Origin of the sequence: Salinivibrio sp. PR6 (genome assembly GCF_001995955.1) — a bacterium.
In the GTDB taxonomy this organism is placed as follows: Bacteria; Pseudomonadota; Gammaproteobacteria; order Enterobacterales; family Vibrionaceae; genus Salinivibrio; species Salinivibrio siamensis.
This window is the reverse complement of record NZ_MUFA01000024.1, coordinates 1-44,487: the sequence shown is the minus strand read 5'-3', so window position 1 is coordinate 44,487 and position 44,487 is coordinate 1. Positions and strand designations below refer to the sequence as shown.

40 protein-coding genes and 3 rRNA genes are annotated in these 44,487 nt (G+C 50.3%); 24 read left to right on the top strand and 19 right to left on the bottom strand.

Annotated elements, in window-relative coordinates:
- Window positions 1-299: 299 nt before the first annotated feature.
- Window positions 300-1,856, bottom strand: coding sequence for an alpha-glucoside-specific PTS transporter subunit IIBC (locus tag BZG72_RS14605; protein WP_077639110.1), 1,557 nt, complete (start codon window positions 1,854-1,856; stop codon window positions 300-302).
- 48 nt (window positions 1,857-1,904) lie between these two features.
- Window positions 1,905-3,236: a 6-phospho-alpha-glucosidase gene (locus BZG72_RS14600; RefSeq protein WP_231637432.1), complete on the bottom strand. Its 1,332-nt coding sequence runs from the start codon at window positions 3,234-3,236 to the stop codon at window positions 1,905-1,907.
- 168 nt (window positions 3,237-3,404) lie between these two features.
- Between BZG72_RS14600 and BZG72_RS14595 the strand changes: the two genes are divergently transcribed.
- Both BZG72_RS14595 and BZG72_RS14590 read left to right on the top strand, forming a co-directional pair.
- Window positions 3,405-4,124 carry a GntR family transcriptional regulator gene (locus BZG72_RS14595; protein WP_077578296.1) on the top strand — a complete coding sequence of 240 codons (720 nt, stop codon included), beginning with the start codon at window positions 3,405-3,407 and terminating at the stop codon, window positions 4,122-4,124.
- Between the two features lie 83 nt (window positions 4,125-4,207).
- A complete protein-coding gene (locus BZG72_RS14590) occupies window positions 4,208-4,639 on the top strand; it encodes a PACE efflux transporter (RefSeq protein ID WP_077639111.1) in 432 nt (143 codons plus the stop codon).
- Between the two features lie 34 nt (window positions 4,640-4,673).
- Here BZG72_RS14590 and BZG72_RS14585 read toward each other — a convergent pair whose 3' ends face one another.
- The 5 genes from BZG72_RS14585 to xerD all read right to left on the bottom strand — a co-directional run bounded on the left by BZG72_RS14585 (window position 4,674) and on the right by xerD (window position 11,617).
- Window positions 4,674-6,011, bottom strand: coding sequence for a sigma-54-dependent transcriptional regulator (locus tag BZG72_RS14585; RefSeq protein ID WP_046075082.1), 1,338 nt, complete (start codon window positions 6,009-6,011; stop codon window positions 4,674-4,676).
- Window positions 6,012-6,246: 235 nt separating this feature from the next.
- Window positions 6,247-7,755 carry a lysine--tRNA ligase gene (lysS, locus tag BZG72_RS14580; protein WP_046075081.1) on the bottom strand — a complete coding sequence of 503 codons (1,509 nt, stop codon included), beginning with the start codon at window positions 7,753-7,755 and terminating at the stop codon, window positions 6,247-6,249.
- Between the two features lie 26 nt (window positions 7,756-7,781).
- Window positions 7,782-8,880 (bottom strand): peptide chain release factor 2 gene (gene prfB / locus BZG72_RS14575; RefSeq protein WP_108743078.1). Its coding sequence is split into 2 segments (ribosomal slippage): window positions 7,782-8,804 and window positions 8,806-8,880, totalling 1,098 coding nucleotides; the frame shifts between segments, so codons are not numbered across the junction.
- A gap of 94 nt (window positions 8,881-8,974) precedes the next feature.
- A complete protein-coding gene (gene recJ, locus BZG72_RS14570) occupies window positions 8,975-10,705 on the bottom strand; it encodes a single-stranded-DNA-specific exonuclease RecJ (RefSeq protein ID WP_077667119.1) in 1,731 nt (576 codons plus the stop codon).
- Window positions 10,706-10,726: 21 nt separating this feature from the next.
- On the bottom strand, window positions 10,727-11,617 hold the full coding sequence (gene xerD / locus BZG72_RS14565; RefSeq protein ID WP_077667118.1) for a site-specific tyrosine recombinase XerD: 891 nt from the start codon (window positions 11,615-11,617) through the stop codon (window positions 10,727-10,729).
- A 148-nt stretch (window positions 11,618-11,765) separates the two neighbouring features.
- On the opposite strand from xerD, the gene fldB reads away from it, so the two are divergent.
- On the top strand, window positions 11,766-12,284 hold the full coding sequence (fldB, locus tag BZG72_RS14560) for a flavodoxin FldB (RefSeq protein WP_046075079.1): 519 nt from the start codon (window positions 11,766-11,768) through the stop codon (window positions 12,282-12,284).
- Between the two features lie 90 nt (window positions 12,285-12,374).
- Here the strand turns inward: fldB and brnQ are convergent, their stop codons facing one another.
- Window positions 12,375-13,682 (bottom strand): branched-chain amino acid transport system II carrier protein, encoded by a 1,308-nt coding sequence (gene brnQ, locus BZG72_RS14555; RefSeq protein ID WP_077667117.1) that lies wholly within the window; start codon window positions 13,680-13,682, stop codon window positions 12,375-12,377.
- Window positions 13,683-13,989: 307 nt separating this feature from the next.
- Between brnQ and BZG72_RS14550 the strand changes: the two genes are divergently transcribed.
- The 3 genes from BZG72_RS14550 to BZG72_RS14540 all read left to right on the top strand — a co-directional run bounded on the left by BZG72_RS14550 (window position 13,990) and on the right by BZG72_RS14540 (window position 17,806).
- A complete protein-coding gene (locus BZG72_RS14550) occupies window positions 13,990-14,694 on the top strand; it encodes a tRNA1(Val) (adenine(37)-N6)-methyltransferase (protein WP_158075485.1) in 705 nt (234 codons plus the stop codon).
- A 103-nt stretch (window positions 14,695-14,797) separates the two neighbouring features.
- Window positions 14,798-16,021: an ATP-dependent RNA helicase SrmB gene (gene srmB, locus BZG72_RS14545; protein WP_046075077.1), complete on the top strand. Its 1,224-nt coding sequence runs from the start codon at window positions 14,798-14,800 to the stop codon at window positions 16,019-16,021.
- A 237-nt stretch (window positions 16,022-16,258) separates the two neighbouring features.
- Window positions 16,259-17,806, top strand: a complete 1,548-nt coding sequence (locus tag BZG72_RS14540) for an alanine/glycine:cation symporter family protein (protein ID WP_077459005.1) — start codon at window positions 16,259-16,261, stop codon at window positions 17,804-17,806.
- 74 nt (window positions 17,807-17,880) lie between these two features.
- On the opposite strand, the gene BZG72_RS14535 is transcribed toward BZG72_RS14540, so the two are convergent.
- The gene (locus BZG72_RS14535; RefSeq protein ID WP_152799942.1) at window positions 17,881-18,579 is read right to left on the bottom strand and encodes an oxidative stress defense protein; all 699 of its coding nucleotides are present in this window, start codon (window positions 18,577-18,579) and stop codon (window positions 17,881-17,883) included.
- Between the two features lie 96 nt (window positions 18,580-18,675).
- Window positions 18,676-19,566, bottom strand: coding sequence for a LysR family transcriptional regulator ArgP (locus tag BZG72_RS14530; protein WP_077459003.1), 891 nt, complete (start codon window positions 19,564-19,566; stop codon window positions 18,676-18,678).
- A 157-nt stretch (window positions 19,567-19,723) separates the two neighbouring features.
- On the opposite strand from BZG72_RS14530, the gene BZG72_RS14525 reads away from it, so the two are divergent.
- The gene (locus BZG72_RS14525; RefSeq protein WP_077459013.1) at window positions 19,724-20,314 is read left to right on the top strand and encodes a LysE/ArgO family amino acid transporter; all 591 of its coding nucleotides are present in this window, start codon (window positions 19,724-19,726) and stop codon (window positions 20,312-20,314) included.
- A gap of 56 nt (window positions 20,315-20,370) precedes the next feature.
- Here BZG72_RS14525 and mscS read toward each other — a convergent pair whose 3' ends face one another.
- The 5 genes from mscS to BZG72_RS14500 form a co-directional block, all read right to left on the bottom strand.
- A complete protein-coding gene (gene mscS / locus BZG72_RS14520) occupies window positions 20,371-21,228 on the bottom strand; it encodes a small-conductance mechanosensitive channel MscS (protein ID WP_046075073.1) in 858 nt (285 codons plus the stop codon).
- 171 nt (window positions 21,229-21,399) lie between these two features.
- Window positions 21,400-22,476 (bottom strand): class II fructose-bisphosphate aldolase, encoded by a 1,077-nt coding sequence (gene fbaA / locus BZG72_RS14515; RefSeq protein WP_046075072.1) that lies wholly within the window; start codon window positions 22,474-22,476, stop codon window positions 21,400-21,402.
- A 153-nt stretch (window positions 22,477-22,629) separates the two neighbouring features.
- Window positions 22,630-23,796 carry a phosphoglycerate kinase gene (locus BZG72_RS14510; RefSeq protein WP_046075071.1) on the bottom strand — a complete coding sequence of 389 codons (1,167 nt, stop codon included), beginning with the start codon at window positions 23,794-23,796 and terminating at the stop codon, window positions 22,630-22,632.
- A 72-nt stretch (window positions 23,797-23,868) separates the two neighbouring features.
- Window positions 23,869-24,873, bottom strand: a complete 1,005-nt coding sequence (epd, locus tag BZG72_RS14505; protein ID WP_077459012.1) for an erythrose-4-phosphate dehydrogenase — start codon at window positions 24,871-24,873, stop codon at window positions 23,869-23,871.
- A gap of 196 nt (window positions 24,874-25,069) precedes the next feature.
- Window positions 25,070-27,046: a ligand-gated channel protein gene (locus BZG72_RS14500; protein WP_077667115.1), complete on the bottom strand. Its 1,977-nt coding sequence runs from the start codon at window positions 27,044-27,046 to the stop codon at window positions 25,070-25,072.
- A gap of 160 nt (window positions 27,047-27,206) precedes the next feature.
- Here BZG72_RS14500 and BZG72_RS14495 point away from each other — a divergent pair, with 160 nt between their 5' ends.
- From BZG72_RS14495 to ruvX, 7 genes are all read left to right on the top strand, one after another.
- A complete protein-coding gene (locus BZG72_RS14495; RefSeq protein WP_046075070.1) occupies window positions 27,207-28,133 on the top strand; it encodes a LysR family transcriptional regulator in 927 nt (308 codons plus the stop codon).
- 174 nt (window positions 28,134-28,307) lie between these two features.
- Window positions 28,308-29,462 carry a methionine adenosyltransferase gene (metK, locus tag BZG72_RS14490; protein ID WP_046075069.1) on the top strand — a complete coding sequence of 385 codons (1,155 nt, stop codon included), beginning with the start codon at window positions 28,308-28,310 and terminating at the stop codon, window positions 29,460-29,462.
- A 71-nt stretch (window positions 29,463-29,533) separates the two neighbouring features.
- Window positions 29,534-30,076: a SprT family zinc-dependent metalloprotease gene (locus BZG72_RS14485; protein ID WP_077578289.1), complete on the top strand. Its 543-nt coding sequence runs from the start codon at window positions 29,534-29,536 to the stop codon at window positions 30,074-30,076.
- A gap of 98 nt (window positions 30,077-30,174) precedes the next feature.
- Entirely contained in the window at window positions 30,175-30,906 is a 732-nt protein-coding gene (rsmE, locus tag BZG72_RS16350) for a 16S rRNA (uracil(1498)-N(3))-methyltransferase (RefSeq protein WP_046075067.1), read from the top strand.
- 18 nt (window positions 30,907-30,924) lie between these two features.
- Window positions 30,925-31,869: a glutathione synthase gene (gene gshB, locus BZG72_RS16345; RefSeq protein ID WP_077667114.1), complete on the top strand. Its 945-nt coding sequence runs from the start codon at window positions 30,925-30,927 to the stop codon at window positions 31,867-31,869.
- Window positions 31,870-31,956: 87 nt separating this feature from the next.
- Window positions 31,957-32,523, top strand: a complete 567-nt coding sequence (locus tag BZG72_RS14470) for a YqgE/AlgH family protein (RefSeq protein ID WP_046075065.1) — start codon at window positions 31,957-31,959, stop codon at window positions 32,521-32,523.
- On the top strand, window positions 32,520-32,948 hold the full coding sequence (gene ruvX / locus BZG72_RS14465; RefSeq protein ID WP_046075064.1) for a Holliday junction resolvase RuvX: 429 nt from the start codon (window positions 32,520-32,522) through the stop codon (window positions 32,946-32,948). The genes BZG72_RS14470 and ruvX overlap by 4 nt, the downstream gene beginning before the upstream one ends.
- Here ruvX and BZG72_RS14460 read toward each other — a convergent pair.
- Window positions 32,933-33,961: a type IV pilus twitching motility protein PilT gene (locus BZG72_RS14460; RefSeq protein WP_077578288.1), complete on the bottom strand. Its 1,029-nt coding sequence runs from the start codon at window positions 33,959-33,961 to the stop codon at window positions 32,933-32,935. The two genes, ruvX and BZG72_RS14460, sit on opposite strands and share 16 nt — an antisense overlap.
- A 23-nt stretch (window positions 33,962-33,984) precedes the next feature.
- Between BZG72_RS14460 and BZG72_RS14455 the strand changes: the two genes are divergently transcribed.
- From BZG72_RS14455 to BZG72_RS14410, 10 genes are all read left to right on the top strand, one after another.
- A complete protein-coding gene (locus tag BZG72_RS14455; RefSeq protein ID WP_046075062.1) occupies window positions 33,985-34,686 on the top strand; it encodes a YggS family pyridoxal phosphate-dependent enzyme in 702 nt (233 codons plus the stop codon).
- Window positions 34,687-34,739: 53 nt separating this feature from the next.
- A complete protein-coding gene (gene proC / locus BZG72_RS14450) occupies window positions 34,740-35,558 on the top strand; it encodes a pyrroline-5-carboxylate reductase (RefSeq protein ID WP_077667113.1) in 819 nt (272 codons plus the stop codon).
- A 16-nt stretch (window positions 35,559-35,574) separates the two neighbouring features.
- Window positions 35,575-36,129 carry a YggT family protein gene (locus BZG72_RS14445; RefSeq protein ID WP_046075060.1) on the top strand — a complete coding sequence of 185 codons (555 nt, stop codon included), beginning with the start codon at window positions 35,575-35,577 and terminating at the stop codon, window positions 36,127-36,129.
- Between the two features lie 154 nt (window positions 36,130-36,283).
- Window positions 36,284-36,724 carry a DUF4426 domain-containing protein gene (locus BZG72_RS14440; RefSeq protein WP_046075059.1) on the top strand — a complete coding sequence of 147 codons (441 nt, stop codon included), beginning with the start codon at window positions 36,284-36,286 and terminating at the stop codon, window positions 36,722-36,724.
- A 28-nt stretch (window positions 36,725-36,752) separates the two neighbouring features.
- Window positions 36,753-37,349, top strand: a complete 597-nt coding sequence (locus BZG72_RS14435) for an XTP/dITP diphosphatase (RefSeq protein WP_046075058.1) — start codon at window positions 36,753-36,755, stop codon at window positions 37,347-37,349.
- Window positions 37,350-37,352: 3 nt separating this feature from the next.
- On the top strand, window positions 37,353-38,504 hold the full coding sequence (gene hemW / locus BZG72_RS14430) for a radical SAM family heme chaperone HemW (protein WP_077667112.1): 1,152 nt from the start codon (window positions 37,353-37,355) through the stop codon (window positions 38,502-38,504).
- Window positions 38,505-38,628: 124 nt separating this feature from the next.
- Window positions 38,629-39,714, top strand: a complete 1,086-nt coding sequence (locus BZG72_RS14425) for an AI-2E family transporter (protein WP_046075056.1) — start codon at window positions 38,629-38,631, stop codon at window positions 39,712-39,714.
- Window positions 39,715-39,824: 110 nt separating this feature from the next.
- A complete protein-coding gene (rsmC, locus tag BZG72_RS14420) occupies window positions 39,825-40,850 on the top strand; it encodes a 16S rRNA (guanine(1207)-N(2))-methyltransferase RsmC (RefSeq protein ID WP_046075055.1) in 1,026 nt (341 codons plus the stop codon).
- A 175-nt stretch (window positions 40,851-41,025) separates the two neighbouring features.
- Window positions 41,026-42,609, top strand: coding sequence for a HAMP domain-containing protein (locus BZG72_RS14415; RefSeq protein WP_077667111.1), 1,584 nt, complete (start codon window positions 41,026-41,028; stop codon window positions 42,607-42,609).
- Between the two features lie 59 nt (window positions 42,610-42,668).
- Window positions 42,669-43,571 carry a LysR substrate-binding domain-containing protein gene (locus BZG72_RS14410; RefSeq protein ID WP_046074620.1) on the top strand — a complete coding sequence of 301 codons (903 nt, stop codon included), beginning with the start codon at window positions 42,669-42,671 and terminating at the stop codon, window positions 43,569-43,571.
- Between the two features lie 210 nt (window positions 43,572-43,781).
- On the opposite strand, the gene rrf (BZG72_RS14405) is transcribed toward BZG72_RS14410, so the two are convergent.
- The 3 genes from rrf (BZG72_RS14405) to BZG72_RS14395 form a co-directional block, all read right to left on the bottom strand.
- Window positions 43,782-43,890: ribosomal RNA gene (gene rrf / locus BZG72_RS14405) — 5S ribosomal RNA — on the bottom strand.
- Between the two features lie 90 nt (window positions 43,891-43,980).
- A 5S ribosomal RNA gene (gene rrf / locus BZG72_RS14400) occupies window positions 43,981-44,096 on the bottom strand.
- 86 nt (window positions 44,097-44,182) lie between these two features.
- Window positions 44,183-44,487, bottom strand: a 23S ribosomal RNA gene (locus BZG72_RS14395); the annotation flags it as partial.

Below are 44,487 nucleotides of genomic sequence, written 5' to 3'. Positions count from 1 at the left end.
ATATAAATATTGTTCAAATAAAGCGCAACACTCTGTCTAGCAATAAAGACATGGGGGATTGTGCTAACCAGTCCGCTAATCATCGATAAAACTCAATCAGTTGTGCTATCGACGTGATATTAGATGCCTTTATGACCGGTACTGATGCGCTATTATCGAGGCGTCACAAGAGGAAGGGGAATGGCGCGAGCGACCCTACGTTTAGCCGCCCGCTAATCATGCTATGTGTCTAATCATGCTATGTGTGTTGATGATTGCTTATCAATGACGCCTCGAGTGCTGAACAATCAACAAAGTCTTTAAGCCCGTGTTAGTTGCGTCATTTCTTCGCGGACTTGTGGTACGGTTAAGCCGACAATAATTTGGAAACTATCACCATTACGCACCATGTTTACTGCACCATGCTCCTGGAAATATTGCGTTTCCGCTACTTTTTCAGGCTCATGTACCTTGATACGTAACCGCGTGGCACAATTGGTGAGCAGGGCTATGTTGTCTTTACCACCTAACCCTTCAATAAACGCGCTCGCTTGTCCGCCGTCAATCACACCGCTCGATGAATCACTCTGTTGCGCGCCCTTATAGTCGGCTTTGGTATAAAGCTTCGCCTCTGCGCTGCCTCGACCAGGGGTGGGAATATCAAACTTCAAAATCAACGCGCGGAATACCACAAAGTAGATGGCGGTAAAACTCAGACCGATAAGCACTTGTGCAATATATGTGGTGCCATGCAAGCTGCCTAGTGGTAGCCAATTTTGAAAAATAAAGTCGATAAGTCCGGTTTGAAAGTTACCTGAGACACCAAACCAATAGGCAATGGTTGCCATGGTAGCTGCCAGTACCGCGTGGAGTGCAAACAATGCCGGCGCGATGAACAGGAAGGTAAACTCAATCGGCTCAGTGATCCCCGTAAGAATGGCCGTCAATGCCGCACCGAGTACTAAACCGAGCACCATCTTCTTGTTTTCTGGTTTTGCGGTTGCGTAAAGGGCCATGGCAATCCCCGTACAGCCAAAGACTTTCCCCATCCCAGTCAACATCAAGCCACCTTGTGGGAACTGCTCGGTTAAAGGCGCAGGGTTGCTGGCAAAGTTTTGGATATTTTGAATCCAATGGGCCACTGTGCCGCCATCCACCGCTACAGGTCCATAGAATACGGGGCCATAGACAAAGTGATGCAGCCCCGTTGGGATCATAATCCGCTCAAGGAAGGTGAACATCCACACCCCGAATGACCCCGCACCGACTAAAAAGGTTTGTAGATTATTAATGCCGTGCTGAATACTTGGCCAGGTAAAACAGGTGATGATCGCCATGAGTACCATAATCGGAAAACTCACAATAACCACCAAAGGTGTGCCACCAAATACCGCCGCCCAGTTTGGCAGTTTTTTGTCGAAGAAACGGTTGTGAACCCAAACGGAGAGGCTAGCAATTACGATGGCGCCCAATAGGTTAGTATCCAAAGTAAGTATACCGCCCACATCAGTAAGCCCACGCTCACCCTCCACATAGTTCACCCCAAGCTCAGGTCCCCAAAACTGTAAAATGCCACCAATCACATAATTAAAGGTGATGTATGACACCAGTGTGGCAAGCACTGCGCGCCCGGATGCAGATTTTGCTAGTGCTATCGGTAACCCGACCGCAAACACTAACGCCATATTTTTAAACACCGCCAACGAGGCTTGGAGTAGGATCGTTGACACTTTTACCCATGCACTGCCTTCCACTGCCCAAGGAAAAAGATCTTGGTTAAGCAGCATCACCGATAAGCCCAATAACATACCGGCCGCAGGAAAGAGGAGCACAGGGACAAACATTGCTGCGCCAAAGCGCTGGATCATATCTTTCATGATGATCGCTCCCAGATGTTGGCCCCAGATAGTGTCTGGGGCATACTATTATTGTTGAAATTGAGGTAGATAGTCCGCATTAACGCGTAAAAGCTCATCGACGATTTGTTGCGCTTTTGGCACATCCACGACGGTGCGATTAAGCGTGAGCGCGTTGACCAGTGTTTGTCGATCCCCGCTAAACCACGCATCAACGACCAGCTTTTCGTAGCCGAGTTGGCCTTCTATCAGTGCTTTTTGGAACGTAGGGATGGTGCCAACGGCAAAACGTTTCGGGCCGTCATTGGTTAACGCTGCCGGGACTTCAACCATGGCATCATTCTGAATATTTGGAATCGCGCCATCGTTTGGCACGATAACCAGATACGTCTCGCCACGGTTATATGCCAAAGAGGCCGCCACACGAACCATATAGCGCCCATGAATGTCTGCGTGTAGGTGCTCATTAGCGGTAGTGCCCGCGGCAATGATGCGCTCATTCAGGCTAAACACTCGCTTTTCTCGCCCATTGATCACTTGGCGCGCACGCGTATTAGCAATATCTTCTTTTTCCACCATTTTTTCTGGATATAAGTAGTATTGCAGGTAAGTATTGGGTAAATACTGCGGATTGTCTTTTAGCATGGTTTGCATGTTCTTGAACGTTGCTTGCCATGAAGGGTCATCAGCAATTTCTGGATCAACGGCACTGATCCCCTCTTCCAAAATGATGCGTTTAATCTCATCGGTCAGGTCGACACCTTCTCGGTTTCGTACCTTGGTAAACCATCCAAAGTGATTCAGCCCAAAGTATTCCGGCACCAAGTCCCAGATTTCGCAGCCGAGTAATTGCGCATAACTGACCATAATGGCAGCGGGCATGTCGCAGATGTTTAGAATGCGGTTGTCATGAGGAAACTCTCGCTGTAAGGCTTCAGCGACAATGGCTGCGGGATTGGTATAGTTTAAAATCCAAGCATCCGGAGCAAAGTGACGGATGTCATTCACGAGAGTGATCATGTCTCCTATCGAGCGTAGTCCATACGCCATGCCCCCCGCGCCACAGGTTTCTTGACCGACACAGCCATAAGAGAGTGGAATCTGCTCATCACGCTCACGCATCGGTAACCCACCCGTGCGGATCTGAATAAAGAAGAAATCGGCATCTGAAAATGCGGTTTCTTTATCCGTGGTATAAACGAACTCCTCGACCTCGGGATAGGCCTCGCGCAGCAAAATCTCCGTCGCTTTGGCATTTGAGGCTTGTCTTTGTTCATCAATGTCATAGAAGGTGATTTTGCTTAGCGGAAATGCTTCTTTTTCAGCAATCAAGCTATTGATCATCCCCAATGTATAGGTGCTTCCACCCCCGACGATAGTGAGCTTTTGTGGTTTCATCATCGTGTCTCCTCTTAATATGTATCTTTAATGTATTGCATGAATAATACTTTAAGAATACACAAAAGGGCGTTTATTGATCGAAGGCACAATGAAAATCTATTTATGTACTTCAAATGTATTGTCGATCACAGTTTGTTATGATGGGGAATGCAGCCAAAAGGAGCCGACATGTTGAAACCTCGCTACATGCAAATAGCCGATTTACTCACTGAGCAGATTAAAGATGGCACCCTGACACCAGGCGCGATGATGCCGACTGAGGCCACGCTACAGGCTACCTATGACGTCAGCCGCGTCACGATACGTAAGGCGATGAAGGTGTTGGTTGATAATGATCTCCTCTACCGTGTCCGAGGTAGCGGCAGTTATGTAAAAGCACCTAAAGCACAGCACAACGCCTTTCAACTGATGGGCTTTATCGAAGAAGTCTCAGCGCAAGGCAAAACACCCAGCTCAAAAGTGATCGCATTTGAAACGTCACCTTGCAGCCACACCATTGCCAGCAAGTTAAACGTGGAGGAAGGGACGTTGATTTATGAAATACAACGTCTTCGTTTGATTGATGGCGAGCCAGAAATCCTTGAGTGCACGTACCTGCCAGTGGCCATGTTTACCGATCTCAGTATCGAAGTGATGCAAACATCAAAGTACGACTATATCGAGCGACATAAGGGGATGCAGATCGCGAAAAGTCGCCAATGTGTCTGGCCAGATAGCACGTCAACCTCACTCGCCGCCCTCCTCAACACCCGTGAAAATTCACCCATATTGCGGGTCGAATCAGTCAGCGAGCTTGTCGACGGGACACCGTTTGAATATACAGTGAACTACTTTCGCTTATACCAGTACAGCTTTGAATTCATCGCTCACCGCCAAACACCACAATGATCCATTTCCTAGAGACGTCTCGGTTGCGTTGTTGAGTATGAGGTGTAGTCTGACCGGGTTACCTTACTTCGACGGAATATCTGATGAGAACAAAAGCAGATAGATGGCGCCATGCTATCGGTTTTGAATTAACGGGCTTGATCTTAGTGGTGTTAGGGCTCAATTGGATCCTTGGCGCAGGCATCGGTCATCTTGGGATCATGGGGGCGATTTTTTCTGTGCTTGCCACCCTTTGGAATTATGTCTACAACATTGGCTTTGATAAAGCGATGCTGGCTTGGCGGGGCTCAGTGCTCAAAACCTTACCGCTGCGTCTGCTGCATGCGGTGATCTTTGAAGCCGGTCTGCTGGTCGCAACCATCCCCTTTATCATGTGGTGGCTGTCGATGAGCTTTTGGCAAGCACTCAGTATGGATATTGGGCTCGTGGTATTTTATCTGGTATATGCGTTTGTTTATAACTGGCTGTACGACTATCTGTTTCCGATCCCAAATACGCAATCCCAGCAGGGCTGAGTCTGCCAGCCCTGAGCGTCACTCGTACAAAGATTTACTGACGGAAGGTACGCGGCGAGGGGATCAAGTTGTGTTTGTTCAATAGCCGATACATGGTCGCACGTGACACACCGAGCTCTTTGGCCGCGGCCGATACTTGTCCCTTATTTTCTTCAAGGACGGCGATCAGCGCGTCTCGTTCAGACTCTTCACGGATTTTACGTAAGCTTTGTTTATAATCCCCCTGACGGGGCAGATCTAAGTGCTCCGCTTCAATCACCAGATGATCGGCCAACAATACTGCCCGTTTCACCTGATTAATGAGCTCGCGCACATTACCCGGCCACGAGTAACTGCTTAACACACGCTTGGCCTCATCGGAAAAGGTCCTCGCCTGTGTGTTGTATTGACGTGCAAACTTAAGCAAAAAATATTCTGCCAAATCAGGCACATCTGGCTGACGGTCTTTTAATGAAGGCATATTAATGCGCAGTACGTTTAACCGGTAATACAGATCCTCACGAAAAAGCCCCTCAGCCACGCGTTTTTCCAAATCCATGTGGGTCGAGGCAATCACACGCACATCCAGGTCATGCTCATATTTATCATGACTGATATCCAAGGTGCCCTCTTGCAATAAGTGCAATAAGTGCCCTTGTAGATGCAGCGGCAGATCACCAATCTCATCAAAAAAGAGAGTACCTTTATGGCATTGACGAATTTTGCCATGCGAGTGCTCGTCTCCCAATAACGCCTGCTGCATTTGTTCATCCGCAAGCGCTGAGCATTTAATCGACTCAAATCGCGCCTTCGCACGGGTTGATGCATGATGAACCGCTTGCGCCACCAACTCCTTACCTGTGCCGCTCTCACCGGCTATCAATACAGACACGTCGGTTGGCGCAACACGCCTGACCTGGTCACGCAACTTTTTCATCGCGGGGCTGGCGCCTTCCAAACCCATATCGCTATGATCGCCAAGTTGCGGCCATACTTGTCGCTCAAGGCGCAACATGCCCAATTGGTGACCAATGGTACTCATCAATTGCGAGTTAGGGACAGGCGAGGTGAAGTAATCAATACAAAAGCTGACAATAAACTGGCAGATCGCTTCGTTATTAAGTTGGTTTTCTCTTACTAAGGCTAACCAGCGCACCTGTTTGTTGCGATTAACCAGTGACGCCACCCCATTGAGGCTGAAGTCATCATGACTTAAATCGACAATACCTATACAGGGGCCGATATCTTGTAGCAATGACTGTGCAGCTCGCAAATCATAACAGCGATGACAATGCCAACCGGCTTGCTCAAGGGTCGCTAACCAAGGCTCATATGTCCCGCCAACAACGACGAGTGAGCTCAAGGTTTTGTCATTCCCCGAATCGAATCCCATAACACCTGCCTTACATCCAGTCTGTCTTTTTTGCCAGCGAATCAAGCCCCTATTATAAAGAAGGGCAAGTTCTAATCTGTCTCAATAAAGAGACATACGATGGGTTGTAATACGGATAATTGTAGCCAAATATCTGAAAAAGCCAGATAAAATATCGCAGGTTTATGAAAAGACAATGACGCAAGGCGCAAAAAAAGCGGCTCAATGAGCCGCTTGTTCTGTGGTCTGTCCAGTGTTAACTGCCTTGCTGTGGGCGCATGGCTGGGAACAAAATCACATCGCGAATTGTATGCGTGTTGGTGAATAACATCACCAATCGGTCAATACCAATTCCTTGTCCCGCCGTCGGTGGCAAACCATGCTCGAGTGCGTTGATATAATCCGCATCGTAGTACATAGCCTCATCATCACCGGCATCTTTCGCATCGACCTGAGCTTTGAAACGTTCATCTTGGTCTTCTGCGTCGTTAAGCTCCGAGAAGCCATTTGCCACTTCACGCCCACCGACGAAGAATTCAAAACGGTCGGTCACAAACGGGTTATCATCATTGCGACGCGCCAGCGGTGAAATATCGGCCGGATATTCGGTGATAAAGGTTGGCTGAATCAACTGTGGTTCAGCCGTCTCACCAAAGATCTCTTCCAGCAACTGCCCAGTCGTCCAGAATGACTCAACACTGATCTTGAGTGATTTCGCTATCGAGGCAAGGTGGTCACGATCTTGTACCGTCTCATACGTCAGCGCCTGAATATCAGCATGATCAGGGTTATATTGCTTGATAGCATCGAGCATGGTCATTCGCGGATAAGGCCCCGCGAAATTAATTTCATGCTCACCATAAGGCAACACAGACTGCCCCATCACGTCCAGCGCGACGCGAGAGAGCATGTCTTCCGTAAGATCCATCAGATCATTGTAATCGGCATACGCCATATAGAATTCCATCATCGTGAATTCTGGATTATGACGCGGTGAGAGCCCTTCATTACGGAAGTTACGGTTCACTTCAAACACACGCTCAAAGCCGCCGACAACCAAACGCTTTAAGTAAAGCTCTGGCGCCACACGTAAGTACATGTCGATATCAAGCGCATTATGGTGGGTGGTAAACGGACGCGCGGTCGCACCGCCTGGGATGACGTGCATCATCGGCGTTTCCACTTCCATAAAGTGTTTTTCCACCATGTAATTACGGATGGCGGTGACCACATTAGAGCGTACCTGGAAGGCGTGACGCGACTCTTCGTTGACAATCAGATCGACATAACGCTGACGATAGCGCAGCTCTTGGTCGGCCAGCCCATGAAATTTTTCCGGTAGCGGACGTAGGGCTTTCGTCAGCAGCTGGTAGCGCTCCATGTTGACATACAGATCGCCTTTTCCAGATTTATGTAGCGCACCGTGCACACCAATGATGTCACCGATATCTAAACCTTGGTACTCGGCTTTCAACGCCTTTTGCACGTCTTTTGACGCATAGGCTTGAATACGGCCCGAAACATCTTGCACCACCATAAATGGGCCACGTTTAGCCATGATGCGGCCCGCGATGGTCACTTTATGGTCAAGTGTTTCAAGTTCCGCTTTTTCTTTCTCGCCAAATTCAGCTTGCAAGTCAGCCGCTAGATGCTCACGACGGAAATCATTAGGATGGCCGTTTGCCTTGCAGTTTTCACGAATGTGAGTGAGCTTGGCGCGACGCTCGGCAATCAGCTTATTTTCATCTGGTAACTGGTCAGTCATAGAAAACCCTTTACATTAATTCGTCATTACAGGCCAGATTTGAGGCTGGCTTCAATAAATTTGTCCAAGTCGCCGTCGAGAACGGCCTGCGTGTTGCGGTTTTCAATACCGGTACGCAAGTCTTTGATGCGCGAATCATCTAATACGTAGGAGCGGATCTGACTGCCCCAACCGATATCTGATTTGGCGTCTTCGTTGGCTTGTTTTTCCGCGTTTTGCTTTTGTAGCTCAAGCTCAAACAACTTCGCACGCAGCTGTTTCATCGCTTGATCTTTGTTTTTATGCTGTGAACGATCGTTTTGGCACTGCACCACAGTGTTGGTCGGCACGTGGGTGATCCGAACCGCTGACTCGGTGGTGTTAACGTGCTGCCCACCCGCGCCAGAGGCACGGTACACATCAATCCGCAAATCTGATGGATTAATATCGATCTCAATGTTGTCATCGATTTCCGGATACACAAACGCCGAGGCAAACGAGGTATGGCGACGGCCCCCCGAGTCGAAAGGCGATTTACGCACAAGACGATGAACGCCCGTTTCAGTACGTAACCAGCCGTAGGCGTATTCACCGGTGATGCGTACTGTGGCAGACTTTAATCCAGCCACATCCCCTTCAGAGACTTCAATCACATCGGCTTTAAAACCTTTCGCATCCGCCCAGCGCAAGTACATGCGGAGCATCATGTTGGTCCAATCTTGCGCTTCGGTACCGCCTGACCCAGCTTGCAGGTCAATATAGCAATCAGACGCATCGTGCTCACCAGAAAACATACGGCGGAATTCTAGCTTGGTTAGCTTGGCTTCAAGCTCCACCAGCTCAGGTTCCACTTCGTCGAAGGTTTCTTGATCGTCTTCTTCGACCGCAAGCATCAACAGTTCGTTGACGTCTTCGCCGCCTTGAGTCAGTTGATCAATGGTTTCCACCACCGCTTCTAGTGAGGCGCGCTCTTTCCCTAGCGCTTGCGCACGTTGTGGCTCATTCCACACGTCCGGTTGTTCTAACTCGGCATTAACTTCTTCTAGACGCTCTTTCTTGGCATCATAGTCAAAGATACCCCCGAAGGACATCGGTACGTTCGGCGATATCGGCGAGGCGATTTTTGATTGGATTAATCTCAAACATGGTCAAGCATCTTCATTGTTAGCGGAAATTTAACCGCCGAATTTTAGCGAATTGTCGCGCCAATAAACAGGGCGTGATGGAAAAAGCCGCACATTTAAGCGGCTTCAAGGTGAGAGATGATCAACTGAGCGCTACGGTTTCCGCGAAACTCATTGATATCGAGGCGGTAAACGAGCCGTAGCGTCTTGGTGCTGGGATCCGGCCAGCGACGCAAATCAACATTAAAGGCAATGGCGTCAATCATGGTGCCACCGCCCTCGGGCTCGACCATCAATTTTAAGTGTTTTCCGCCCACCAGTTTTTGCTGCAGCACCTTAAAAATGCCATCGAACTGCGGCTCTGGGAAGCCTTGCCCCCAAGGGCCGCCTGCTTGAATGATTTCTGCTGTCTCTAACCCCAGTTCGTGACTTTGTAAGGGACCATCACTTAACAAGACACCTTTTAAGTCGTCCTCACTGATCTGCTCACGTACTTGGCTATCAAACTGCTTGGCGAACGTATCAAACTGTGCTTCGTCGATGGTCAATCCGGCCGCCATGGCATGGCCGCCAAACTTTTTAATTAATCCAGGGTTTAAGGTATCAATCCGCTCCAATGTATCGCGCATATGCAAACCAGGAATCGAACGCGCTGAGCCTTTTATCAGTCCATCACCACCATCGGCAAACGCAATCACAGGGCGGTGAAATTGATCTTTTAAGCGCGAGGCGAGGATCCCTATCACTCCCTGGTGCCAATCTCGCTGAAAAAGTGCCAGCCCCACCGGCAACTCACGCTCAGACTGCTCGGCAATCAAGCGCTCACACCAAGCCACGGCTTCTTGCTTCATTCCTTGCTCAATGTCTTTGCGGGTTTGATTGAGCGCATCCAACTCAGACGCCATGCGTCTGGCAGCATGAATGTTGTCGCATAGCAACAACTCAACCCCAAATGCCATGTCATCCAAACGCCCCGCGGCATTAATCCTCGGCCCCAATGCAAACCCGAAATCACTAGCGACAAGCGTGGCCATGTTGCGATTGGCAACCTCGATCAACGCTTGGATCCCTGGACGGCAACGCCCGGCGCGGATCCGCTGTAAGCCCTGGTGAACCAGGATACGGTTGTTACTGTCCAAGGCCACCACATCGGCGACCGTGCCCAGCGCCACCAAATCCAGCAAGTCGGCTAAGTTAGGGACGGTCAGTCCCTGCTGCTCAAACCACCCTTGGTCACGTAAATGCGCGCGCAGCGCCAGCATCAAATAAAAAGCAACCCCGACACCGGCAAGTGCCTTCGACGGAAAACCACAGTCATCAAGGTTAGGATTCACCATGGCATCGGCATTGGGCAATGTTTCTCCTGGGAGGTGGTGGTCAGTCACCACCACTTGCATGCCTAACGCTTTGGCGCGCGCCACACCCGTCAGCGATGACACCCCGTTGTCCACGGTCATGATAAGCTCTGCTCCCCGCTCAGCGGCTTGATCGACCACCTCTGGGCTTAAGCCGTACCCATCGTCAAAGCGGTTTGGCACCAAGTAATCGACGCGGGTGGCGCCCATCATGCGTAAGGCTTTGACGGAGAGTGCTGACGATGTCGCGCCATCGGCGTCGAAGTCACCCACAATCAAGATGGATTGATGAGCCTTTAGCGCCTCAGCCAGCAAGCTCACTGCGGTGTCGATCCCCGTTAACGCTTGATATTGATGCAATCCAGCCACACTTCGATTGAGCTCGCTGTCTGCTTGTAAGCCGCGGTTGGCGTATAAACGCTGCAGTAACGGCGGAATCGCATCGCTGAATGCCGGCGTAACCGACGGCGTACGTCTTTTTATTTCTATCATGAAGTTGTCACCAGTTCTCGATTAGCCGCGTGGGTGATGAATTTGATGCAGCTGTTTTAAACGTTCAGTCGCCACATGGGTATAGATTTGGGTCGTCGATAGGTCACTGTGTCCGAGTAACATCTGCACCACGCGTAAATCGGCCCCATGATTGAGCAAGTGGGTCGCAAACGCATGACGTAAAACATGGGGCGAGAGATCCTCTGTCTCAATCCCCGCCAGTTGCGCATAGTACTTGATGCGATGCCAAAAGGTTTGCCGTGTCATTTGACGGGCGCGTTTGCTTGGGAAAAACACATCGGTACTGGTTTCACCCAGCAATACCGGGCGACTATACGCCAAATAGTGCTCCAGCCAATCCACGGCCGACTCTCCCATCGGGACCAAACGTTCTTTGTCACCTTTACCGGACACCCGCACCACACCTTGGCGCAAGCTCACATTCTCCATCGTCAGCCCGATAAGCTCTGTCACACGCAAACCCGTCGCATATAACAGCTCCAACATGGCTTTATCTCTAAGCTCAAGGGGGTCGTCGGTATTCGGTGCCATTAATAGTGCATCGATTTGCTCTTCCGTCAGATCTTTCGGCAGCCGCTTGGGCTGCTTCGGACTGATTAGGGTGGCACTGGGGTCGTCTGGACGCAACTTCTGTCGATACAAGTATTGGAATAGGCGACGTAACGCCGACACCATACGGCTGCGAGTGCTAGACTGGTAGCCCTGCTCATGTAGCCAGTATTGGTAGTCTTGTAAGTCTTGCTTGCTCACCGCCACCAACGCGCGGGTGTCGAGCCAATGGCACAGCTTCAATAAATCTGTGCGATACGAATTCAACGTGTTTTCGGAAAGCCCACGCTCCATCCACATTGCATCCAAAAACTGCTCGATGCGTTCAATGTTATTCGTCACCTTCAACCCACTTGGTTATTAATCGAAAAAACCGCCCATCATCTGGGTAACGGACAGCGGCTATTATACAAAATGTCACCGTCAGTTGCTGGATCATATTGCCGGTGAGCAGGTAAACTGCGCCCATTACACACAAACGAGTCGCGCTATGAAAATCGGTCTTTTTTATGGTTCTACCACCTGCTATACCGAAATGGCCGCGGAGAAAATCCGTGACTTTATCGGTGATGATTTGGTCGAGCTACATAATGTCAAAGAAACACCGCTAGCCAAAATGGCAGATTACGACTTGCTGCTACTTGGGATCTCAACGTGGGATTTTGGTGAGCTACAAGAAGATTGGGAAGCGGTTTGGCAAGACATTGATAGCCTCCAACTAAACGGCAAAGTCATAGCCCTGTTTGGCTTGGGCGACCAAGAAGGATACGCCGAATGGTATTTGGATGCCATGGGCATGCTCCACCAGCAACTACAAGGCTGTGGCGCACAGTTTATTGGTTACTGGTCCACCGAAGGTTATCGTTTTGATGCCTCAAAAGCGGTGACCGAGGATGGCAAGCAATTTGTCGGTCTCGCCCTTGATGAAGACTCCGAGTACGAACTCAGTGACGAGCGGATTCAAAACTGGTGCGAGCAAGTGCTACTCGAGTATCAAGCCTTACTTTGAGCCTATCCCGGCTCGCGCTGGCCAATTAATGAGACAAAAAAACCGCGCCTCTCAGCGCGGTTTTTGTTCGCTATCATGCATCGGTCGATATCACGATGCGTCTGCTAACGCATTCGCCCGTGATCCAACAAACTTTGCCACGCCCATAGCCACCAATGTAGGTAGCAGCCAGGCCATACCGACATCGAATAGCGGTAGGAAGCTAAAGCCGCTCATGTCAGCGCCCATGACTTTTGCCGCATCGAGCAAGCTAAAGAGCAATGCCACGCCCAACACAAGGCGATAACCCACAGCCGGACTTGGCAACCAGCGACGAATAAACGTCAAACCAATCAGCGCAATCGCGACAGGATAAAGGGCAAACAGCACAGGGACAGAAATCGCAATCAGCTGCTTGAGACCCACATTGGCCACCACCGCACAGACAGTAGCCACGACAACCACCCAACGACGGTACGTCCATGATGTGAGCGAACTAAAGTAATCAGCACACGCACTCACCAACCCAATCACGGTCGTCAAACACGCTAAACCGATAATCGCCGCCAGGATCATTTGCCCAACCGGGCCAAACAGTGCATCCACGTAGGCGGCCATGATTTCGCCACCATTTTGCGTTCCCTGCGCCACCGCACTAGCCGTTGAGCCCAAGTAGAACAGCGACACATACACAAACGCCAGTCCAGCGGCGGCAATAATACCGGCATAAATCAGGTACATGCAGGTCGCTTTGTTGTCTTCGATACCTTTTTTACGGATCACATCGACAATCAACATGCCGAACATTAACGCCGCAAAGGTATCCATGGTGTTGTAACCTTCCAAAAAGCCAGTCGTCAGTGCGTTTTCAACATAGTTACCTTGCGCGGCCACCACTTCGCCTTGTGGGTTAACAATCACCGCGATAGCCAAAATCGCGAGCGCCGCGAAAAGCAAAGGTGTCAAGAATTTACCGATGGTATCAATCAGCTTGCCTTGAGAAAGAGAGAAAAACATCGCGACGGCAAAAAAGACCACAGAGAAAGCGCCCAGTTCTAGCTGCCCAGGAGCTGATAAAAAGGGTTTAAATCCAATCTCATAGGCGACAAGTCCGGCACGAGGCGCAGCAAAGGCGGGGCCAATAATGATAAAAATCAGCACGGCCATTAGTGTGGCAACACCTGTGGGTAAGTCACGCGTTAGGCCCTTCCAGCCTCCGCCTGCCACCGCAACCGCAATGATACCGATTAAAGGAAGACCGACGGCAGTGATCAAAAATCCGATCATTGCAGCCGTAAAGTGATCACCGGCCAACATGCCAGCTTGTGGGGGAAAGATTATATTTCCTGCGCCTAAGAAAAAGGCAAAGGTCATAAAACCTAACGCTAAAATATCTACTAATTTTAAACGCTTAGTCACGATGTATACCTACAGCTTAAGAGGGTGTTTGCAATCAATAATGTTTCACCCATCTGAAACGCTCAATTATAATATTTTGTTTCAGACGATGGGCAGAACGCAGAATAATGAAGAAGTTCATAGCCACAGTAAAGGCATTGACAAAAAACCTTGTGATCTTCTGCGTTAGCAATAACAATCAGCTCAATAAACTAGCTATTATGTTATCTGTGGTATTTTTTAACAAACAAACTCGATAACATCATGGTTACACAAAAGCAAAAAATGCTACCCCTTGATGCCGCTAAGTTGCCAGAGTGCAGGACAAATGAGCCAGTTTCGCTTTAAACAATTTGTTATCGACCACGGTGACTGTGGCATGAAAGTCAGTACGGATGGTGTACTACTGGGCGCGTGGTCTCAGCCTGGGACGGCGAGTAATAGCTTGGATATCGGAACGGGAACCGGTTTATTGGCATTGATGTTGGCACAACGTTTTCCATCCTTGTCGCTGACCGCGGTTGAGTATGATACGGCCGCGTTTCGCTGCGCCGAGCTAAATGTGAAACACTCATGCTTTGCTCGGCAAATCCAAGTACACCACGCTGATATCAACGCTTTTGAGCGCACGGAACAATGGCAACACATTGTTTGTAATCCGCCATACTTTACCAGTGGCGCCCCGTCCAGCAATCAACAGCGCGCGGTCGCTAGGCATGCAAATACCCTGAGCCATCCCGCACTTATCGCGTGCTTGCAAGGGTTACTTACCCCGACGGGGTGTGCCGATCTTATTTTGCCCAGTAAAGAGGCAGACGCGTTTATTCATTCTGCTCAGGGACAAGGCCTGTTCTTACGCCGGCAGCTATCCGTGCGCCCGACGCCGGATAAATCGCCTTCGCGCTTATTATTCACACTCTCGCCAACGACGGGCGCAGTCAGATCTGATACGATCGTGGTGCGCGAGAGAGATGGCGCTTATACGCAGGCATTCGCGGATCTGACACGCGCGTTTTACCTCAAACTCTCGTAATCCAAACCGAGCAGCGTCTCGCTATCATTGGCCTTGGGCGCGCTGCCCATTTACACTATTTACGTCTATAATACCGCGCTTAACTATCCTTGGAGAATTACCTGTGCGAAGCTTTGCCGAACTCGAGCTGGATCCAGAACTGCTCAGTGCACTTGACGATATGGGCTATCAGCGCCCTACGCTGATCCAATCTGAGGTTATCCCCCACGGTATGGATGGACGAGACATCCTTGCCTCCGCCCCAACGGGAACCGGCAAAACGGCGGCTTTTTTGCTGCCCATGTTGCAGCACTTACTCGACTTCCCGCGGCAAAAACCCGGGCCAGGACGCGTACTGGTTCTCACCCCCACGCGTGAATTAGCCATTCAGGTGGCTGATGAAGCGCGCGCATTAGCGAAAAATACCAGTCTTAAGATCTTCACCATCACCGGGGGCATTTCATACCAAGAGCACGCCGAGCAGTTGGGTAAAACACAGGATATTGTGGTGGCAACGCCTGGCCGTTTGATGGAGTACATTGAAGCCGAACGGTTCGATTGTCGCGCCGTTGAATGCCTGATCTTAGATGAGGCAGACCGGATGCTGGATATGGGGTTTGCGAATGCCGTCAATCGACTCTCTGATGAGTGCCAGCGCCGCCGTCAGACCATGCTCTTCTCCGCCACATTAGAAGGGCGCGGGGTAGCAGGCTTTACCGATAATTTGTTGGACAACCCTGAGTTGGTTGATGTCACACCACCACGCCGCGAGCGTAAAAAAATCACCCAGTGGTACCATCGCTGCGATGATCTTGACCATAAACGCGCCTTATTAAAGGCGATTGTCAGCGAACAGGCTGAACGAGCGATTGTGTTTATTAAAACACGTGAGCGCTTGGCGGAGCTTCGTGATTATATGCAGTCACAACAACTGGATTGCGCCTGGATCCAAGGTGAAATGCAACAAGCGAAGCGTAACAATGCGATCAACCGGTTTAGTGAAGGAAAAGTCAGTGTACTGCTGGCCACTGATGTTGCGGCACGCGGCATTGATGTCCCAGATATCACCCATGTGATCAACTATGATCTCCCACGCACGGCTGACGTCTATTTACACCGTATTGGTCGCACGGCTCGTGCGGGCAAAAAAGGCTCTGCCATTTCACTGGTCGAAGCCCATGATCAACCAATGATGGATAGGATCATGCGCTATATGGATGAAGAGATTAAAGAGCGAACCATTGCTAGCTTGAAGCCAAAACATAAAAAAGCAGAGCATAAGAAGAAAAAAAAGAAGCAAAGCGTTAAAAACTCGAGCAAAGTCAAAAAGCCCAAAAAACGCAAATAGAACTAGACATCTATCAGCCTCACTGACTGGCTGATATATAAGGAATTACTCAAGGAGGCCCGAAAAGGCCTCCTTTTTTTCGCTATCGACGTCCATTTTGTTGAGCACAAAACGATCAGATTCACACATCGCGCAATGCAATGACACAAAATATTAACAATTGCGCTGCAAATCAGTTTAAGATGCTAATCGCGATAACAACAAAACATGATGCAAACACAGTAGAAGGAACTCACTATGCAATCGTTTGTCGATTTCTTAAATAGCATCATATGGAGCCCGGTTCTGATTTACACCTGTTTGGGTGCGGGACTGTTCTATTCCATACTGACGCGCTTTGTTCAAATCCGTCACTTCACCGAAATGTGGCGACTCCTCTTTTCAGGGAAAAGCTCAACCAAAGGGATTTCTTCTTTCCAAGCCTTAGCAGTCTCACTCTCCGGCCGTGTCGGTACGGGTAATATTGCCGGCGTCGCCGCCGCTATCGGTTTTGGTGGCCCAGGTGCGGTCTTCTGGATGTGGGTCGTTGCTTTTCTCGGTGCGGCAACCGCCTATACCGAGTCAACATTGGCACAGATTTATAAAGAAGAAGACAATGGTGAGTTCCGTGGTGGCCCAGCTTACTACATCGAAAAAGCGATGGGACAAAAATGGTATGCCATCCTCTTCGCTCTCGCGACCTTACTCGCATGTGGTGTCATGCTACCTGGCGTGCAATCTAACGCCATTGGTAATGCCGTTGAAACCGCATTTGGCTCTGGCGCCATGGTTGATACCGCCATGTTTGGTGCGCTTGAAGTCTCGAAAGTGATTACCGGTGCCTTTATCTCTATCGTGCTCGGATTCATCATTTTCGGTGGTGTTAAACGTATTGCCCACTTTACGCAAATCGTCGTGCCTTTCATGGCACTGGCGTACATCATTATTGCGTTTGTCATCATCCTATTGAACATCAGTGAAATTCCCGCCGTGGTTTCTATGATCATCGGCGATGCCTTCACACCGATGGCAGGTGCGGGTGCAGCCATTGGTTGGGGGGTAAAACGTGGTGTTTACTCCAACGAAGCGGGTCAAGGGACAGGGCCACACGCGGCGGCGGCTGCCAACGTGGATCACCCGGCTCAGCAAGGCCTGGTTCAATCCTTCTCGGTTTACATCGATACCTTGCTGGTTTGCTCGGCAACCGCGTTTATGATCATCATCACCGGCGCTTACAACGTCCATGGTCCAGGTGAAGCCTATATCGTGCAAAACTTGGCGTCTTCGGTTGCGGCAAACAGCCCTGAGTTTACTCAGCTGGCGATTGAAGCGGCGATGCCTGGCTTAGGTAAACCCTTTATCGCCTTTGCACTCTTCTTCTTCGCCTTTACCACCATTTTGGCCTACTACTACATTGCCGAAACCAACATTGCTTACCTGCGTCGCACTATCAAGGTGCCAGGTATGATGTTTGCGCTGAAAGTGGTGCTGATGTCCGCCGTATTCTACGGCTGTGTGCGGAGTGCGAACTTGGCATGGGCGTTTGGTGATGCCGGTGTGGGTTTGATGGCATGGTTAAACATTGTTGGCATCATCATCATCTTCTTTATGTCTAAGCCAGCCCTTAAGGCGCTGAAAGATTATGAAGAGCAACAGGCCAGAGGGGTAGAAACCTACACCTTTGATCCGGTTAAGCTTGGCATCAAAAATGCCGATTACTGGGAACAACGTCTGGCGCGCCGTAATGGCAAGCAAGAAAGTGAAACCACCGATGCCGATGGCAAACCTATCAATCCAACGGCATAAGATTCAAACAGCGAATCAATGGTAAAAAAGGGCGCATCAGCGCCCTTTTTTGATCGTGTTGGCCAACGACGCTACTAGTCATCAAGGCGGAAAATAATATCGACTTGATCACGCACCTGCATGGTTGCATCTTGGTAGCTCGCCGCGACATCCGCGCTGCCGCTGCGCAGTTCGGCATTCATCATCACAGGACGTGGGTTGCTGGATCGATAGCGAATTTGCCAGACGCCATCAACACGCATATCCAGGCTTTTCGCGAGCGCCTCGGCTTTCTCTTTGGCGTCTTGTACCGCCGCCTCTCGGGCCTTGTCTTTCAAGGTGGCCTGCTCACTGCTGGTGAGCTGTACATGGCGAATACGGTTGATCCCCTCGCCTAAGGCACCATCTAGCACCGCATTCAATTTATCGAGCTGATTGAGTGTCACAGTAACGTGGCGTTCCGCACGGTAGCCAATCAGCTCAGGCGCTTTGTCTTTGGCGTGTTGATAACGCGGTGACAGCTGAATATGCGCACTCTCGATTTGTTCGCGCTTTACCCCTTGTGCCGACAGCCGATTGATAAACGCCGTGACCGCTTTGTCGGATGCGGCTTTCGCAGCTTTCGCCGTTTTACGCTCAGTGACCACGCCCACTTCAATGCTCGCCATGTCTGGCGCAGCGGTCACTTCCCCGACACCGGTAATGTCCAAGTGAGGAAAATCAATATTGGCCATCGCGGCGGGTGCCATCACTAAGGCCCCCGTCAGCCATACCATTGCTTTCAATTTTTGCATAATCTCTCCTTTGAGAAGGCAAGCGATAGATAGTAAGTAACGCTAGGTCAGACGCGAAAAAACACCAAAAGCTCCCCTATCAACGTCAATTTTGTGTCAATATTGAACCAGTGCTTGTTTCGCCGCTTGCTGACAAGCATGGGTAATCGCCGCTAACACACCACTTTCCATCGCCCAAAAATGCCAGTACAAATGCCGTGACTCCACTTTCCCCGGCATCACATCCACCAAGCGCCCGTCCGCTAACTGCGCTGACACCATAATCCGTGGGATCAAACAATACGCCATACTTTGCGATGCCATGGCCACAAATGCCTCCGAAGAGCGGACAATATGTCGGCGCCACCCCGCTGCGGGCATGGCATAATGAGCCGCTAGAAAATCCGCATGCATATCGTCATGTGCATCAAAAATCACTGCCGGCGCCGCCATTAACGCCTCTCTATCAATCCCATCAGAAAAGTATCGCTGAGCAAACGCTGGGGTAGCCACACAACTGTAGTCCATGGTACCCAAGTAACGACAATCACAGCCATGCATCGGCGTGGAGTCAGTGCTGATCGCCGCAATCGCTTCACCGCTGCGCATTTTATTGAGCGTACGGCTTTCATCTTCAACCAATAAATTAAAGTCAATCGCTTGATGGGCGGTCAGTGGCGCGAGGGCCGAAAGTAGCCAAGTCGCTAAACTATCCGCGTTGGTGGCAATGGAGACCGACAAGACTGACCCATCAATACCTGGTGCCAGCTCAGGCAAGGTTTCTTGCTCCAACAGTTGCACGCGTCGATAAAGACCCAGTAGACGCTGACCGATCGGCGTTGGCCGCGGAGGTTGCTCACGCACCATTACAGGCTGGGCGATTTGCCGCTCTAACTGCTTTATACGTTGAGAGACCGCAGATTGAGTAATGAACAGGGCCGCCGCCGCGCGTTCAAAACTTCCCCAAGAGATCACCGCATCTAACGCTTCTACTCCTCGATAATCCATCCTTGCGCCTCATTAGTTAAATTAATTAACCATAAATATAATTAAGTTCCTTTAATAGGCAATCCTGCTTAAAGTGAGGGTTATACCAGTAAAAAGAAGGAAGAACAGGGTGAGCAGCTTTCTCGTCGCACTTCAGGGCTTAGGATTAAGCCTAACCATGATTATTCCCATTGGCGCTCAGAATGCCTATGTAATTAACCAAGGTATCAGCCGTGAACACCATATGACCACAGCATCGATCTGCTTTATTTGCGATATTATTTTGATTTCAAGTGGTATTTTTGGCGGAGGGGCATTGTTAGCAAGCTACCCACTTCTGCTCAACACCATTACGCTCGCGGGGATCGCTTTTCTGAGTGTGTATGCATGGCAGTTTATCCAAAGCGCACGTCAGCACAACCAAGACGTGTCAATGGCGACACCCACCATGAGTCGAGGCCGTCGCGCGGTGATCATTGGTGCCTTGGCGGTGACCTTACTCAATCCGCATGTGTATCTCGATACCGTGGTAGTGTTAGGGGCAATTGGTGGCCAATTTGCGTTCGATGAACGCGTTGCCTTTACTGTCGGCGCCCTAATGGGATCGTGCCTTTGGTTTTACGGTTTATCAGCAGGGGCCGCGCGCTTGTCGCCGTGGCTCTCCACGCCCTCTATCCGGCGACTGCTCGACCTACTCATGGCGAGTATGATGTTATTCGTGGCCGGTAAGCTCGCACTTGGCCTGTACGCACGTTTACTGGCGGGTTAAAAAAGAGGGATGCGGCCAAACTGCCGCATCCATAATGACGGTCGCCCGCCGTGAGGTTACGCTTGACTCTCGCCGCGCTCGAAATGAACACTCATTTGCGGGAACGGAATTTCAATACCGTTTTCGTCCAGTGCTTCTTTGATGGTTGGCAACAGCTCAAAGTAAACACTCCAGTAGTCTTCTGTTTTCACCCAAGGGCGCACCACAAAATTGACCGATGAGTCGGCTAACGTCATCACCGCCACATTGGGCTCAGGGTCTTTCAGAATCAAGGGGTGTTGAGTGACGATATTGGTTAACACCGCTTTGGTTTTCTTCAAATCCGCGCTGTACGCTACGCCAATCGTCAAGTCAATGCGACGTGTCGCGTGCTTGGAATAGTTAGTGATTGGACTACTGATAACGGACCCGTTAGGAACCACCACCATTTTGTTGTCAGGGGTCGTGAGCACCGTAGAGAACACTTGAATGGACTCAACAGAGCCAGCGACTCCGGCCAATTCGACGTAATCGCCCGATTTGAACGGACGGAACATCACAATCAATACCCCGGCAGCAAAGTTGGCCAACGAGCCTTGTAAGGCAAGACCCACGGCTAAACCTGCGGCACCTAAGATGGCAATCACAGACGCCGTTTGCACACCCACGCGGCTTAATGCTGCAATTAAAACAATGACAAACAGTAAGTAACGCACCAAACCATGGATAAACTCCACCACCGCGTTATCCATGTTGCGCTTGCGCATGACACCCGCCATGGAGTTAGCTAAACCTTTAACTACAAGGTTACCAATCACCAAGATCAGTAGCGCGGAAATAATGTTCACCCCGTACTGCGTCAACAGATCTTGATTATCCATCAGCCAAGTCTGGGCCCATTTAGCGCCCTCTACCACTGTGTTTTCCTCACTCATTCACTTTCCCTCTTCAAGTTGGGATAAACGGTAACCCTATGTTAACAGCCTTTTACTGGTCGCTGTCTATCTCAATTACGCAAAATGTCTACCCAATGAGACGTGTCGCTATCACGCAGATATAAAAAAACCCGCCAAGCGGCGGGCTTTAATTCAACACTGTTGTGACGTTTACAGTACGTCAATCGCGTTGAGGTCTTTGAAAGCTTGCTCCAAGCGCGCAACCATCGACTCTTGACCTTTACGTAGCCAAACGCGTGGGTCATAGAATTTTTTGTTAGGCTGATCATCACCTTTCGGGTTACCGATTTGGCTTTGCAGGTAGCCTTCGTTGTCTTGGTAATACTGACGAATACCATCCCATGTAGCCCACTGGGTATCGGTATCGATGTTCATTTTGATCACACCGTAACCAATGGATTCTTGAATTTGCTCTTCTGAAGAACCCGAACCACCATGGAACACGAAATTCAGACCATTGGTCGGCAGACCAAATTTCTCTGAACAGTAAGCCTGTGATTCACGAAGAATTTCTGGCTTAAGTACCACGTTACCTGGCTTATAAACACCGTGAACGTTACCGAATGAAGCGGCAATGGTAAAACGAGGGCTTACAGCAGACAGTTTTTCGTACGCGTAAGCCACTTCTTCTGGTTTGGTGTAAAGGTCAGCCGTATCAACATCGCTGTTGTCCACGCCGTCTTCTTCACCACCAGTGATACCCAGTTCGATTTCTAGCGTCATGCCCATTTTGTCCATGCGCGCTAGGTATTCGGCACAGATTTCCATGTTCTCTTCTAGAGACTCTTCAGACAGGTCAATCATGTGAGAAGAGAAAAGCGGTTTACCGTGCTCTTTGAAGAAGGCTTCGCCAGCGTCAAGTAGACCATCAATCCAAGGCAGTAGTTTTTTCGCAGCGTGGTCAGTGTGCATGATCACCGGCACACCGTAGACTTCAGCCATGGCGTGAACGTACTTCGCACCGGCAACAGCGCCTTTAATTTGCGCTTCTTGGCCTTCTAGTTTCAGACCTTTGCCCGGGAAGAAACCCGCACCACCGTTAGAGAACTGAATAACCACTGGCGCTTTTACTTTCGCCGCGGCTTCCATCACTGCGTTGATTGAGTCAGTGTTAACCACGTTGACTGCAGGCAATGCAAACTTGTTCTCTTTGGCAACTTCAAATACTTTCTGAACGTCATCGCCAAAGATAACGCCAGGTTTTACAAAATCAAAAACTTTAGACATGGCTCTTGTCCTATTAACTCGGGTTGTCTTTGCTGAACTGAGTAAAGATGCCTGAAGCACCCTTATCAATCTGGTGCAATCGTTTACGACTCGGCCTATTGTAGTCAAACGAAAGCAAAAACGGGAGATGTCCCTCCCGTTTTATTATCTGGTTTATGCGTCTTTGGCGCGTGCTTCCAGCATTTCTACCGCTGGAAGAGGCTTGCCTTCAACAAACTCTAGGAACGCGCCGCCACCGGTTGAGATGTAAGACACGTCAGCTTGGATGCCAAACTTGTCAATCGCCGCGAGGGTATCGCCGCCACCTGCAACAGAGAAGCCTTCAGACTCCGCGATCGCTTTTGAAATGCCTGCTGTGCCCGCTTCAAAGTTCTTAAACTCAAAGACGCCAACAGGGCCATTCCACAGAATGGTTTTGGCATTTTTCAAAATGTCTGCCAATGCCTGGGTTGATTCAGGACCAAGGTCGAAAATCATGTCGTCGTCTTGCACATCTTCAACGCGCTTGATCTCTGCTTCCGCGTTTTCATCAAACGCTTTCGCACACGCAACGTCGGTAGCGACAGGAATATGGCACTCTTCCATTAAAGATTTCGCCGTATCCACTAAGTCCGCCTCATACAGCGACTTACCGACATTGTGACCGTCTGCTGCGATAAAGGTGTTCGCAATACCACCGCCCACAACCAGCTGGTCAGCAACGGTTGACAGTGATTTCAGCACCGTCAGTTTGGTAGACACTTTTGACCCACCCACAATGGCAACCATTGGGCGAGCAGGGTTGTCCATCGCTTTGCCTAACGCATCCAGCTCGTTGGCCAGCAGTGGACCGGCGCAAGCTACAGGCGCATGCGTGCCCACACCATGGGTTGACGCTTGCGCACGGTGCGCGGTGCCGAATGCATCCATCACGAAGATATCACACAGCGCTGCATACTTTTTAGAGAGCGCTTCGTCGTTCTTCTTTTCGCCTTTATTAAAGCGCACGTTCTCAAGCACCACCAGCTCACCGGCATTAAGCTCAAGACCGTCTAGATAGTCTTTAGCGAGGCTGACCTTACAATCCAGCGCATCATCAAGGTAGTTCACTACCGGTTGCAGTGAATACTGATCTTCAGGCTGACCTTCTTCAGGACGACCTAGGTGAGAGGTCACCATGACTTTTGCACCGGCTTCTAAGCAGTGCTTAATCGTAGGCAGTGATGCCAAAATACGTGCGTCAGAGGTCACTTTACCGTCTTTTACAGGCACGTTCAGATCAGCACGGATAAAAACACGCTTTCCGGCAAGATCTAAGTCGGTCATCTTAATTACAGACATATGGTCCTCGCTATAAGGTTGCAAATTGAAACTGATTTAATCAGGGCAACACCCCACCCACGCTTGCGTCTATTACGCCATGGCAAGTGTGGTATCTAACATTCGGTTGGCAAAACCCCACTCGTTATCGCACCAAACCAGCGTTTTAATCAGCTGGTGATCACTGACTCGTGTTTGCGATCCATCAACAATGGCGCTGTGTGAGTCGTGGTTAAAGTCGATCGATACCAAGGGCGCTTCGGTATAATCCAGTATACCGTCCAATGTACATCGAGATGCCGTCTGCAGAGCTTGATTTACGTCATTAACTTTCACTTTAGTACGTACAGTGACACTTAAATCCATCGCTGTCACGTTTATCGTCGGTACGCGCACCGAGATCGCTTCAAATTTGTCAGAAAATTTCGGAAAAATCCTACCAATTCCAACATGGAGTTTGGTATCCACCGGGATGATCGATTGGCTTGCGGTGCGCGTTCGGCGCAGATCTGAGTGATACGCATCAATCACCTGCTGGTCATTCATTGAAGAGTGAATGGTAGTGATAGTGCCGGACTCAATCCCAAAGTGTTCGTCCAAGGCTTTGATCACTGGGACGATACAATTGGTGGTGCATGAGCCATTAGAGACAATACGATCATCCGCGGTTAACGCATCATGGTTGACCCCGTAAATAACAGTACGGTCAACATCTTGGCTGGCGGGATGTGAAAACAAGACTTTTTTAGCACCTGCAGTAATATGAGCCTCACCGTCTTCTCGTGTGCCAAACTTGCCCGTGCAGTCCAAGACAATATCAACATCAAGGTCACGCCAAGGTAAAAGCTGAAGTTCAGGTAAGTGAAGCAGGCGAATGCTGTCGGTGGCGACAAACAAATGTTCTTGGTTATAGGAAACCGGCCAGCCGAACCGACCATGGCTTGAGTCATATTGCAGCAGATGCGCCATCGCCTCGGGCTCTGCGAGCTCATTAATCGCGACCACTTGAATGCGATCGTGCTTGCCACTTTCATACAGGGCCCGCAATACACTGCGCCCTATACGACCAAATCCATTAATTGCGACTCTTAATGCCATGTCCATCGGTGCTCGTTTAACGATGCCCCATAGTGTATCTCAAGCACGTAAAAGACGCACGTGTTGTGTGACTCTTCTCACGATACCTGGGAGTAAAATGCGGAAAAAAACGCCCGCCTGGTGATAGTCCGAGACGGGCGTGGCAGTGTTAGGAGTGTGGCAGTCTATGAAGTAACAACACGCCTTTTATCAATGACTAGAAGCTAACATTCAGTCCTAACCAATATCGACGTTCATCACTGATATAACCGTAGTCTTCATACTCCCGGGTTTTATCCAATAAGTTATAAACCGCGCCTTGCAGTTCAATGGCATCGCTGAGCTGATAGTTCATCCCAGCATCCACCAAGGTGTAACTTGGCTCTATATTGCTGCGAGAAGATGGACCTGTCACAGGATCCATTTCTTCGCCACGATAGGTCACACTCACCCAAGGATTCAGCCTTTCCGTGGCTTGCCAATTGACTTCACCATACGCGAGCTGCTGGGGAATTTGCGTTAAAGGCTGCCCCTTATAATCACCGGTTTTTTGCTCTGAATCGGTATAGGTATAGCTGGCACTCACATCGAGCGTCTCCGTGACTGGCACGAATAGGCTCGCTTCAACCCCTTGAGTGACCGCTTCGTCAACATTAATCCGATAGGTTGGATCTGAGCCAAATTGATTAGGGCCATCTGTACACACCGAGGTTGGGCAAGTCACTCGGGTGATCTTATCTTCAAAGTCATTATGGAATGCGGTTAACGAGCCACTGATCCCCGAATCGCCTTGGTAGTTGATACTGACTTCTGAGTTAACAGAGGTTTCGGGCTCCAGGTCGGGGTTGCCATAGATATTTCCCCCTCGACTCACTTGCGCCCAATTCGGGGCAATTTCGCGCAGTTGCGGTGAACGGAACCCGGTTGCCACGCCTCCTTTCACCACCCAGTCGCTGTTGAGTTGATACACGCCGTACACACGTGGGCTGGCGTGGTAGTCGTAGTTTTCATCATGATCGACACGTAACCCGAGGGTCAGACTAAATGGCTCAATCACACGCCACTCATCTTCGACAAATAAAGCCGCTTGTGTATTGTCAATCTCAGTTTGGCTCGACGCTTTATTAGAGGTAAAGTCCTCCAACTTCGCTTTGTTCACTGAGCCACCGACCGTCAAAGTGTGTGTTTCAAAATCACGAATGAGACGGGTTTTAAACTCGGTGTTCTTAATCGTCATTTCACGACTTTTATTGCGGCTTTGCTCGTACTGTAAGTGCGAATCTGACCAGCCCCACGTCCAATGCCCTTCATGCCCAAGGGCGATTGATTGCCGTCGATATTCATTGTTGCTGTTTTCACATTGGTTGCCTCGACACTGGCTATCATCCGTGGGAACGGTTTTGCCTACGTGGCCATTTCGCTCTTGCGAACTCGCGCCCAAGTCCAAGGTCCACTGTTGAAAATCGCTGGCATCATACGTCAACGAGGTAGAAAGACTACGTAAAGATTTCTCCTCGTAACCAGAGAGAATATCGTCTTCTTGGCGTTGAACGTTTTGACCCGATACCGTCATCCCTAGCTTATCGCTTAAGGCGCCAGAAAGGTAAAAATTGGCGCTTTGTTCATCGCCTGATGCGCGTTTTTCTTGAAGTAAGGTGCTTAATTGCACGTTGCCATGCCATTCATGTTGTTCACGACGAGTAATAATATTTATCACCCCACCGATGGCATCAGAGCCATACAAGGTCGACATCGGCCCCCGAATCACCTCGATACGCTCAATCGCTTGAAGGGGGGGCAACCAGCCTTGTTCAATACCAGGGCCATCGCTATTCGGACGTGTTTCTCGGCTCGTCATACGCTTTCCGTCCACCAGCATCAAGGTATACTTGGAGCCCATTCCACGAATGCTAATATCCTTGGTGTCACCGCCCCCTGTAACCACGACACCAGGAATACGCTTTAATGCGTCCGTGACATCACGATAATAACGATCTTCAAGTTGGTCACGGCTAATAACACTGATACTCGCTGGCGCCTTTGCCGTGGCTTGTTCAAACCCTGAGGCAGTGATCACCATGGTTTCCGTGTTTTGATCGCCTGCTTCTGCCGCATGAATGGCACTCACAGGCATACCGGCTAATACCATCCCGAGCACAACGGGACGAAGACAACTGGACRTAATCAACTCCATTTTATGATAATAATTATCATTTGCTCATTGAGAATTATTCACATAGATGCACAGACGCCTAGCCCCATAAAGGGAACATCTCGTTCCATTTATAGAACGAGATGATTTCTCTCCTTCTGGACAGCCGACGTGACGTCTTACTGGCGTTAAAAGGACAGTTATGCAGGATTTTTCTTCGATCCGTTCGTTTGCGGCTTTGTGCCATCATCAAAGCCTTACCGCTGCCGCCAAGGCATTGGGCCAACCCAAGTCAACGGTGAGTCGTCGCTTGGCTCAACTGGAAGCCGACCTAGGCCAGCCTCTAACGCAAAGACAAGGCAATAGACTGGTCTTAACAAAAGCGGGGGCGATATTTGCGCGATACTGCCATCAAATTCTTGAGTTAGCAGAAAAAAGCGAAGAGGCAATACAAGATTTAAATAATCATCTTCAAGGGGCGATAGAAGTGATTTGTCACCCCGGAATGATGCGCGGCTGGGCGGGTCCATTGATCAGTACTTTTCTCGCTGAGCACCCTCGAGTATCCATCACATTGACGAGTGAAGTCAGCGCACAACGTATTCAGTCGGCCGATCTTATCATCTGGGCAGGAGACATCATGCTGCCGGTCAATTGTCGCTCATATCAGCTCGGCCATTGGCAATATGGTATTTACGCTGCGCCAGACTATGTCAGCCAATATGGCCCGTTTACGCACCCTAGCATGCTCGATGAACACCCTTGGCTCGATGTATTTGCCCTTCGCCGGCAAGGATTGACGCTCTATGACCAAGACAACACCTATCACTTAAGCGCCATGCCTAGCCGCTTTAATTGCGACATGATAGCGATTCAGTTAGATGCCATCGCAGATGGGCAGGGCGTTGGATTGCTGCCGATTTGGAGCGCCACTGGCTATCAACACCATCATCCTGATAGAATCACGCGGTGTTTGCCCCAATGGGCCTCAGCGCCGGTTCCGTTGCGTCTTTACTGCAGCGCTGGCCGTCTTCCTCTGCGTGTCGAATCACTGGTGCACTGGCTGCAAGAAGCGGTTCCCTCACCTTGGTGTTCACTGAATCCGCAGCAAGCATGCCATGAGGTGTAAGCGTGCCTCAGCCAATTTTGCTATACCTTAAAGACACACCCATATGCATCAACTGACTTGCGTTTATCACAATTACGAATAAAATAGACGTCTAGAAGTTAAAACATCTGAGATGATCGGCGATGCCCTTTGTTACGTATCGCCAATCTCCTTGATAACCAATGAGAGTGTCACATGGCGAAGCACCTGTTTACCTCAGAGTCCGTCTCTGAAGGCCATCCTGATAAAATCGCAGATCAGATTTCTGATGCTGTTTTGGATGCCATCCTTGAGCAAGACCCCAAAGCACGCGTTGCCTGCGAAACCTATGTTAAAACTGGCATGGTAATGGTAGGCGGGGAAGTGACGACCTCGGCATGGGTCGATATCGAAGAGCTCACCCGTCAAACCGTTCAAGATATTGGTTATGTCCACTCTGATATGGGCTTTGATGCCAACTCTTGTGCAGTATTGAACACCATTGGTAAACAGTCGCCCGACATTAATCAAGGGGTTGACCGCGCCGATCCGAAAGATCAAGGGGCCGGGGACCAAGGGATCATGTTTGGCTTTGCCACCAACGAAACCAATGTGCTGATGCCTGCCCCCATCACCTATTCACACCGTTTGGTCGAGCGTCAGGCGCAAGTACGTAAAAACGGCACGTTAGACTGGTTACGCCCAGATGCGAAAAGCCAGGTCACCTTTGCGTATGACAACGGTAAAATTGCGGGTATTGATGCCGTCGTGCTCTCAACACAGCATTGCGACAGTATTTCAACCGACGATCTGCGCGAAGCGGTGATGGAAGAAATCATCAAGCCAGTATTGCCGGCACAATGGCTGACCAAAGACACCAAGTATTTCATTAACCCAACGGGCCGTTTTGTGATTGGCGGACCGATGGGCGATTGTGGTTTAACAGGCCGTAAAATCATTGTCGACACCTATGGCGGTGCAGCCCGTCACGGTGGCGGAGCTTTCTCGGGTAAAGACCCCTCAAAAGTGGATCGCTCTGCCGCGTATGCCGCGCGTTACGTGGCCAAAAACATTGTCGCCGCAGGTCTTGCTGATCGTTGTGAAATCCAGTTGTCTTACGCGATTGGCGTTGCGGAACCCACTTCTATCATGGTGGAGACCTTCGGTACCGAAAAAGTGGCCCCAGAAGTGATCACTAAAGCGGTTCGTGAACACTTCGACTTACGCCCGTATGGTTTGCAGGAAATGCTGGATTTATTACAACCCATCTATAAGCAAACGGCTGCATATGGCCACTTTGGTCGCGACATCTTCCCCTGGGAGAAAACCGACAAAGCAGCGCTATTGCGCGACTTTGCCAAGCTCGGGTAATCTCCACGTACTCATTGCTTGTAAGGGAAGCTTCGGCTTCCCTTTTTGATCGCCACTAGGATCGCCACACTATGTCTTCTGCTTCTGACGCATTCGCCTTTGACAAGACCGCTTGGTCACCTGATGCATTACAGCAAGCGGCTAACACGCGTGTTTACCAGTGTATTGATGCGGCTAATCGTCAATTAGGCACCCAGCTACACTATCCTGCGATTGGCTTCACACTACGGGGTCAATCCGCTGGCACCGCGCACCCCACGCAATGGCGTGTTAGGTTTAACCCAATCCTTTTACAGCAAGCACCGGAGACCTTTTTCGACGAAGTGATCCCTCATGAGGTCTGTCATTTGGTTACCTTTGCGCTATACGGTCGGGTAAAACCACATGGTCCTGAGTGGCGTTCGCTAATGAACCAGGTATTTAATGCCCCTGCCAATACCACCCACCAGCTTGATATCAGTGCCGTGCAAGGCAAAACCTTCGCGTACCAGTGTGAGTGTGGCCCTGTTGCCTTATCCATTCGCCGCCACAATAAAATACAGCGCGGACAAGCCACCTATCGCTGCAACCGCTGTCAACAGCCACTAGTGAGAAACCTTGACGCCTTAGAATAATTTGTTTTTTCACCACTCGACCCCATATTAGTGACAAAGCCTATCGTCCCCGTAGCCATGTTACACTGAGGGCGAGATGACCATGGAAAACGAGCACAATGCGAATTCCTCGAATTTATCACCCAACGCCCTTGCCATCGCAAGGCGATGTGACACTGAGTGGCGAAGCTGCCAACCATCTCGGTCGCGTCCTACGTATGCAACCTGAACAACCGATTTTGCTCTTTGATGGCAGTGGTGCGCAGTTTCCCGCTATGCTGACGGAAGTCAGTAAAAAGCAGGTTGTCGCGACCATTACCGCTTGCGAATCACACAGTGTCGAGTCACCGCTTGACTTTGAACTCGGCCAAGTGATTTCACGTGGTGAGAAAATGGAGTTTACCATTCAAAAATCGGTCGAATTAGGCGTGAATACCATCACTCCCCTTTTATCGGCTCGATGCGGAGTGAAACTCAATGCTGAGCGACTCGAGAAAAAACGCCAACAATGGCAAAAAATCGCGATTGGCGCCTGTGAGCAAAGCGGCCGTAATGTGGTGCCCACCATTAACCCGGTGATCAATCTAGACACATGGTGCCAGCAGGCGTTTGATGGCTTAAAACTGAACCTTCATCCGCGTGCCCCCTACTCTATCAATACGCTGCCCGACGCCCCCGACAAGCTACGCTTGCTCATTGGCCCAGAGGGCGGATTGTCTGATGATGAGATTGCAATGACACGCGAACACGGCTTTGAAGAGATCCTACTAGGCCCACGCGTGTTGCGAACAGAAACCGCGGCACTCACCGCCATCACGGCCCTTCAAGTCCGTTTTGGCGATTTGGGTTAACCGGCAAACAGGAGAAACATGATGAAAATAGGTGTTGTGATGGACCCCATCGAGGCCATCAGTGTGAAAAAAGACTCCACGTTTGCCATGATGCTAGCAGCACAAAAACGCGGCTGGGAAGTGCATTATATCTTGATGGAAGATATGTCAATGAAGCAGGGTGAACCATACGCTCGCACCCACAGTGTGACTGTGATGGATAACCCTGACCATTGGTACCAAATCGACCAAACCCAAACCCTCGCATTGCGAAAATTTGATGCCATATTGATGCGCAAAGATCCGCCGTTTGATACGGAATACATCTACGCAACCTACATGTTAGAGCGGGCTGAGGAAGCGGGTGTATTGATTGTTAACAAGCCGCAAAGTTTGCGTGACTGCAATGAAAAGCTTTATACCGCGTGGTTCCCAGAGCATACGCCGACCACTTTGGTGACCCGTCGTGCCGACGAAATTAAAGCATTCCAAGCCGAACACGGCGATGTGATTTTAAAACCACTCGATGGCATGGGCGGCGCGTCTATCTTTCGAGTCAAACAAGGCGATCCGAACCTGTCGGTGATAATTGAAACCCTGACCGAGCATGGCCAACGTTTTTGCATGGCACAAACTTTCGTCCCTGACATCAGCAACGGTGACAAGCGCATCTTAATTGTTGATGGCGAACCGGTTCCCTACTGTTTAGCCCGTATCCCGGCCGACGGTGAAACGCGCGGTAACTTGGCTGCTGGCGGCCGTGGCGAAGCGCGTCCTTTATCAGAGACTGATTGGACAATCGCACGCGCGATCGCTCCGACATTGAAAGAGAAAGGGCTGATATTCGTAGGGCTCGACGTGATTGGCGACAAGCTAACAGAAATCAACGTCACCAGTCCGACCTGTATTCGCGAGATTGACGCCGCGTATGACATTTCAATTGGTGACATCTTGATGGAGGCAATCGCCAGACGCTGCGCCTAATTTGAGGAGGCGCAGCGCCTCCTTCATTATCTAAAACATCAATCTTCGCGCATACTCAAGGTACGCGCACCAACAGGAGACGGCGATATGGATCTGAAAAATCATTTTTTAATCGCGATGCCCAGTATGGCTGATAGCCGTTTTCAGCATGGTGTCATTTATGTCTGTGAGCATAGCCATGATGGGGCAATGGGACTGATGATTAACCACCCCATTAATTTGTCTGTCGGCAAAATGCTGGATCAAATTGACGTCGAGCGCCAGCTCCCCCTTTCAAGCACCACAGAGAGCTTGTCTCAACCTGTGTTGTTTGGTGGTCCTGTCTCCGAAGACAGAGGCTTTGTGCTGCATCCTGCAACCTGTGAGTATGGCACCAGTATTCCCCTGTCTGATCAGCTATCGGTCACGACCTCAAAAGATATTCTCTCGATTCTCGGCACCGAGCAACAGCCAGAGCAATTTCTGGTCGCGCTGGGCTATGCAGGCTGGGAGCCGGGACAGCTCGAGCAGGAACTGGCCGACAATAGCTGGCTAACACTGGAAGCCGATCCAAAGGTCATTTTTGATACCCCCGTTCACCAACGTTGGCAAAAAGCGCTCGATCAGCTCGGCATTGACGCCGCAAACCTCTCTTCACAAGTAGGACATGCATGAACGCACAAACCATTATTGGATTTGATTACGGCGTCAAAAGCATTGGCGTTGCCATCGGCCAGTCGCTAACTGGCACCGCTCGCCCTTTGTGTGCCTTAAAAGCCCGAGACGGGATCCCAAATTGGGATGACATTGAAGCCATACTCAAAGACTGGCAACCCGATTATCTGGTGGTAGGCTTACCGCTTGATTTACACGGTCAACCTTTAGAGACCATCACGCCAAGGGCAAAGAAGTTTGCCAACCGCCTGCATGGACGTTTCGGCTACCCGGTTGAGCTGCACGATGAACGCCTATCTACCCGTGAAGCGCGTGCGGATCTGTTTTCCCGCGGCGGGTATAAGGCGCTGGGAAAAGGCGCCGTCGACGCCCAATCTGCGGTGGTGATTATCGAAAGCTGGTTTGAGCGTCAATACACAGATTGAGTGGACGTTATCGCCTCCTGCGGCGCAATTACGCCTTGGTTCTCTAGCTGTGCCATCGCTTGCGCCATGGTCTGCATGCCATGCGCGGTGCCGGTTTGCATCATGGAGGTGATTTGCGCCACTCTATCCTCTCGGATCAAGTTACAAATCGCTGACGTCACCGTCATGATTTCATAAGCGGCAACACGCTGACCTTGGACACTTTTGACAAGCTGCTGAGAGATAACCGCCCGCAGTGAAGCAGACAGCATTGAACGTACCAAGGGTTTATCACTGCCCGGAAAAACGTCAATGATACGATCAACACTTTTAGCAGCGCTGACGGTATGCAAGGTCGCAAACACCAAATGCCCGGTTTCTGCCGCGGTTAATGCCAAGCTGATGGTTTCTAAATCACGTAGCTCACCCACCAATATCACATCTGGGTCTTCACGCAGCGCGGATCGCAATGCCTGCTGAAAAGACTGCGTATCACGCTTGACCTCTCGCTGGTTCACCAAGCTTTGCTCGGACGGGTGGATAAACTCAATCGGATCTTCGATTGTCAGAATATGCTTTTGCTGGTGGTGATTTATCTGCGCGATCATGGCCGCCAATGTGGTCGATTTCCCCGAGCCTGTCGGCCCAGTCACCAACACCAATCCTTGGTGTAACAAAGCCAGCTCACTGAAAAGTGGCGGCGCGGATAAATCCTCTAACCTTGGGACAGCCGTTGGCACCACACGAAAAACCGCCGCACAGCCATGTTGCTGATGGAACGCATTAACACGAAAACGCGCCACCGAGGCCAGCTCAAAGGAAAAGTCGATTTCCCATGCATTGTCAAAACTATGCTGCTGCTCAGGGCTCATCACCGCCAGTACTAATTGCCTTACGGCTTGGTGGCTAAGCGGTGGCAGACTAAGCTTGCGCATATCGCCATCTACCCGCACCATAGGCGACACCCCCGCAGAAAGATGTAGATCTGACGCGCGATGCTTTACACTAAACGCAAGTAGCTCATTAATATCCATTCATTTTCCTTGCAGAATCAGGTATGTGTCATATTAAGAACAATATTCAACAGGTCAGGGAACAGATAGACCACGCAAGCCAAAAATGCGGTCGACTCGCGGACTCAGTGCAATTAATTGCAGTCAGCAAAACCAAGCCTATCGAGGCGATCGCAGATGCCATCGCCGCGGGACAACAGGCGTTTGGGGAAAACTACGTGCAAGAAGGGGTAGAAAAAATTGACTACTTTGCCCAGCATCATCCCGAAGCACGCATTGAATGGCACTTTATTGGCCCCATTCAGTCCAACAAAACACGGTTGATTGCAGAGCACTTTGACTGGGTGCATTCTGTCGATCGGTTGAAGATTGCTAAACGCCTGAGCGAGCAACGTCCGGCACATTTACCGCCGCTCAATGTCTTGGTACAAGTAAACACCAGTGGCGAGGCATCAAAGTCGGGGTTAACCGTGGATAACGCCATCGCCCTCATTGAAGATATCCGAGCCCTACCCGGCTTGAATGTCAGAGGATTAATGTCTATTCCACAGCCTGAGACGAACTATCAGCGACAATGCGCCGCATTTGAACCTTTATCAAATGCGTTTCATGCCCTCCGTGAGCAGACAGAGAGTATCGATACCTTGTCGATGGGCATGAGTGGTGACATGGAAGCGGCGATTGCGTGTGGTAGCACCATGGTACGTGTCGGCACCGCGATTTTTGGCGCGCGAGATAGCCGCTAACGAAGCGGTCGTAATAAACCAATACAATGACGAGAACAACAGGAACGCTTTTCATGGAACATCGCTCCCTTACCTTTATTGGCGCCGGTAATATGGCGCGATCCATCATTGCTGGCCTTGTGAGTGCAGGCTACCCGACCTCTGCGATAACGGCCTCATCACCCAGCGCCCACCCTGGCGATGTGCTGAGTACGGATTATGGCATCCAAACCACCCGTGATAACTTGCATGCCTGCCAAGCGGCAGACGTCATTGTCTTGGCGGTCAAGCCACAATTAATGGCGCAGGTTTTAAGCGATTTATCGGCTGTCGATTGGTCTTCGAAACTGGTGATCTCGATAGCAGCCGGCATCAGTACTCACCGTCTGTGTGAGATGGCAGGTACCACACTCAACCTGATCCGTGTCATGCCGAATACACCGTCTCTTGTCGGCCAAGGAATGAGCGGACTCTATGCATCTAGCCAGGTAACGGAGGCGGATAAACACTACGCCACCGCATTGATGAAAGCCGTCGGCGAAGTCTGCTGTGTCGATGAGGAAGCAAAAATTAATGGTGTGATTGCGGCTGCAGGCAGTGCACCGGCATACTTCTTTCGCTTTATGGAGGCGATGCAGCAAGAAGCTATCCGCCAAGGCTTTAGCGACGAGCAGGCCAGGCTGCTGGTTCAGCAAGCCGCAAAAGGGGCGGCAGAAATGGTGGTAAGCAATACGGACACAACCATTGGCCAATTGCGTGAGCAGGTAACCTCGAAAGGCGGCACAACCGCTGAAGCGTTACGTGTTTTCGACCAGCACCACATTGGCGATATAGTGGCACAGGCCATGCAGGCGGCAGTCAGCCGCGCCAAACAAATGGAACAAGAATTTTAATCACTAAGGCAACGATATGAATGCAATGACCTTTCTGATCAACACCGCGTTTGATCTTTACATCATGGTGGTGCTGCTACGCGTTTGGCTACAATGGGCGCGCGCAGACTTTTACAACCCCTTCTCTCAATTTATCGTCAAAGCGACCCAGCCTGTGGTGGGCCCGTTGCGTCGTATGATCCCGGCACTCGGTGGTTTGGATCTGGCAACGGTACTGTTTGCTTACCTGCTCATGGTGGCGAAATTTGTGGTACTGGATCTAGTCGCCGGCAACCCCTTTGCAATGAGTTCTGGCATGTTCCTCTTCTCTGCCATTGCCTTACTGAAAGCCGCGGGTAAGTTGCTGTTCTGGGTACTGATCCTGCGTGCCATTTTGAGTTGGGTCAGCCAAGGCAACAATCCAGTAGAGTATGTTTTTCATCAACTTACTGAGCCGGTATGTGCGCCAGTACGCCGTATTATTCCACCCATCGGTGGGCTCGATCTCAGTATTCTGGTGATCTTTATCGCGCTCCAATTTATCAATATGCTTATCGGCGATTTTATCGGCCCGATTTGGTATGCACTGTAAGCGAACCGCCAAGCGCTAAGTCCCCCTCGACTTATCGCCACGGGTTGCACCGCTTACGGAATCTCACGGGTGCCAACGATGTACGGCGGATCGTACTTAGGCACCCGTACGTATTGATAGCGAACCTCACTTCGCTTTATCACAAGGAATGATTATGCGTCAGATCATAGCAGCGCTCAGCATGATATTGAGTTTGCTTATCACACCGGCTTGGGCGGGGCAGTTTAAAGAAGTCGGTGAGTTGGAAGTGCATTATAACACGCTCTCAACCACTTTCTTGACACCCGAAATCGCCCAGCAGTACGACATTACTCGTAGTGGCTATCGAGGCTTGGTCAACATTGCCGTTCTCGATACCATGCAACTGGGAAAACCGGCGGTAGCCGCCGAGATCACCGGGCAAGTAAAAAACTTGGTCGGAAACAGTCGTGAACTGGACTTTACCGAGGTAAGAGAAGGGGACGCGATCTATTACATCGCCACCTTCGCAGCCGATGATGAAGAGACGTATCGCTTCCATATCGACCTTAACGCCGAAGGAAACCGCAATGCGTCTTTTGACTATAATTATACGTTTTACGTCGATGCCCCATAGTCGGGCCATAACCCAATAGGTAACTGTGATGAATAAAGTTGTGTTGGCAACGGGGAACGCAGGCAAAGTAAAAGAAATGGCGGGACTACTCGGCGAATTTGGTTTCGACGTCCTGCCGCAAAGTGACTTTGCCGTTGAAGAAGTTGATGAAACAGGCACCACCTTTATCGAAAATGCCATCATTAAGGCACGTCATGCGGCGAAAGTGACCGGCCTCCCCGCCATCGCCGACGACTCAGGCCTTGAAGTCGATGCCTTAAACGGCGCACCAGGCGTCTACTCTGCGCGCTATGCGGGGGAAACGGCCAGTGATACGGATAATGTCGCTAAACTGTTAGAAGCATTGCATGATACAGACAATGATGGACGCCAGGCTCGCTTCCATTGCGTATTGGTTTATATGCGTCATGCTAATGACCCAACACCGCTGGTCTGTCACGGGGTGTGGGAAGGGCAAATCGCTCACGCACCGCAAGGGGAAAACGGCTTTGGTTACGATCCGGTCTTTTTACCTGCCGATCAGCAGTGTACCGCAGCAGAAATGCCCGCTTCCGAGAAAAAACAACGCTCTCACCGCGGACAAGCACTCAACGCCCTGTTCCAAGCCTTAAAAGCGTCGCAATAAGCCATGATCCCATTGAGTTTATATGTGCACATCCCTTGGTGTGTACAAAAATGCCCCTATTGCGATTTTAATTCGCATACCCAAAAGGGCGCGATCCCAGAAGAGGATTATATCGATGCGCTGCTTGACGATCTTGATACCGATCTTGCCGCCTACCCTTCAGTCATCACGCGCACACTGCACTCGATCTTTATTGGAGGCGGTACACCAAGCTTGATGTCGCCTTCACAGATAGCACGCCTATTGGATGGCATCAAAGCACGCCTTCCCGTCAGTGAGAGCATGGAAGTGACCATGGAAGCCAACCCTGGCACCGTGGAAGCCGATAAATTTATCGGTTATCGACAAGCAGGCGTTAACCGGATTTCTATCGGGGTGCAGAGCTTTTCTGCTGATAAACTCGAACGCCTAGGGCGTATTCATGGCCCTGGCGAGGCAGAACGTGCGGCCCACCTTGCTCATCAAGCTGGATTAAACAGTTTTAACCTCGATTTAATGCATGGTTTACCTGAGCAATCAGAGCAAGAAGCACTGGGCGACTTGGAAAAAGCCATCGCACTTAAGCCGCCACATCTGTCTTGGTATCAGTTGACCATCGAGCCCAACACCCAGTTTTACTCCAAACCACCGACCCTGCCAGAAGAAGATACCTTGTGGGACATTTTTGATCGCGGCCATCAGCTGCTTACCGACGCTGGCTACGTGCAATACGAGACATCTGCATACAGCTTACCCGATCATCAATGCGCTCATAACCTCAACTACTGGCGCTTTGGTGACTACTTGGGGATTGGTTGCGGCGCCCATGGCAAACTCACCTTACCGAATGGCGATCAGCCTCGCCTGCTTCGGACTGTTAAAGTGAAGCATCCACGCGGCTATCTTGATCCACAAAAGGCCTATCTCACCGATAGCCAGTGGGTGAAACAGACTGATCTCGCGTTTGAGTTCTTCATGAATCGGTTTCGCCTACTCGAGCCTTGTCCGAAAGCCGAGTTTGTTGCCCGCACGGGGTTGCCTCTCGACCACCTTAACCAGCCATTAGCTCAAGCGTATGACCAAGGTCTGCTCGTTGAGTCCGAGACACATTGGCAAGTGACCGCCAAAGGTAAACTCTTCCTCAACGATCTTTTGGCCATTTTTTTAGCTGACTAGTGCAACAAACTGTATGTTAAGGTGCCTATTGTTTAGGCGCCTTTACCTGCCCAGCGGCGGATTGGTCTTTTGACGGCAAGTAAAGCAAGCGCGATTCATTCAACCAGCCTAAGAGGGATACCCTGTGACTTCGTCATTTCGTGTCGAGCCGAAACATTGGACTTTAATCGCCGCGCTGATCATCGCAGCCTATGCGTGCTATTTACTTATCGAGCCCTATATTGGTGCAATTGTACTCGCGTTTATTGTCTCTTTGCTCTTTTTCCCTGTTCATAAACGTATTGAAGATCGCATTGGACAACGTCCAAACACGGCGTCGGTCATATCCTGTGTCTTAATCACCTTTATCATCATCATTCCGCTCACCGTGGTAGCAGGGGCCATTATCGAGCAAGGCGTGAGCTTTTTTACACGCAGTTACGAATGGCTCAACAACGGCGGCGCAAAACAGTTACTCAACAACCCGCAAATACAATCGTCGCTGCATTTTCTCAACCAGTGGCTGCCATTTGATTTAATTGACCCACAAGAAACCGTGAAAAAGCTGGCGGCTTGGATGTCTTCATTCAGTGGCCAAATGCTCGAATTTAGCTCCAAGGTATTAGGTGATGTGACCGACTTTTTTATCACCTTCATGCTGATGTTGTTTGTCCTGTTTTTCTTGCTCCGTGATCACGACAGCATTATCCATACGCTCCGCCACGTGATCCCTTTATCACGAAGCCAAGAAGATCAGTTACTGGATGAAGTAGAAAAGGTCGCCAAGTCTGCCGTGCTTGGGTCCTTTCTTACCGCCTTGGCGCAAGGGGCCGCCGGCGGGCTAGCGATGTGGGCCGTCGGGCTGCCAGCGCTATTTTGGGGGACCATGATGGCGTTCGCCTCTTTTATCCCTGTGGTAGGCACTGCGCTTATCTGGCTGCCAACCGTGCTGTATTTGGTGGCCACGGGCGATTGGCAATGGGCTATCGCCTTACTGATATGGAGTGTTGTGGTGGTCGGCTCCATCGATAATCTACTCCGTCCCTTCCTCATGCAGGGTAACTCGGGGATGAATACCTTGCTTATCTTCTTCTCACTATTAGGAGGGCTTCATCTGTTCGGCTTGATGGGGCTTATCTATGGTCCGATTATCTTTTCGATTACCTTGGTACTCTTTCGGATGTACGAGATCGAATTTGAACGCTTTCTTGACCGACAAGATAACGCGTAGGGGGTTTGATATTGGCCTAGTGCGCGCTTTGTGGGAAAATCCTCGTCTTGGCGCGCCACCCTACCTTCAAACGCGGCCGATAAGTACTTATAACCGGAAAGAGAACCCTCATGACCCTCACGGCACCTAGCGAGATTGCTCAGCGTCACCTCACCTTGTTCGCCAATAAACATGTTCTATTGGCCGGGGAGCTCGAAGATGACTTTGCCCAGCAGCTACTGTCTCATGCCGCACGCGTGTCGGTATTTACGACCCATCATGGCTATGCCACACGAATGGCAAATACTGACATCCATGTACACGCAGGCGCAGAATATACGGATGATAGCGCCGTCGACGTGGTACTTTTCTACTGGCCTAAGTCAAAAGCGGAAGCCGATTTTCTTCTCGCGATGCTCACGCATCGTCTCGGCGCGAATGTCGACTGGATCGTAGTGGGTGAAAACCGCAGTGGCGTCAAAAGCATCGAAAAACGTTTTGCACCGTATGGCCAAGTCATTAAACAAGATTCAGCTCGCCGATGCAGCCTATACCATGGCCAGTGCACATCACCGGCGGCGTCATTTAGCCTGGCAGATTGGTTTCACGACTATCCTCTCCAAGTAGGCAGCCTATCACTCACTGTTCGTGCTTTACCCGGTGTGTTTAGTCACAAAAGCCTTGATGATGGCACGGCCTTATTACTCCAGCACCTGCCCGACATACAAGGCGATGTGATTGATGTCGGCTGTGGCGCGGGCGTTATCGGCACGGTACTACTGGCTACCCACCCAAGCTGTACGGTCACCTGTGTTGATGTGAGTCATTTAGCGGTCGCATCAACCCAAGCGACGCTCGCGGCCAATGGGCTCAGCGGCTCTGTTTTTGTCTCTGACATGTTAGGGGCCGTCAGTGGACAGCAGTTTGATGCCATTATAAGCAACCCACCTTTCCATGAAGGATTGGAGACATTTTACCATGCCACCGAATCCTTGCTGGAAAACGCACCTCGCTACCTGCGCCGTCACGGCCAATTAGCGATCGTCGCCAACAGCTTCTTACGTTATCCGCCGATTATTGAAAAAGGATTCGGTCAGTGCGATACCCTCGCGAAAACCCGTCGATTTGCCGTTTATCATGCGCGAAAAGCACGCTAGTTGCTGACAACACCATCAATCAGTCGAGTAACACACTTGTAAGGTTTGATACCTGACAGCAGGTCACAGTTTTGACTGATCGGACGTGTTAGCGTCTACTCTCTCGCGGCTGCCTTTTGGCAGCCGTTTGCGATTCAAGCCCGCGTGATCAGGGAGAGGTATTCACAGCGTGCAAATGGATATAGGTTACTCTACACGTCTTCAACGCCGCTTTATGTGGTGGTTTTTTAGTCTTAGTATTATCCCTGTGGTGATTTTGACGGGATACTTTACTTGGAGTCAGTCGCAACTGCTGATCGATCAAGCCCATCAACAGCTCGAGAGCGAGCGCGATCGTTACTATGTCACCATCACATCATATTTTAATGACCAAGTGCGCGCGGTAACCAATCTTGCAGCCTCTGATCTAGCAACCAGCAGCGGTGGACGCTTTTATGGCTTTCCTCATGCATTCCAACAACTCGGTGATGATACGCGCCAATCGCAGCGTCGACTCATACCGATCCTTCAACAGTCTCCGAACCAATATGCTGGCGTAACAGCCCAAAAGTATCACCGCTTATATCGTCGCTTTCATCACCAATTTCAATCTTGGTTAGCAAGATACGCGTTCAACAATCTCGCGATGTTTGATTTAAACCAAAACCTCGTATACACCGTCAAAGCCCACCCCATGACACAGGACAACCCATCACTGAAAAATGCGATCAAGCAATTGATGAATATGCCTGCCCAGCATCGCCCTAAATGGATGCGCACTGCCTTTGAGCCACATGGCTCACGCACCATGCAAGCTTGGTATCTGGTCCCCATACTTAAAAGCGGCCATATGCAAAGCGTCCTTGCTATTAGCACCACAACCGATAACTTGTCTGCGACACTTCGCCAACGGCAGCAACCAGAGTCTGGGCTGTGGCTGATTAATCAAAATCATCAATCTTTACTCAACAGTTGGGTGCCTCACACTGATCAAGCTAGGCCCTCGATCTTGCCATCAAAGCACGCCATCGATGCCGCTTTCCATGGCCAACAAGGGGTCATGTCTCCAAGCCAATATACACTCATGCCTCAACTCACGGCGTATCGACCCGTCAATGTGGCGGGGGCGTCTTGGGCGTTGATCACTTGTACACCTCAAAAACGTGCCTATCAGCCTCTGCGCCACTTGTATGCGATCAGTGCGACACTCGTGATCGTCGTTATTGTTTTATTAGTCTGTGTTGGGCATTGGCTATCTCACCGCCTGACACTGCCTATCTTACAACTGACTTGGTGCGCCGAGCAGTTTGCCGCAGGTGAACTGGACTATCCGGTCACCCATCGCCAGCGAAAAGATGAAATTGGTCGCCTTGCAAGCGCACTCTCCCACTTAAAACACAGCTTGAGAGCGACGTATTTTTCTTCATCAAGCACAATTAACGATAAAGAGACACAAGCGCATCAGCCGGAGAGTATTCATCGTCGCTTAGTGGATGCGATGAACTTGGCTCTGGCCGCTTGGGGTGGGGATAAAATCGGGCTAGCAGAAAAAAGTGGCTTATGGCGTGTTTACCAGGATAAAGGTAGCTTTCAAACAAGAACCTTGGATAAGTACCTGCACGTAGAAACCGTCCCAAAAACACCACGTTGGCGAAATGTAGTGCACACGCTCGACTTTGTTCTCAAGCATACGAGTGAGCAATCACCACACTATCAGGCATTAAAACAGGCACAATTAGATATCCAGCACTGGGTCAGCCAAGACAAAGGCCAGCGTTAAGATTGTCATCGCACAGGCACCGCCTTATAGTGTTTGAAACTCTTTATCATTAGGTTTCGATGACGCTTTCTCTTCCTCAACTGCGGGTGTTTTTAACCATCGTGCAAGAGGGCACCATCACCGCCGCCGCCAAGAAACTGTTTCTCAGTAAACCAGCAGTCAGTATGGCACTCGCCGAGTTAGAAAGTCAGCTCGGTTACCCCTTGTTTGATCGACGCGGCAATCGGCTTCACCTCAATGACCAAGGGATAGCGCTTATCCCTAAAGCAGATGAACTACTCACCCGTAGCGACGAAATCAGTGCCACACTAAAAGACGATAGCCAACTGATTGGTTGGTTGCGACTAGGTGGAAGCGATACGGTGGGTAACCAGCTTTTACCTACACTGATTAGTGATTTTCGCCATGCGACGTGTCATCAACAACAAACATTGGTGATTGCCAACAGCCAAGAAATCATCACTCGCCTTCAACACTTCGAGCTGGATATTGGGTTGATAGAGGGTGAAATACTGCATCCCGATTTACTGCAAACGCCATGGTTAAGCGATCAGATGGCGGTGGTTTGTCACCCTAATCACCCGCTTGTGAGTCACGCACCGTTAAGTGTGGGCGATCTCGACAATCAAACTTGGCTGATCCGCGAATCTGGCTCGGGCACCCGTGAGCACTTTCTCTCAAGCCTTGCTCCTCGCTTCGAGCGCTGGCACCTTTCTTTCGAGCTCAATACCACAGAAGCGATTTTAAATGCTGCAAGTGCCGGGTTAGGCTTGGCGTACCTGTCTAAGCTCTCCGCTCAACACGCCATTGCCGATGGCCGAGTGGTTGCCCTCGAACTCCCTTTGCTATTATCCCGGCGCTATTGGCTTGTGCGCCACAAAGATAAATACCAGTCAGGCCTACTCACCCGCTTCTGGGATTTCTGCTTACACTGGCAACCTCAACCCCATTCTTCTACTTAACCAGCAATCACCACGCGACAGATACAAAAAAGCCCCGACCGTGAGGTCAGGGCTTGGTGTTTTCTCATCAAAGTCTTACATCTATCTGCTTTGATGATTAAATTGCGAGCTATGCCCAGTGAGTTTTGAAGCGAGACGCACAGTGTATGCCAATACATGAGCATCGCAGCTATCAAAAATCGCAAGCAATAGGCGCAATTTATAATCAAAGCCTGGCGATGTCCTACTCTCACATGGGGAGACCCCACACTACCATCGGCGCTGCTTCGTTTCACTACTGAGTTCGGCATGGAGTCAGGTGGGTCCAAAGCGCTNCAGTGAGTTTTGAAGCGAGACGCACAGTGTATGCCAATACATGAGCATCGCAGCTATCAAAAATCGCAAGCAATAGGCGCAATTTATAATCAAAGCCTGGCGATGTCCTACTCTCACATGGGGAGACCCCACACTACCATCGGCGCTGCTTCGTTTCACTACTGAGTTCGGCATGGAGTCAGGTGGGTCCAAAGCGCTATGGTCGCCAAGCAAATTCGGTAATCTAGAAAGCTGTTCGTTCTCGCCACAATCAACTGGCTTATTTTAAGTCCAACCCAAAACCTCTTGGGTGTTGTATGGTTAAGCCTCACGGGCAATTAGTACAGGTTAGCTCAACGCCTCACAGCGCTTACACACCCTGCCTATCAACGTTCTAGTCTAGAACAACCCTTTAGAGAGCTCRAAGCTCTAGGGATGACTCATCTCGGGGCCAGCTTCGCGCTTAGATGCTTTCAGCGCTTATCTGTGCCGAACTTAGCTACCGGGCAATGCGTCTGGCGACACAACCCGAACACCAGCGGTTCGTCCACTCCGGTCCTCTCGTACTAGGAGCAGCTCCCCTCAATCATCCAACGCCCACGGCAGATAGGGACCGAACTGT

Bases quoted from the DNA above. Each gene is read 5' to 3' on its own strand.
- BZG72_RS14605 (WP_077639110.1), bottom strand. From the start codon at position 1,856: ATGAAAGATATGATCCAGCGCTTTGGCGCAGCAATGTTTGTCCCTGTG.
- BZG72_RS14600 (WP_231637432.1), bottom strand. From the start codon at position 3,236: ATGATGAAACCACAAAAGCTCACTATCGTCGGGGGTGGAAGCACCTAT.
- BZG72_RS14595 (WP_077578296.1), top strand. From the start codon at position 3,405: ATGTTGAAACCTCGCTACATGCAAATAGCCGATTTACTCACTGAGCAG.
- BZG72_RS14590 (WP_077639111.1), top strand. From the start codon at position 4,208: ATGAGAACAAAAGCAGATAGATGGCGCCATGCTATCGGTTTTGAATTA.
- BZG72_RS14585 (WP_046075082.1), bottom strand. From the start codon at position 6,011: ATGGGATTCGATTCGGGGAATGACAAAACCTTGAGCTCACTCGTCGTT.
- lysS (WP_046075081.1), bottom strand. From the start codon at position 7,755: ATGACTGACCAGTTACCAGATGAAAATAAGCTGATTGCCGAGCGTCGC.
- recJ (WP_077667119.1), bottom strand. From the start codon at position 10,705: ATGATAGAAATAAAAAGACGTACGCCGTCGGTTACGCCGGCATTCAGC.
- fldB (WP_046075079.1), top strand. From the start codon at position 11,766: ATGAAAATCGGTCTTTTTTATGGTTCTACCACCTGCTATACCGAAATG.
- BZG72_RS14550 (WP_158075485.1), top strand. From the start codon at position 13,990: ATGAGCCAGTTTCGCTTTAAACAATTTGTTATCGACCACGGTGACTGT.
- BZG72_RS14540 (WP_077459005.1), top strand. From the start codon at position 16,259: ATGCAATCGTTTGTCGATTTCTTAAATAGCATCATATGGAGCCCGGTT.
- BZG72_RS14535 (WP_152799942.1), bottom strand. From the start codon at position 18,579: ATGCAAAAATTGAAAGCAATGGTATGGCTGACGGGGGCCTTAGTGATG.
- BZG72_RS14530 (WP_077459003.1), bottom strand. From the start codon at position 19,566: ATGGATTATCGAGGAGTAGAAGCGTTAGATGCGGTGATCTCTTGGGGA.
- BZG72_RS14525 (WP_077459013.1), top strand. From the start codon at position 19,724: ATGATTATTCCCATTGGCGCTCAGAATGCCTATGTAATTAACCAAGGT.
- mscS (WP_046075073.1), bottom strand. From the start codon at position 21,228: ATGAGTGAGGAAAACACAGTGGTAGAGGGCGCTAAATGGGCCCAGACT.
- fbaA (WP_046075072.1), bottom strand. From the start codon at position 22,476: ATGTCTAAAGTTTTTGATTTTGTAAAACCTGGCGTTATCTTTGGCGAT.
- BZG72_RS14510 (WP_046075071.1), bottom strand. From the start codon at position 23,796: ATGTCTGTAATTAAGATGACCGACTTAGATCTTGCCGGAAAGCGTGTT.
- epd (WP_077459012.1), bottom strand. From the start codon at position 24,873: ATGGCATTAAGAGTCGCAATTAATGGATTTGGTCGTATAGGGCGCAGT.
- BZG72_RS14495 (WP_046075070.1), top strand. From the start codon at position 27,207: ATGCAGGATTTTTCTTCGATCCGTTCGTTTGCGGCTTTGTGCCATCAT.
- metK (WP_046075069.1), top strand. From the start codon at position 28,308: ATGGCGAAGCACCTGTTTACCTCAGAGTCCGTCTCTGAAGGCCATCCT.
- BZG72_RS14485 (WP_077578289.1), top strand. From the start codon at position 29,534: ATGTCTTCTGCTTCTGACGCATTCGCCTTTGACAAGACCGCTTGGTCA.
- rsmE (WP_046075067.1), top strand. From the start codon at position 30,175: ATGCGAATTCCTCGAATTTATCACCCAACGCCCTTGCCATCGCAAGGC.
- gshB (WP_077667114.1), top strand. From the start codon at position 30,925: ATGATGAAAATAGGTGTTGTGATGGACCCCATCGAGGCCATCAGTGTG.
- BZG72_RS14470 (WP_046075065.1), top strand. From the start codon at position 31,957: ATGGATCTGAAAAATCATTTTTTAATCGCGATGCCCAGTATGGCTGAT.
- ruvX (WP_046075064.1), top strand. From the start codon at position 32,520: ATGAACGCACAAACCATTATTGGATTTGATTACGGCGTCAAAAGCATT.
- BZG72_RS14460 (WP_077578288.1), bottom strand. From the start codon at position 33,961: ATGGATATTAATGAGCTACTTGCGTTTAGTGTAAAGCATCGCGCGTCA.
- BZG72_RS14455 (WP_046075062.1), top strand. From the start codon at position 33,985: ATGTGTCATATTAAGAACAATATTCAACAGGTCAGGGAACAGATAGAC.
- proC (WP_077667113.1), top strand. From the start codon at position 34,740: ATGGAACATCGCTCCCTTACCTTTATTGGCGCCGGTAATATGGCGCGA.
- BZG72_RS14445 (WP_046075060.1), top strand. From the start codon at position 35,575: ATGAATGCAATGACCTTTCTGATCAACACCGCGTTTGATCTTTACATC.
- BZG72_RS14440 (WP_046075059.1), top strand. From the start codon at position 36,284: ATGCGTCAGATCATAGCAGCGCTCAGCATGATATTGAGTTTGCTTATC.
- BZG72_RS14435 (WP_046075058.1), top strand. From the start codon at position 36,753: ATGAATAAAGTTGTGTTGGCAACGGGGAACGCAGGCAAAGTAAAAGAA.
- hemW (WP_077667112.1), top strand. From the start codon at position 37,353: ATGATCCCATTGAGTTTATATGTGCACATCCCTTGGTGTGTACAAAAA.
- rsmC (WP_046075055.1), top strand. From the start codon at position 39,825: ATGACCCTCACGGCACCTAGCGAGATTGCTCAGCGTCACCTCACCTTG.
- BZG72_RS14415 (WP_077667111.1), top strand. From the start codon at position 41,026: ATGGATATAGGTTACTCTACACGTCTTCAACGCCGCTTTATGTGGTGG.
- BZG72_RS14410 (WP_046074620.1), top strand. From the start codon at position 42,669: ATGACGCTTTCTCTTCCTCAACTGCGGGTGTTTTTAACCATCGTGCAA.